Annotated in this window: 39 protein-coding genes (1 of these 39 running past the window's edge); 14 read left to right on the top strand and 25 right to left on the bottom strand. The window is 34.7% G+C overall.

What is annotated here, in order from left to right:
* Positions 1–147: 147 nt before the first annotated feature.
* Together AVL50_RS08590 and AVL50_RS08595 are read left to right on the top strand one after the other, a co-directional pair.
* Complete coding sequence (locus AVL50_RS08590) at positions 148–981, top strand: tyrosine-type recombinase/integrase (protein WP_082795725.1); 834 nt, start codon at positions 148–150, stop codon at positions 979–981.
* Entirely contained in the window at positions 965–2,113 is a 1,149-nt protein-coding gene (locus tag AVL50_RS08595) for an IS91 family transposase (protein WP_062616086.1), read from the top strand. The genes AVL50_RS08590 and AVL50_RS08595 overlap by 17 nt, the downstream gene beginning before the upstream one ends.
* A 281-nt stretch (positions 2,114–2,394) precedes the next feature.
* Here the strand turns inward: AVL50_RS08595 and AVL50_RS08600 are convergent, their stop codons facing one another.
* From AVL50_RS08600 to AVL50_RS08615, 4 genes are all read right to left on the bottom strand, one after another.
* Complete coding sequence (locus AVL50_RS08600) at positions 2,395–2,886, bottom strand: hypothetical protein (RefSeq protein ID WP_062616087.1); 492 nt, start codon at positions 2,884–2,886, stop codon at positions 2,395–2,397.
* Positions 2,887–3,739: 853 nt separating this feature from the next.
* Entirely contained in the window at positions 3,740–4,447 is a 708-nt protein-coding gene (locus tag AVL50_RS08605) for a hypothetical protein (RefSeq protein ID WP_062616088.1), read from the bottom strand.
* 94 nt (positions 4,448–4,541) lie between these two features.
* Entirely contained in the window at positions 4,542–6,284 is a 1,743-nt protein-coding gene (locus AVL50_RS08610) for a DUF4209 domain-containing protein (protein WP_062616089.1), read from the bottom strand.
* Between the two features lie 176 nt (positions 6,285–6,460).
* On the bottom strand, positions 6,461–7,564 hold the full coding sequence (locus tag AVL50_RS08615; RefSeq protein ID WP_062616090.1) for a tyrosine-type recombinase/integrase: 1,104 nt from the start codon (positions 7,562–7,564) through the stop codon (positions 6,461–6,463).
* A gap of 205 nt (positions 7,565–7,769) precedes the next feature.
* On the opposite strand from AVL50_RS08615, the gene AVL50_RS08620 reads away from it, so the two are divergent.
* Complete coding sequence (locus AVL50_RS08620; protein WP_062616091.1) at positions 7,770–8,183, top strand: DUF2116 family Zn-ribbon domain-containing protein; 414 nt, start codon at positions 7,770–7,772, stop codon at positions 8,181–8,183.
* Between the two features lie 254 nt (positions 8,184–8,437).
* Here AVL50_RS08620 and AVL50_RS08625 read toward each other — a convergent pair whose 3' ends face one another.
* From AVL50_RS08625 to AVL50_RS08635, 3 genes are all read right to left on the bottom strand, one after another.
* Positions 8,438–9,004, bottom strand: coding sequence for a helix-turn-helix domain-containing protein (locus AVL50_RS08625; RefSeq protein WP_062616092.1), 567 nt, complete (start codon positions 9,002–9,004; stop codon positions 8,438–8,440).
* A gap of 535 nt (positions 9,005–9,539) precedes the next feature.
* Positions 9,540–11,849, bottom strand: coding sequence for a GH92 family glycosyl hydrolase (locus tag AVL50_RS08630; RefSeq protein ID WP_062616093.1), 2,310 nt, complete (start codon positions 11,847–11,849; stop codon positions 9,540–9,542).
* Positions 11,850–12,204: 355 nt separating this feature from the next.
* Positions 12,205–14,490: a GH92 family glycosyl hydrolase gene (locus tag AVL50_RS08635; protein ID WP_063850623.1), complete on the bottom strand. Its 2,286-nt coding sequence runs from the start codon at positions 14,488–14,490 to the stop codon at positions 12,205–12,207.
* 798 nt (positions 14,491–15,288) lie between these two features.
* Between AVL50_RS08635 and AVL50_RS08640 the strand changes: the two genes are divergently transcribed.
* Together AVL50_RS08640 and proB are read left to right on the top strand one after the other, a co-directional pair.
* Positions 15,289–16,482, top strand: a complete 1,194-nt coding sequence (locus tag AVL50_RS08640) for a glutamate-5-semialdehyde dehydrogenase (protein WP_062616094.1) — start codon at positions 15,289–15,291, stop codon at positions 16,480–16,482.
* A 1-nt stretch (position 16,483) separates the two neighbouring features.
* Positions 16,484–17,254: a glutamate 5-kinase gene (gene proB / locus AVL50_RS08645; RefSeq protein ID WP_062616095.1), complete on the top strand. Its 771-nt coding sequence runs from the start codon at positions 16,484–16,486 to the stop codon at positions 17,252–17,254.
* 49 nt (positions 17,255–17,303) lie between these two features.
* On the opposite strand, the gene AVL50_RS33815 is transcribed toward proB, so the two are convergent.
* Positions 17,304–19,361, bottom strand: a complete 2,058-nt coding sequence (locus AVL50_RS33815; RefSeq protein WP_063850626.1) for a DEAD/DEAH box helicase — start codon at positions 19,359–19,361, stop codon at positions 17,304–17,306.
* Between the two features lie 915 nt (positions 19,362–20,276).
* Between AVL50_RS33815 and AVL50_RS08655 the strand changes: the two genes are divergently transcribed.
* The 3 genes from AVL50_RS08655 to AVL50_RS08665 all read left to right on the top strand — a co-directional run bounded on the left by AVL50_RS08655 (position 20,277) and on the right by AVL50_RS08665 (position 24,986).
* Positions 20,277–22,280 carry an OmpA family protein gene (locus tag AVL50_RS08655; RefSeq protein WP_062616096.1) on the top strand — a complete coding sequence of 668 codons (2,004 nt, stop codon included), beginning with the start codon at positions 20,277–20,279 and terminating at the stop codon, positions 22,278–22,280.
* Positions 22,281–22,469: 189 nt separating this feature from the next.
* Positions 22,470–22,928: a hypothetical protein gene (locus tag AVL50_RS08660; RefSeq protein ID WP_062616097.1), complete on the top strand. Its 459-nt coding sequence runs from the start codon at positions 22,470–22,472 to the stop codon at positions 22,926–22,928.
* A 108-nt stretch (positions 22,929–23,036) separates the two neighbouring features.
* Positions 23,037–24,986, top strand: coding sequence for an acetoacetate--CoA ligase (locus AVL50_RS08665; RefSeq protein ID WP_062616098.1), 1,950 nt, complete (start codon positions 23,037–23,039; stop codon positions 24,984–24,986).
* A gap of 60 nt (positions 24,987–25,046) precedes the next feature.
* Here the strand turns inward: AVL50_RS08665 and AVL50_RS08670 are convergent, their stop codons facing one another.
* Together AVL50_RS08670 and AVL50_RS08675 are read right to left on the bottom strand one after the other, a co-directional pair.
* Positions 25,047–26,084 (bottom strand): hypothetical protein, encoded by a 1,038-nt coding sequence (locus AVL50_RS08670; RefSeq protein ID WP_062616099.1) that lies wholly within the window; start codon positions 26,082–26,084, stop codon positions 25,047–25,049.
* Positions 26,085–26,526: 442 nt separating this feature from the next.
* Positions 26,527–27,678: a glycoside hydrolase family 26 protein gene (locus AVL50_RS08675; protein ID WP_216639023.1), complete on the bottom strand. Its 1,152-nt coding sequence runs from the start codon at positions 27,676–27,678 to the stop codon at positions 26,527–26,529.
* Between the two features lie 293 nt (positions 27,679–27,971).
* Here AVL50_RS08675 and AVL50_RS08680 point away from each other — a divergent pair, with 293 nt between their 5' ends.
* Positions 27,972–29,375, top strand: a complete 1,404-nt coding sequence (locus AVL50_RS08680) for a glycoside hydrolase family 2 TIM barrel-domain containing protein (RefSeq protein WP_062616100.1) — start codon at positions 27,972–27,974, stop codon at positions 29,373–29,375.
* 411 nt (positions 29,376–29,786) lie between these two features.
* On the opposite strand, the gene AVL50_RS08685 is transcribed toward AVL50_RS08680, so the two are convergent.
* The 6 genes from AVL50_RS08685 to AVL50_RS08710 form a co-directional block, all read right to left on the bottom strand.
* Positions 29,787–31,076 carry a glycoside hydrolase family 26 protein gene (locus tag AVL50_RS08685; RefSeq protein WP_062616101.1) on the bottom strand — a complete coding sequence of 430 codons (1,290 nt, stop codon included), beginning with the start codon at positions 31,074–31,076 and terminating at the stop codon, positions 29,787–29,789.
* Between the two features lie 79 nt (positions 31,077–31,155).
* Complete coding sequence (locus AVL50_RS08690; protein WP_062616102.1) at positions 31,156–33,282, bottom strand: T9SS type A sorting domain-containing protein; 2,127 nt, start codon at positions 33,280–33,282, stop codon at positions 31,156–31,158.
* A gap of 84 nt (positions 33,283–33,366) precedes the next feature.
* A complete protein-coding gene (locus AVL50_RS08695; RefSeq protein ID WP_062616103.1) occupies positions 33,367–34,332 on the bottom strand; it encodes a PKD domain-containing protein in 966 nt (321 codons plus the stop codon).
* Between the two features lie 164 nt (positions 34,333–34,496).
* Entirely contained in the window at positions 34,497–36,029 is a 1,533-nt protein-coding gene (locus AVL50_RS08700) for a RagB/SusD family nutrient uptake outer membrane protein (RefSeq protein ID WP_062616104.1), read from the bottom strand.
* Positions 36,030–36,056: 27 nt separating this feature from the next.
* Positions 36,057–39,173 carry a TonB-dependent receptor gene (locus tag AVL50_RS08705; protein WP_172826802.1) on the bottom strand — a complete coding sequence of 1,039 codons (3,117 nt, stop codon included), beginning with the start codon at positions 39,171–39,173 and terminating at the stop codon, positions 36,057–36,059.
* An 831-nt stretch (positions 39,174–40,004) separates the two neighbouring features.
* On the bottom strand, positions 40,005–41,906 hold the full coding sequence (locus AVL50_RS08710) for a sugar porter family MFS transporter (protein ID WP_062616106.1): 1,902 nt from the start codon (positions 41,904–41,906) through the stop codon (positions 40,005–40,007).
* A gap of 347 nt (positions 41,907–42,253) precedes the next feature.
* On the opposite strand from AVL50_RS08710, the gene AVL50_RS08715 reads away from it, so the two are divergent.
* From AVL50_RS08715 to AVL50_RS08725, 3 genes are all read left to right on the top strand, one after another.
* Positions 42,254–45,118: a LuxR C-terminal-related transcriptional regulator gene (locus AVL50_RS08715; protein ID WP_062616107.1), complete on the top strand. Its 2,865-nt coding sequence runs from the start codon at positions 42,254–42,256 to the stop codon at positions 45,116–45,118.
* Between the two features lie 322 nt (positions 45,119–45,440).
* Positions 45,441–46,364, top strand: coding sequence for an alpha/beta fold hydrolase (locus tag AVL50_RS08720; protein WP_062616108.1), 924 nt, complete (start codon positions 45,441–45,443; stop codon positions 46,362–46,364).
* Positions 46,365–47,082: 718 nt separating this feature from the next.
* Positions 47,083–47,748 (top strand): hypothetical protein, encoded by a 666-nt coding sequence (locus AVL50_RS08725; protein ID WP_062616109.1) that lies wholly within the window; start codon positions 47,083–47,085, stop codon positions 47,746–47,748.
* Between the two features lie 249 nt (positions 47,749–47,997).
* On the opposite strand, the gene AVL50_RS08730 is transcribed toward AVL50_RS08725, so the two are convergent.
* The 6 genes from AVL50_RS08730 to AVL50_RS08755 all read right to left on the bottom strand — a co-directional run bounded on the left by AVL50_RS08730 (position 47,998) and on the right by AVL50_RS08755 (position 54,107).
* Complete coding sequence (locus AVL50_RS08730) at positions 47,998–49,353, bottom strand: ADP-ribosylglycohydrolase family protein (RefSeq protein ID WP_062616216.1); 1,356 nt, start codon at positions 49,351–49,353, stop codon at positions 47,998–48,000.
* A gap of 101 nt (positions 49,354–49,454) precedes the next feature.
* Positions 49,455–50,438, bottom strand: coding sequence for a nucleoside hydrolase (locus AVL50_RS08735; protein ID WP_062616110.1), 984 nt, complete (start codon positions 50,436–50,438; stop codon positions 49,455–49,457).
* Entirely contained in the window at positions 50,439–51,437 is a 999-nt protein-coding gene (locus AVL50_RS08740; protein WP_062616111.1) for a multidrug DMT transporter permease, read from the bottom strand.
* A gap of 59 nt (positions 51,438–51,496) precedes the next feature.
* A complete protein-coding gene (rbsK, locus tag AVL50_RS08745) occupies positions 51,497–52,393 on the bottom strand; it encodes a ribokinase (protein WP_062616112.1) in 897 nt (298 codons plus the stop codon).
* Between the two features lie 172 nt (positions 52,394–52,565).
* Complete coding sequence (locus AVL50_RS08750; RefSeq protein WP_062616113.1) at positions 52,566–53,057, bottom strand: hypothetical protein; 492 nt, start codon at positions 53,055–53,057, stop codon at positions 52,566–52,568.
* A 33-nt stretch (positions 53,058–53,090) separates the two neighbouring features.
* Positions 53,091–54,107 carry a LacI family DNA-binding transcriptional regulator gene (locus AVL50_RS08755; RefSeq protein ID WP_062616114.1) on the bottom strand — a complete coding sequence of 339 codons (1,017 nt, stop codon included), beginning with the start codon at positions 54,105–54,107 and terminating at the stop codon, positions 53,091–53,093.
* Between the two features lie 189 nt (positions 54,108–54,296).
* Between AVL50_RS08755 and AVL50_RS08760 the strand changes: the two genes are divergently transcribed.
* On the top strand, positions 54,297–54,665 hold the full coding sequence (locus tag AVL50_RS08760; RefSeq protein WP_062616115.1) for a nuclear transport factor 2 family protein: 369 nt from the start codon (positions 54,297–54,299) through the stop codon (positions 54,663–54,665).
* 388 nt (positions 54,666–55,053) lie between these two features.
* Positions 55,054–56,955, top strand: coding sequence for a biotin/lipoyl-containing protein (locus AVL50_RS08765; protein ID WP_062616116.1), 1,902 nt, complete (start codon positions 55,054–55,056; stop codon positions 56,953–56,955).
* Between the two features lie 82 nt (positions 56,956–57,037).
* Here AVL50_RS08765 and AVL50_RS08770 read toward each other — a convergent pair whose 3' ends face one another.
* The 3 genes in view from AVL50_RS08770 to mutT are tightly spaced (each overlapping or abutting the next) and all read right to left on the bottom strand, a layout consistent with a single transcriptional unit that may run on beyond the window.
* Entirely contained in the window at positions 57,038–57,247 is a 210-nt protein-coding gene (locus tag AVL50_RS08770; RefSeq protein WP_062616117.1) for a UPF0158 family protein, read from the bottom strand.
* Positions 57,223–57,471: a hypothetical protein gene (locus AVL50_RS08775; RefSeq protein ID WP_062616118.1), complete on the bottom strand. Its 249-nt coding sequence runs from the start codon at positions 57,469–57,471 to the stop codon at positions 57,223–57,225. Before AVL50_RS08775 ends, AVL50_RS08770 begins: the two co-directional genes overlap by 25 nt.
* Positions 57,468–57,671, bottom strand: the 3' end of a protein-coding gene (mutT, locus tag AVL50_RS08780; protein WP_062616119.1) for an 8-oxo-dGTP diphosphatase MutT. The gene runs 213 nt beyond the window's last position; the window shows 204 of its 417 coding nt (coding positions 214–417); its start codon lies off the right edge, out of view; it ends in the stop codon at positions 57,468–57,470. Before mutT ends, AVL50_RS08775 begins: the two co-directional genes overlap by 4 nt.

Genomic DNA, 57,671 nt, shown 5'->3' on the forward strand with positions numbered 1-57,671 from the left:
ATTGTTGAACAAAAGCTCCGCTAGCTAAAGCCTTCAAATTCTTAATTTTACATCTTAATAAATTTTATAACACCTTAAATTTCATAAGATGAAAAAAAAATAGGTACTATACTAGACAGAGCCTTTAATGTTCCTGGTTTTAAAGAGATGTATAACGAAGTATATCGTAACATGTCTCTAAGTGGAAAGTCGAAGTCTACTTTTGATAACTACATCAAGTCTATTGCTAAAATTGCTTTGCATTTTAACAAGACTCCTCTTGAACTTTCCGATGATGAAATTAATGATTATCTACTTCAGCTCAAAGAAAAAAAGCAAACTTCTTATACTGCTTTCAAGCACTATGTCTATGCACTGAGATACATTTTTAAATACTCTGGAAGAGAAGAGAAAAACATCAAGCTTCCTGTATTAAGAAAGAAAAAAGCGATTCCTGATATCTTGTCAGTCGAGGAATGTAAAATCCTCTTTAAAATACCTGACTTATTGAAGTACAGGGTGATGTTTGCTTTGATTTACTCGGCGGGATTAAGAATAAGAGAGGTCGCTCAGCTTAAAATCTCTGACATCGATTTACAAAGAATGACGATCTATGTCAGAGATACCAAATATGCCAAAAACAGAGTGGTGCCTCTTGCTGAAAATATGAAAGTAGGCATTAAGAAATATCTTGAAACTGAAAATCCAAATATATGGCTTTTCCAAGGATACGGATCTCAAAAACATATTGCGACAACCTCAATTGGAAGAATGCTCAAGCAGACAGTGAAGGCGGCGAAGATTAACAAAAAAGTCACAACACATACCTTAAGGCACACTTACGCTACACACTGCGTCGAAATGGGGATGGACCCTTTTACATTAAAGGAACTGCTCGGGCATGAATCGCTTCAAACCACCTTGGAGTATATCAATCTTACAACCGTCAAAAAATCCAATTCCTTCTCGCCTTTCGACAAGATCTATGAAGCCAAAAGTTGAGATCAGTCACATTATCAGTCGGCAACAGTTTTGGAGGACTTCTACTCATTTTCTCAGCAGACAAAAATTCGACCTGCATGCGATGACACTTTGTAGGACGGCTAAACTCGGAAGGCATATCGACTACTGTGAAAAGTGCAGTGAAGTAAGAATTTCATACAACAGTTGCAGAAATAGAAACTGCCCGAAATGTCAGGCAACTTATAGAGAAAAATGGATCGCAAAACGGGAGGAGGAAGTGCTAGACGTCCCCTATTTTCATACTGTATTTACAGTGCCTCATAAATTAAATGACCTCTTTCTGCATGAGCCTGAATTGATGTATAACCTGCTTTTCAAAACCGTTTGGGAAACAGTCAAAACATTCGGAATCAAAAGTTTAATGGGGGAAATGGGAATGATAGCAGTACTTCATACTTGGGGACAAAATTTGAGTCTGCATCCCCATCTACATTGCATTATTCCGGGAGGTGCACTTTGCAATGGTAAACATTGGAAGGGCAGTGACAAAACGGGAAAGTACCTTTTCTCAGCAAAGGCATTAGCAAAAATGTTCAGAGCAAAACTTGTAGATCAGATAAGAAAGAATGAGACATCAAAAGCGTATTTTGACCAAAGCACTGCGAAAAGTTGTTTTGAAAAAGAATGGGTAGTTTATGCCAAAAGGCCTTTTGGAGGAGCAAAACAGATCATCGAATATCTTGGTAGGTACACGCACAAAACTGCCATCTCAAACCACCGGTTATTGGACTACTCACAAGGAAAAGTTACCTTCTCTTATAAGGATTATAGAACTGGTGCAAAGAAAAAAGAGATGACGCTCTCGGATGTAGATTTTATCAAAAGATACAGCATGCATCTACTTCCAAAGGGTTTTAGGAGGATCAGACATTTTGGATTTTACAACGGAGCCATCAAAAAGGTCAAAATAGAGAAAATTAGAAAGTCTATCGGCCAGAAAACACCCAAAAAGGTAGAATGGGACTGGATCAAACTTTCAAGGGAAAAACTGGGGTATGATCCATTGATCTGCCCTTGCTGTGGAGAAAGGTCGATGGTCATTATGCCACGGTTCGCCTCACAAAGAGCCCCTCCAAATAAGGAAACGGAAGTAGAACGCAATCTCAATTAGAAACTGACCCTCTCATTTTTTTGCTTATAAAAATAAGCCTGATATAGTACACCCTACACTTTCCGAAATCAAGCTTTTCAAGCTTAATTTTGTAGTTGACACTTGTGCTTTAAGTTAAAAAATGAGGGAGGAAGTGATCTATAAAAAAGTTCTCAACAAAAAAAAGACTTTCCGAGTAATCGAAAAGTCCTTCCTAACTTCCATACAGCTAAATGCAAGAGAACCACACCGCCTTTATTCAACTAGGGCTTAATTTTTGGGTCTGAAGACCAAACTAAGCCCTAATTATTGGCAACCGTTTTTTTATTTTTCACATAGTCAACTACTATTCCAAGAATCAAAAAGAGTCCACTACTTAATGGGAATGTTTCAAACGCTCCAAATATGAATTGTCCGTCTCCTGAACTTCCTGAATTTTCGAAAGCCCATATGTAGAAAATCAATGGGTGGATTATTATCAGTTGAAGTCCAAAATAGCTCCAAAATCGAATCATATTCAGGGTTCTGCTCTCTTGTCTGTCTTTGATTAGGTGCTTAAAGAAATAGTAAGAGGAAAGTCCGAATGCGATTGTCAGTCCAAATAGAATTAAAAGAGCGGTCATTGCATAATCGTCAAAAAGTCCACTTCCAAGCAATTCTAATGGAAGAGCAATTGGTAAGAAGCAGAGCATAGGAATGAACATGAAAACCATCATGTCAACACTTACTAATGTCAAAAGTCCTGGAATTGAAAATCCAAGTCCTACAATTGTTCCAATATATCTAGATTTCATTTTTTAATGGTTGCGTAGAGTAGAGCCTGATAGCTCTCTCTGTTTAAATAATTATAAATGTAATCATTTTGAGAAAACTATCAGAACCCCCTTCATCAAACCGTACGTGAAGTTTTCCCTCATACGGCTTACCGATGGATTTCTTTGTTTGATATTCATAAGAATCTACCCAATAAGATTAATACTTAAGTAGCTAATTTAAACACCTTATTTTCTTTTCTTACTTATACAAACATATAGTAGCATAACCATCAATACATTTTATTCGGCCGATAGGACTAAGCCAGTACCGAGTATTACAGTGCTATATCTACATATCCAAAGTAGAGCCCCTTCCCTAATCCAAGGTTATGTTGTCCTTAGAATCAGACAGTACTATGAGCTCCTCCGACTTCTGTTATTACCAGGCTGAATTTCGCTATACTTATATCAGCTTGTTTAAGGTGGCCAACCTTTGAAATAACAGATCTCCCACGTTCCATCACTTTCCATCTATAACCACGCCATCCCTATGACTCCGGTAGATCATTGCACTTCATGTTACTGTTTATTCATACAATGTAACAGGGTTCGAGACCGTCAAAACTCTCCCATCTACGCCTGCCTTTTCGAAGCTACTATGGGTTCACACTTGCGTATTACGGCTTGGTTATTTGAGATAACTGAGCTTCAGCTATCCACCTCACGGCGATCACTGTCAGTAACTCTTCTAAGTGAACAGTAAATTACTTAGGTAGGATTTGCACCTACTGGAAAGCCACAGCATCGTGGCACACCAACGTAATGGCTAAACTACGACCAGCGGGTGCGTCACCCGATGGATGGAGATTAGCTACTGTTGTGGTTAGTAAAATTACTCTAAAATTTCAATTGGCATTTCAATTTCATCATTTTTTTCATCCTCATCAAAAACTATAATTGTTGGAGGTTTCAATTTTCTTCTGCTAGCTTCTTTAATTTCATCGGGATGAAATGCCAAATTACTTTTGAGCAAATTTTGAAAATTAGAGAGTGTCTGTTTTTTAATTAGAAAACTTTCAATTATTACATCTTTAAAATTACTACTACCAGAATATTTTTTCAAAACTCCCAACCTAGGACTAAAGTAAACTGTTTCTATTGTGTCAATACAGTAGTCTAAACAGATTGTTTTCGTTTTTAATAAGTGATATTTCTTAATTAAGATTGATTCATTATCAAATTCTAGATTTACCTCATTTTCATAGGTTAATTGTTTTACATTTTCTATTGTGTCATTTATATAAAAAGTTGAAACTAAATTGTTTGAACTAGAATTAAATTCATATTTACTATAACCTGAATCAGTCCATTCATATTTGAAAGTAATATTATTCTTTTCTTGAGCTCTTGATAAGTATATACTCCTGATCTTGTCAAATAGTCCTGAGCTGTCAATAATCTCTTTTGATTCAATAGAAATTAAACCACGATCAATTGTTTTTTGAGATTCATTAAAGCTATCAATTTTAGTACAACCAAAATTATTTAGAAATATAAATCCAATGAATAAGAGTACTATTTTAGGTTTTTGTTCAGTCATTTTTTGGAAGTTGGTAGTACAATTATTAACCACAACGTAATGGCTAAACTACGACCAGCGGGTGTGTCACCCGATGGATGGAGGTTAGCTGATGTTAGCGGTTTGTTGTTTCCTCTTTTCTTACTATTGTACCTAAGATAATTAATACATGAAGAATTCTTTCAACTGATTGATATGAAAATGTCCCAATTTCACTCATGCCATGACAAACATTATTTCTTAAATTCCAACCACGCTGATCTGTAAAAAGAACTCTTAGATATAATTGAGTATCTTCTCCTAAAATTTCTTTAATAATTTCATTTCTTAAGATATCATCAAAAGTTTTCAACTGAAATCCTCCACCTCTACTCTTCTTTAATACTACACCACCTAATAATTCGACTAGATTACGTATTGCTTCTTCTATTTGAGGAATTAATATATGGACAGCGACAATTAAATCATCTTCGAAATATGCCTGAATTCCTCGTTTAATTATGGTTAATCTACTTTCTTCAAAAACAACTGAATTCTCAAGAAAACTAATAAAATCATTTGTATTTAATATTTTATCACTGATTATCCTAGAAAAAACATTTCTTAAAAAGATTGATTGAAAAGACAAATTTTGTGATAACTGATGTATTATATTACCATCAATATCATCTTCTATAGAGCCTATGGTAGCTACAACCCTTCCTTTATAATCTTGTATATTAGTTGGTATTAAGAATGTTAATGGAGATACTTTTGCTAATTCAAACACTCTTTCTTTAACTTCATCTTTCTTTGGTAAAAAATTTTGAAGAATTTTATGAAATATTAGATTCTTATCATCTTCAATAAAAAAATTCACAAAGTCTTCAAGTTCATCTTTAGGGATTTCAAAAGATGAGCTTACAGGTTTCAATTCTTCATTTACCTTAGGACCTAACTCTCTTAATCTTACTAAAACTTCATTAGCTTCCTCATTTAAGCCATAATTAAGGTAAATCTTATGAATGTGTTGTAGCCATGAAGATATTTGCATGGCATTACCATTCTTTTCATATGCCTCATATGACTTTCCTAATCGCAGGATAAGTTCTTTAACTTTATCATTCTCACCTTTTTTTCTGTAATACGTAGCCAATCTTTTAGCTGAAGCTTCTGCATTCCAAGGATTTAATTCATTTTCTGAGGTTAATTCATTAAACCTTTTTTCTAAAGTATTAATAATTCTGTTTTCCTCATCTCCTGTCAGTGATATTTTTTTTTCTTCAATTAACATATCAAAAGAGAAACCCCACAAACCTGCTTTATCATTAACTCCAATTTCATCTTCCAAATTAAGAGTAACATGTTTTGCTCTTTCAATTAATTCTTCAGAATTGAGACTTATTGATAATTGTAATGCTCTTTTTATTTTGGTTTTTAATTCAATATTATGATTACAAATTCTTCTTTCAACCGTATCAAGTAAATTTGTAATATATTGTAATCCAATATTATAATCAGGTTTCTTACCTAATATGAGTTTTGAAAAGTCCCATATTAAACCATTATATCGTGCTTGAATTAAAGGATTTTTAGTTTCTTTAATCCTTTTACTCCAATAATCTAGTATTTCAGGTGTTAGATGCTTAATTGAAGGGTATTCATCTCCATTTGGATATACAACCATAGGTCCAAAATATGTATCCCAGCCTGTATCTTTATTAGGATAATTTTCAACAAAATTAAATGCCATTATTTCTGCTTTTAATTCCAATGGGATATCTTCTCCTTCTTTTGGTAAGAATTCTCGAAATTCAGTTGCTATATCATGCTCAGATTTTTTTTCATAAAGCTCAATTCTTTCTATTATTTCTTTCATAAATTGGTAGTTTGTTTGTTATAGCTATAACCGCTAACATTTGATAAACACCATTATGTCACATTATATTTTTTAATACACCATGGCGTTTATCCATTAGTAAAATAGTTTACTTCCATTAAGGTAGCAAACAACTTTAAATATTCAAATCCTTAGCATTACAATTCTAATATATATTACAAATTATCAAGAGGACTTTTTATTTCACTTACCACTTTAGTGCTCACATGAGTATATATCTGTGTGGTCATTGCAGAATTATGACCTAAAAGGGATTGTATATATCTTAGATCTACACCATTCTCTAATAAATGAGTTGCAAAAGTATGACGAAGTGTGTGTATTGTAACTCTTTTTTGAATTTTTGATTTTGAAACTGCTCTTTTTAAGATTTTTGCAACTGAAGTTCTACTATATTTCCTCCCTTCTTTTTCACCTTCAAAAAGATATTTTTTGGGTCGGTAAACTTTAAAATACGCTCTTAAAATTTGTAGATTTTTCTCTGACAGGATTGTATTTCTATCTTTATTGCCTTTCCCCTCAACTATTCTGATCAACATTCTCTTTGAATCGACATCTTTTATTTCTAAATCAATTAATTCTCCTATTCTTAAACCCGCTGAATAAATAGTCATCAATATGGCTTTATGCTTTAGGTTTTTGATGTTTGAAAAAATTGATTTTATTTCTTCAGTACTTAAAACCACTGGAAGTTTGTCCTTTTTCCTTGGACGTTGCACATTATAGTAGCAATAATCTCTTTCCAATACCTTTTCTAAATAGAACTTTACGGCATTCAAGGCTTGGTTTTGATAAGAATCTGACCTTTTCTCTACTGATACTAAATGAAATAAAAACTGTTCTAAAAGTGTTTTAGACTGCTGTCCTTCCTCAATACTTCTTATATCTTTATAACCTTTTTGATCTAGGTATTCTAGATATCTATGCAACATACTTGCATAGGTAGTTGCTGTATTTAAGGCATATCTATAAAGCTCTAGTTTTTTAACTAACGCATTTAGGTGCATCGCTTTATGTTTAGGGTATTGTTGTTGAATTTTCTTATATAATAATTCATAGCTTCCTTCTTCTTCTTGGGTCAGTGCTTCTTTATTATTGCTTTGAAACACGGCTTTCGTATCTACCCAAGCAATTCCTTTAAAAGTGGTGAATACAGCTTGAATACTTTTATAGCCCTCTGGTATATAAACACATTCTAATTCTTGGCTCCATTTTACATTAGGAAGTGTTTTTATTAATTTCTTAATCCCATCAGTCATTGGAAAAGTTATTCTTATAAACTTCTTATTGCTAATCTTTATTGGATATAATCGTATATATGTTTCACTTTTTGTCATTTTGAAAAATTAAAAAGGTTGTTCTTTGGCAATTTTTCAAAATGACTTACATTTATCCGTATTTTAAACGTCTATAAACGTTTTTATACACTTAATCTAATAAAAAAACTGACTTAACGATTTTAATATGCTATCTACAAATGAGAAGTTATGCCTTGAATGTAATAAGCCTATCCAATTTGGAAGAAGAGACAAAAAGTTTTGTTCTCAAGAATGTAAATCTTCCTTTCATAATAAAAACAATCAAATAAAGTATAAGCAAAAGATCTACCATGAGAAAATGGTCTATCAAAATTACCAGATTATAAAATCATTTTATAAAGAAGGTAAGACAGTTATCAGAAAATCTTCTTTTGATGAGATGGGTTTCAACTACAATTACTTTACTACTATTTTTAAATCATCAAAAAATATTTATCTCTTTATTTTCGACATTGGCTATACTCCAATAAAAGAGAATGGAATCAAAAAACTTCTTATTGTCACTTATCAAGATTACATGAAAAAATATTCTTTCGACGCCTGGAAAAATATAAAATAGGTTACTCATAGCTTAGACTTGTCCATTTAAAAAGTTTTTCTTGAATTGATTGCATTCAAAAAATATTTTTTCCAAATCAATTCGTGAGCAAATGCAAATTATCTTTTCAAGTTCAAATAATTGTTGATTTTTGGTGTGACCTCGGGAAATTTGGGCATAAAAAAATCCCTGAAGAGGGAGTCTTGTGAAAAATTGTGGAGTGAAGTAAGTGGAAATAGGTGAGTTGAGATGAATTTGTATGAAAAATGAATGGATTAGACGTAGGTCTTCCATTTCAGAACGGTTGGGTTCTTCCAGAGTTTGAATTGTGGGTGATCTTTGATCAGTTCACGCATCCAATAATACTTAGTAGTGGCTTGTGATTGCTGTGTTCTAAGGAGTTGGAGATGTTCCATCCAAAGGTCGTAGTATTCCCAATCGTTGTTGTGATTGAAATACTTTTTACCAAGGCGGTAAGCATACCTTTTGGGAACATGGAAGTCGTCTTTCCACTTATTGGGTAATTTTAGTTTATAATACTGATCAGAATACCAGTAGATCCATCGTCTTTGGGCGTAGAGTTGGTAATCGTTTTTTCTTCTTGGGTGATGCCTGAATGGATTTTTCTTTTTGGAACCGGCATATTTCTTTCTTGCTAAAAATAATTTATGAGCGTACTCGGCTTCATACTTCTTGGTTTTTGGATTGGTATTTCTTTTTAACTCACGGTAAATCGTAGACGGGGATACTTCTAAACCTTCCGCAATTTCTGCTACGGTAAATCTTTTATCTTCAATAAGACGTTGGATGACTTTTCTATGATAAAGTTGAAGGTTTTTCATGAGATTTGTTAAACAGTCAGTTTTATAATTTCGTTAAGCTCTTTCAATGTAATACGAATAGATCAAGAATCAAACCATTTATGATGTTTTTTGTTCTCATTCGTAGACCCATAATTGAAATTATGAGTTTTGGGATGCTCCTACCTATCTCTTGGTTTATTTTCAACGATTGTTTGGTGAATCTCTGGAATTAAAAGGAAAACCTATTTCTCCTAGAAATCACCACAAAGCCCGTGATTTTAATCGTGGGGAGATAGTAGTTCAAGCAGACGGCGTAGTAGTGCAACAACCCTACTTGAATTTTGTGTTTGGAAATGAACAATGGATCTAACTTTCTTTCTGAAATTTAAATTAGAAGAATTATCCCCCAAAAGGCCATAGCTTTCATCATAGCAATTAATTACTTTAAACTAAAAACCCCTTGAAAAGATACCAAAGGCACTTCCCAAGGGGTTACAAAAGCTATATATAAATGTTAAGTACTGTGACAGAAGAAAAGGGATATTTTAGATTACCTTTTCGCCTATCCTACTACTTATCTTTTTTCTCTCGACATAGAGTATGGTGCACTGTCAGCAGCAGTACCCCATGATTTGTTTGGTGTTGCTCCCATTTCAAATACAATCTCTCCACCGGCCATGATTTGCTCATGTGTTAAGAATGTTTTGTTGAAAGGTTGACCGTTTAATGTTGCCGATTGGATGTACACGTTTTCTTCTGAATTGTTGTTCGCAATTACTTTGAAAGACTTGCCGTTTTCCAATTGCATTTCAGCTTCACCAAACTCAGGTGAACCGATTACGTACTCGCTTGTACCTGGTGCTACTGGATACATTCCCAATGCTGAGAATACATACCAAGCTGAAGTTTGACCGTTGTCTTCATCACCGCACAGTCCGTCAGGTGTTGGGCTGTAAAGGTCTTTTAATACTTTACGTACCCATTTTTGCGCTTTCCAAGGTTGACCAGCGTAGTTGTAAAGGTAAATACCATGTTGGATAGGCTGGTTACCGTGAGCGTATTGACCTGTTCCGTATTTCTGATCAGCTACTTTCATTTCTGTGATTTCGTGAATCTCAAAACCGTAGTAGTCGTGATTGGCAATTGATGGAGTTGAGAAGATCGAGTCAATTTTAGCCGCGAATGCTTCTTGACCTCCCATTAAGTCTCCTAAACCTGCAGGATCATGGAATACTGACCACGTGTAGTGCCATGATGAACCTTCTGTAAATGCTCCACCCCATGCTTCAGGAATGAAAGGTGTTTGCCATGAACCGTCCTTCATTTTTGCTCTCATAAAGTTGGTCGATGGATCAAATACGTTTTTGTAGTTCTGTGCTCTTTTCGCGAATAAGTCGATCTCTTCTTGAGGTCTTCCTAACTCTTCCGCTAATTTCATGATTGTGAAGTCAGCGTAAGCGTACTCTAATGTACGAGCTGTGTTTTCGTGAATGCCAACATCGTAAGGGATATAACCTAAGTTGTTGTAATAATCTACACCCATACGACCTACTGAACCTAGTGGTCCGTGGTTTTTAGAGTTTTTGATAATGGCAGCGTATAATGTATTGATGTCGTATCCTCTGATACCTTTTAAGTAAGAATCAGCAATCAATGAAGCTGAGTTTGAACCGATCATACAATCTCTGTGACCTGGCGATGCCCACTCTGGCAACCATCCACTTTCGTTGTAAGTGTTCACCAAACCTTGCATGATGTGGCTGTTCAACTCTGGGTACATTACTGTGAAGAATGGGAAAACGGCTCTAAATGTATCCCAGAATCCATTATCTGTAAACATATAACCTGGCAATACTTCTCCGTTGTAAGGTGAGTAGTGTACCAATTTATTGTCTTTGTCGTATTCGTAAAACTTACGAGGGAAAAGTAAAGTACGGTACATTGATGTATAGAAGTTTTGCATGCTTCTCTCTGATCCACCTTTTACTTTCAAACGATTAAATTCTGTATTCCACTCGTATTGTGCTTCGTCTTTTACTTGAGCAAAAGTCTTCGCTCCTACCTCTCTGTCCAAGTTGATTTGAGCTTGCTCAGAAGAGATAAATGATGAAGCTACTTTCGCTGTGATTACCTCACCTGCTTTAGTGGCAAATTTCACATAACCCGCTGTTCTTTCCGCTTTGACTTCCAATGCTTCTGAAGCACTCTTACCGTCCCAAGTTCCTTGAGTTGTGAAAGGCTTGTCAAATTCAATCACAAAGTAATTTGCAAAGTTATCAGGCACTCCACCACTGTTGTTTTTTACGTAACCAACAATTTTGTTTTCACCTGGAATAATTTTCACTGAAGAACCTTTATGATACGCATCTATTAATACAATGGCATCTTTTGTTTCAGGGAAAGTGAATTGGAAAATGGCACCACGCGTTGTTGGAGCAACTTCCGCTTTCGTTTTGTACGTATCCAAATTCACACTGTAATAATGTGGTTTGGCAATTTCAGTATCATGAGAATATTTCGATTGACGCTCTTTCTCTTTAAACTTCACCTCACCTGTCATTGGGAATATTGAAAATGCAGCATAATCATTGATCCAAGGACTTGGCTGATGGGTTTGTTTGATACCGTTAATGCTATCTTTTTGGTACATATACGCCCAACCATCACCATTTTCATTGGTTTGAGGCGTCCAGAAGTTCATACCAAATGGTGTAGCTACTGCCGGATAGGTGTTACCTGTAGATAATCTAAAATCGGATAGTGAACCTACTTGTGTGCTCACATATTTTGTGAAATCTTCTAATTGTGGTTTTTCCTCTTTCGGTGTACATGAGTACAAGAGGGGAAAGATTAGTAAGAATGATAAGTAATTGAATAATTTCATATGATATATATTGTGCAGTTGATCTAATGTCTTATTTAATGTAATTCTTTAATATCGCAAGTGTTAAGCCGATAGGCGTCACTTGTGATAATATATTGGCGAAGTCTCCCGACTTCGAAATGAATAAAAAATGTGTTATCAATATTCGAAGTCAGGAGACTTCGCCAATAAACAGTTCCAAGTGACGCTTTTGCTTAACACTTGAAACAGAGGTGTATTTTTAATGTTTCAAGCGCTTTCGAAGTCAGGAGACTTCGCCAATAAACAGTTCCAAGTGACGCTTTTGCTTAACACTTGAAACAGAGGTGTATTTTTAATGTTTCAAGCGCTAAACCGATAAACAGCTCTCAGCATTTTATTTTAAAGTAGATAAAGGCTGATCTTCTAAGGCTGTTCCAAATGATTTATTAGGTTGAGGTCCCATCTCGAAAGTAAGGATACCACCTTGTTCAATTTGTGCTTGTGTGATAAATGATTTTGATAAAGGCTCACCATTTAAATGTAATGATTGAACGTACATATTTTCTGCCGATTGGTTTTTAGCCACTACTGTAAATGACTTTCCGTTGGCCAAACGCATGGTTACTTTATCAAAAATTGGCGAACCAATAATGTACTCTTGTGATCCTGGACATGCAGGGTAGAAGCCCATTGAAGAGAAAATATACCAAGCCGACATCTGACCACAATCCTCATTGTTGATCATACCATCTGGCTTATCAGAATACATTTCTCCCATCAATCTTCTCACCATTGCTTGTGTTTTCCAAGCTTCACCAATGTAATTGTATAAATAAGGATTGGCGTGTCCTGGTTCATCACCATGAGCATATCCACCCACAAAACCAGAGATGTCCACGTGCTCCTCTCCTTTCATATTTAACTCTGTGCTGAATAAATGATCCAACTCTTTTCCAAAGGCTTCTCTTCCACCTTTCATTTCAATAAAATCATTTAAGGCATGAGGCACGAAGTAATCATACGCCCACTTATTACCTGAAATCCAATGCTCTTGCAATGGTTCCCATTCGTCCATAACGATATCACCGAACCATTCGCCATTGGCTTTTCTTGGCCAGAACATGTTTCTTTCTTTATTGAAAACATTTTTATAGTTCTGAGCACGTTTCATGTAATACTCGTATTCTTTATCTTTACCAAGTTCTTTCGCCACTTGAGCGATCACCCAATCTTCATAGGCATACTCTAATGTTTTCGAGATGTTTTTAGGGATTTCTGCCGGCACATACCCTAATTTGATATACTCATTCAATCCTCCATCTCCATCAGAACTAGATACTTTATTGAAATGAGCAATATCATCCATCGCAGCAAAAGCCTCTTCTTTATCAATTTTGGCACCCTTTTGCATGGCATCATAAATCACAGGTACAGAAGGATAGCCAATCATACAAGTGTTATCGATGCCACAAAGTTCCCAAAGTGGTAAATGTTCTTTTGCATCTGTATATCTTGAAATCAATGATTTAGAAAACTCCTCAGACATTCTTGTTTCTAAGAAACTAATCAAAGGTTTTGTAGCTCTGAAAGTATCCCAAGTAGAGAAAGAAGAGTAGTTGATAAAGTTTTCTGCCTTCAGTTCTTTTCCTAAGGCAATGTACTTTCCATCTACGTCCATTGATAAGTTAGGGGCAATAAAATTATGATAAACACCTGTATAGAAAATTTTCTTTTGCTCTTCAGTACCACCTTCAATGTCAAATTTATTCAACACATTTGACCACTCCTTCTGAGCATTGTCTAATGCAACTGAGAAGTTCATTCCTCTTTCAGAATTCAAATTCTTTCTAGCACCTTCTAAGCTTACTGCTGAAATACCTACTTTTACCTCAACTGCTTCTCCTTTTCTTGTTTTAAAAGTGGCAAAACCCTTTACATCTTTACCTGAAGCTGTCGGTTTATCTGTGAACTTACCGTTTTTTGTGACCTTAAAAGTCTCATAAGGTTTGGAGAACTCCGCAACGAAATATACATTTCTTTTACCACCCCAACCATTACTTAAACAAACACCAGAAACTTCTTCGTTGCTTTCTGATTGAATTTCTGTTTTTAAAACTTGACCAAAGATGATGCTTGTAGGATCGAAAATAATATTGGCTTGATCTGTCTCAGGGAAAGTGTATTTATGAAAACCTACTCGCTTTCCTGCAGTCAACTGAACATCAATATCATAATCTTGTAAATACACTTGATAATATCCTGGTTCAGCATTCTCTTTATCATGAGAAAAACGGCTTCTCCAACCTTCATCAGGATTCTCAATAGAACCTGACTCTAATTGTAATTCGCCCACCGTTGGCATTAATAATATATCTCCTAAATCTGACCAGCCCGTACCACTTAAGTGAGTATGACTGAATCCTTTAATATTGTTATCGTCATAATGATAGCCCGCACAGTGATTCCAGCCCTTGGTATCTGTATCTGGACTCAATTGAATCATAGAGAAAGGTGTGGTAGCACCCGGAAATGTATGCACAATTCCGCCTGTACCAATAAATGGGTCAACGTAATTAATTGGTTTTATTTTTTTCTCTTCTACTATTTTCTTTTCCTCTTTGCAACCCATTGCAAGAAGGAAGAGCATTAGAATTGAGATTGTGGTAGTAATTTTTTTCATTTCTTAAGTAAACTGTATAGTGGTTCTTAAAATTGCAAAAACATGCACAAACAAGCAATTTCTTGCAAGATATTCCTGTATATAATGAAAAACAATGTGTTGATACTACAATTATTGATTCTTAAGTATTATTAGGAATTACAGATAACAAAGATTTCTTCATTGTTTGAGCTACATCTATGTCCAATATTTACTAGACTAACTAAGTTTTCATCCACTTTCAATCGACATTTCCAAAAACTTTCAATGGTCTACTTTCAAACTTCCTTCTTCTTCATTTTTCCATTGATGAAAAACGAAGCAAAAAATCTAGGCTTTGAAGTCAAAAGCTAAATTCCATTCCTCTCGCCTAAATGATTTTAAACTCGATCAAAACTACGTCGTTTTGAGATGCTCAAACAGGAAAATCATTTTTAACGGCTCAATACATGAAATTCTTAACGCTTTTCCCTTCAATGCCGGGAGAGCACTACCAAATAAGAAGAGTAAAAATACCACTGTCGTGAATGTTAAGCGTAAGCATCATCCTTGTTCTATAAATCATCAGAAATCTCCTGATTACAAAAGAGAATAGATATCGAAACTTAGTTTACAGCAATTTCTTTTAAGAATACTTCATTTTGATTATGAAATTATCAATGAATAATCCTATCCATTGTAAAAAACTCACACATTCTACTATTCAATTAAAATTATCGTCGTATATTGCTTTTTATCTATAATTTCATGCATTATGGCAGAAAATAAAGATACCACAGCGATTGTGGAGGTTTAACACTAACACTCTATTAGATTTTTATGATACTTTCAACACAAACTAAAAATGCGGTACTTAATGATTTAGCAACGTTGATTGCTGATCATTCATCGGAGATCATTAAAGCCAATAAAAGTGATCTTGAAAAGGCGGGCGATTTAGATCCCACGCTTGTTGACCGCTTAAAAGTGGATGAGAAAAAAGTGCAAGGGATGGTAGCTTCAGTACATGAAGTAATTGGTCTAGAAGACCCCGAAGGTAAGGTTTTATCTTCTTATGATCACCCCAATGGCATGAAAGTGGAAAATAGAGTGGTCCCCTTTGGGAAAATCTTGATCATTTATGAATCTCGTCCTGATGTTACAATTGAGGCTGCTGTAAGTGCTTTCAAATCAGGAAACAAGATTTTATTGAAAGGTGGAAAAGAGGCACGTCAGTCTAACTTAGAATTAGTGGCACTTTGGAAAAAAGCATTAGCACAAAATGATGTAAGTGAAGACTACGTGGAATACCTTGATATTGACCGCGAGACAACTCAAAAGTTGTTGGCTGAAAATACACACAAATTAGACCTTATCATTCCAAGAGGTGGTGAAGGCCTGATTAATTATATCAAACAAACTACATCCGTTCCTTTAATGATCAGTGGGCGTGGCAACAACTTTGTTTACGTGCATGATAATGCTGATTTTGAAATGGCTTCAGACGTGATTCTTAATGGTAAAAGCCGTTTGAGTGTTTGTAATGCTATTGATAAAGTGCTTTTCAATGAGAATATTCCCCAGTTGGAAGAAAAGGTAAAAGGACTGGTAAGCAAGGCGAAGGCATTGGGATTGGATGTTCATGGTGATCAAAAAATTGCTTCTTTTGATGCTTCTGTAACAGAGGCAGAAGTTGAAGGTTTGATGCCAGAGGAATTCCTCTCTGAGAAAATTTTATTCGTGAGCACAAACGGAATTGAAGAAGCAATTGCGACTATCAACGAATATTCTGGAGGTCACTCTGCAGTGATTATTTCTTCTGATGACGAAAGTGCTACACTTTTCCAATATGAAGTAGACTGTGCGGCTGTTTATCATAATGCATCTTCTCGTTTTACAGATGGAGGTCAGTTTGGTTTCGGTGCTGAGATAGCGATCAGTACACAAAAATTGCATTTCAGAGGTCCTGTTGGGTTGGCACAATTGGTGTCTAACAAATGGTTTATTAAAGGAAACGGGCAAACAAGAGGTTAATATGAAACCAAGAATAGTGGTAAAAATAGGGACGTCTACCCTTACTGCTGGAACGAGTATGATTTCCAGAGGTAAAATTGAAAACATTGGGCGTCAGATACTTGCTTTGAGAGATCAGTATGATATCATTCTGGTTTCTTCGGGTGCAGTTGCCACGGCCAAACAATTTATAAATATCAGTGGATTGAAAAATAATATGGTACACTCCAAGCAGGCCTTGTCTGCGATAGGGCAACCCAAGTTATTGCAGATCTACGCAGAAGTGTTTGGTGATTTTGATTTAAAAGTTGCTCAATGTCTTATGACCTATAAAGACTTTGATAATAACGAATCAAAAACCAACACACTCAACACTGTAAATGAATTACTTACTCATGGTTTTATTCCCATTTTTAATGAGAATGACACTGTAGCAGTAGAGGAATTGATTTTAGGAGATAATGATAAATTATCAGCATTGGTAGCTTCTCTAGTAAAGGCTGACAAATTGATTATTGCTTCTGATATTGACGGTTTATTTACAAAAAATCCTAACCTTCATGAGGATGCTGAATTGATTCCTGTTGTCACTGACTTGGAAGAAATAAAGCAATTTATTGAGGAAAGGGAAAACGGATTGGGTACTGGAGGTATGACTTCAAAAGTTAGTGCTGCTAAAATCTGTTTTGATGAGAATATAGAGGTTTACCTTGTGAATGGTAGCCGTACAAACTTTATACAGAAATCGCTTGATGGGCAGTTGAAATTTACAAAGTTTCAGCCTACTGCATAAAGATTAAAGCACTAAAAAAGCCAACTCAGTGATTGAGTTGGCTTTTTTATTATTTCTTCTTTTTTCCAGAACCAATGTAAGCACTTACCTTACCGCTAGCTCTTTGTTTGTCGATGGAAGCTTTATTTTTCAACCTACGCTTCTTATCCACTTTATCTTTATTCTTTTTCTTCTCATGGAAGGCTCCTTTGAAAGTTGGATCTTCTTTTCTCTTTTGGATGTCAATCTCCATTGCCATTTCTTTCGCTTCATCTTTTGGCGTTTCGGCAATTTCAATATCCAATGGAAGATCTAACTCAGGAATCTCCTTCTTGATAAGCTGCTCAATTTTCTTCAAATGGTATTTCTCCGCTTGGTTACAGAATGTTAAAGCTACCCCCTCATTATTGGCTCTACCCGTTCTACCTACTCTGTGAACATAATCTTCATACATTACTGGTACATCAAAATTGATCACGTGAGATACCATACTTACATCTAGTCCACGAGCGGCAACATCTGTAGCTACCAATACACGTACATTTCCTTCTTTAAAGGCTTCGATACTATTGATTCTAGCGTTCTGCCCTTTGTTAGCATGGATCACTCTCACCTCTCCTTCAATCTTACGTTCCAAGTATTTGAAAATACCATTGGCGTGATCTTTTTTCTTTACGAAAACGATAATTCTTGATAATTCATCATCTTCATTGAGAAGGTATTCCAATAGGTTGAGCTTAGTTCTGAAGTTTGGCACTTCGTAAACGTACTGATCTACCATTTCAGCAGTTGTAGCTTGAGGAGTAATCTCTACCCTCGTTGGGAATTCCAAGAATTCTTCACTCAAACGAACCACAATATCTGGCATTGTTGCAGAGAACAATAAGTTTTGACGCTTACGCGGAATGATCTCCAACATTTGACGGATTTGAGGCATAAAGCCCATATCCATAATACGGTCCGCTTCATCCAAGACCATATATTTGATCTGCTTTGTTTTTAATTTTCCTCTTGAGTAAATGTCCATGACCCTACCCGGAGTACCAATTAAAATATCAATTCCCTTTTCTACTTCTTCAATTTGTGTTTTCGGTCCAATACCACCGTAAACCACAGCATGACGAAGTCCTGTATATTTTCCTAACTTCTCTACCTCTTTTCCTACTTGAATCGAAAGTTCACGTGTAGGCACTAAAATCAAAACCCTAGGATCATTGCCTTGAGCGTATTTGGCTTTGAATAAAAGCGGTAAAAGATAAGCGGCTGTTTTACCAGTACCTGTTTGTGCAATACCAAAAAGATCATGCCCTGCCAATACCAAAGGAATTGCTTTTTCCTGAATAGGTGTAGGCGTAGAATATCCTTGGTCATCACAAGCATTATAAAGCTGTTTATTCAACTTAAAACGACGGAAACCTAATTCGTCATCTTCAGCGTTTTTTTTTTCAGCTTCTAATTCTGCACCTGGTTTTTGAGGCAAATGAGTCAATTCAGGATCTCCACCTAAGTGATCTACATTATTAAACTCAATCAACTTAAATTCACCGGTGTACTCGTTGTATTCTATAGTGGTCACACCTGTATTTTTAGGTGCGTAATTTTTCATTTGATCAAAATCCATGTCCAATAGCAGACATAAGAAAACACGAATCGAACGGCTATGCATACAAATCATCACATTGCGTTCGCTTTCGTTTTGCATGATTTTCTCTAACCCTTCAGCCTCTCTTCTCAAGACGTCCATTAATTGTTCTCCATTCTTTGGAAAACACTCAAAGTTGCCTTTTTCCCATTCATCTGAAATTCCTTGCACTGTCATACCATCAATAGTATGATCATCGATAGAATTCCCCTCATAATCTCCATAATTCATTTCATCAAACTCCGGCATGATCTCATACTCCAAGCCCGCATCAATAAATCCTTTTGCAGTTTGATGAGTTCTTTTTAATGAGGTCACATACAGCTTGTCGAAAGGAAATTTTTTGTAAGCATCGAATAAAAGGGATGCTTGCTTTTGACCGTTCTCATTGAGATCTGCATCAATTTTTCTTCCTTGTACTATTCTTTTTGTATTGTAAGCCGTCTGACCGTGTCTGACTATATAAAGTCTTTTTGAATTACTCATTATGATGTATTAATGTTTTCAGGTGCAAAGTTAAAGGGATAATCAAAAAACAAATAGATTTATTATTAAAAATAAATGAATAAAATGTAATTATTAACGAAATACATAGTTGATGAGAAGGCGTGGTGCAGAGGAAAAAGTAAAAAATCATCAAATAACTGAGCTATTCAGTCACTTTCGATTGTGACATTTTATAATGATTATCTATAAACACTTAACTAAGATGGTCATTCAAGTACTTCAAAATAAACATAGTGCATATTTTATGTAATTATTAGAATTTACCACGATTTATTTTGTAAAGAATCTTCGAAATACAATAATCTTTTTAAGATTAAAAATACACTCCCCACTGGTGCGAATGTTAAACGTAAGCGTCATTCACGTCATTGAGCTTTCTACCATTATAGTTTGGCAGTACTCCCCCTGACATTGAAGGGAAAAGCGTTAAGAATTTCATGAATTGAGCCGTGAAAAATGATTTTCTTGTTTGAGTAAAGCGAGTTTAAAATCATTGAGGCGAGTGGAATGAAATTTAGCTTTTGACTTCTAAGCCTAGATTTTTTGCTTCGTTTTTCATCAATGGAAAAATGAAGAAGAAGGGCCTAGATTTTTTGCTTCGTTTTTCATCAATGGAAAAATGAAGAAGAAGGAAGCTTGAAAGTAGAACCTTCAAAGCTTGTAGAAATGCCGAGTGAAAGTTGACGATAATTTAGCTTACCGAGTATTTATTAAGTCGTGTAGGTCTTTTTTTTAAATATTCTCTACAGGAATTACAAATCAAAAAGCTTTTCGAACAAAACTTCTTATCAATTAAGATAAAACACAATACCACATTGTAATACACACCTTCTTTTCTATTGTCCTAGTACTTCAATAGCGATTTTTTCCTAAATGTTGTATTATTGTATTACTATGACATTAAACCAACGATATTGTATATCTTTTCATATAACATTCCTCCTTGTTAGTGTATTTTCAATTTGTGCCAATGCTCAAACCATTTTTTGGGCCGACACAGTTTTTAGCTATTCCTCACAGTATAGTGATGTCGCTTTTGGTGCAACACAAGCATTAGGAAGACCCAATGTGCCTGACAACAGTTTGAAAAATCCTTTAGCTTGGCTTTCTGATGAAGATGAAAGTGCTGAAATAATTGTTGGGTTTGGACTTCCCATTCCAGAGGTCAATCAGATTATTATTGCAGAGGCATTTTATCACAATGCCATCCAAGAGGTAACTGTTATTGATGCGAACAACAGAGAAACCATTGTTTATGATCAAGTACCTTCATATATCAAAGATGGCGGTACAGTATCTAGTTTCTTTATTCGAAAAAATCCCGTTGGCATCAAAGCAATTCGTATTCGATTACAAGCAAAATCATCCATTAGGCAGTGTGGAATTGATGCTGTAGGAGTAAGTTCTTCTGCAAAATCCATCTCCATTTTACCGGAAGTCAGTAAAATGATTGCCCCAACCGTTTTGACCCATCAACTGAGCAATACACTTAACACAGATTATGATGAATTTACTCCAACGTTGGATATTAGAGGTCAGAAATTACTATTCACTCGAAGTGTAAATGGCAGACCTTTACTTTTTGAAGCATCATTAGACAGCCAAAATGTTTGGAAAGCCCAACCTGTTCAAATTGATTCGTCGACCAACGTATTACAACAATATATCACAGCCATCAGCCCTGATGGCATCACGGCACTTTCTGTCATTGATGGTGATGGCACAGAGTTTCATCTTTCAACGTTAGAACTTTCCGACTCTACTTGGATTGAGCAAGAACAAATTATTATTCCCAATTTTCAGCTTTTAAAACAAAAGTCTGATTTCTTCTTATCCAACAGTAGAAAAATAATGTTGATGTCATTGACGGATCACAGGGCTGAAAATGAAAGTAATATTTATGTTAGTTTCAAAGACCGTGAAGGAAGGTGGTCAGCCCCCCAGAACCTAGGACAAAACATCAATACGTTAGGTAAAGAGACTTCACCTTTCCTCTCTAGTGATGAAAAAACGTTGTATTTTGCTTCTACCGGCCACGGTGGTTTTGGTGGAAGTGACCTGTTTGCAGTACGACGATTGGATGATACATGGACGAACTGGTCAAAACCTGAAAATTTGGGTCCTATGATCAATACAAAGAGTGATGAAACTGACCTATGTGTTCCAATTACGGGTGACATCGGCTTTTTCTCCCGCAGAAATACGAAAGGTAATTTTGATATTTATAGTGTAAAATTACCCATCTTATTACCTCCTGAACCTGTTGCTGTTATTTCTGGAAAAGTTGTCAATAAAGAAAATCAATCACCTCTTAATGCTAAAATTGTTTACACTGATTTAGCAACTCAAAAAGAAGTAGGAACGGTTTATTCTAATGCCACCACTGGTACTTATTATATCACATTGCCATTGGGTAAATCTTATTCCTTTTTGGCACAATCAAAAGGATTCCTTTCGCAAAGTGAACATATTGATTTGAATACTCAAGAACAACAGGTCCACGCCATTCAAAACCTGCTGTTAGTACCTCTTGAAGAGACTGCCACATTAGTATTGAAAAATATCTTCTATAAAACCAATAGTAGCTACTTAGAAAAGGCTTCTTATGATGAACTTGATCGTATTGTTGAACTTCTAAAATCAGAAACTACCATTGAGAAAGTGACCATCACTGGTTATACTGATGATCAGGGAAAAGAGACTTACAATCAGTGGCTCAGTGAAAAGAGAGCTCAAACTGTGAAAAATTACCTTATCAAAAAAGGTATTGCAACTTCACGTTTAATTGTGGAAGGAAAAGGTGAAAATGACCCTGTGGATACCAACGAAACCGAAGAGGGTAGAAAACAAAACAGAAGAGTTGAGTTTAAAATCACTTCTCTAGGAGAAATCTACTAATAGTGCTAAAAATGTTAACGCATTTGTTATACAAATCATAATAAAATAAGTTAAACGTTAAGGATTTTTGAATTTCTTCCAACCTTTTTGATATTTAAGGACTCCATATATATGGAAACAAAATGATGAAAAAATTGAAGATTCGTTTTGTATTGGAAAAAATTCAACTATTTAATTAGTTCGATTTATATGAAGAGAAAATTACAAGAAAGATTTATATATATATTAGCCTTTATTTTTGCCTCAAGCGTTATCATCTCTTGTGCCAATTCAGATGAAAACCTGCATAATGAGCTAATGAGTATTTATGAATTGAATACAAGCGTAAAACATTACGATGAGGCCACACAGTTTTTGGAAGTAACGGCACAATTGGATTATGTAGATTTAGGTTATTTGAAAGTAGATGTGCACCCTCTGGATGTCACTACTGAAAATGCTTGGAGGTCATCTTTCATTTTTGATGATTTTGAAGGAGATACTTTTCATGGTCAATTCAATATTCCAACAAAGACTGTTGGAGAATACGAAGTAGTCTTTTACATAGTAGATCACAACAATATACAATCCAAGATCTCAACAGAAATATATATAGATAAATATCCTATTGAAAAAATTGTTCCTGAGGAAAACATTGACGAGAAGTAAATACTTCTCGTTTTTTTTTGTGCGAAAAAGAGATTAAATTCAATCTAGAAAGTATTAAAACAGCTACTGGATTTAATACTTGAACACACACAACCGCACATACAACACATGAACAATGACACTCAGGCTTTATGGATACCTACCAAGGAACATATTGCAAAAACGAACCTGTATTCCTTTCAGCAACACTATTATCCCAATGAGGAATACGATTATTTCAAACTATTTGACCAAAGTATCAGTGATTTAGATCGGTTTTGGTCAGCGATATGGGACTTTTCAAAAATCATTGGCTCTAAAGGAAATCCGCCTTTTTTTATTCAGAATAATCATATCTCTAAAGGTCAATTCTTTCCTAATGCAACACTTAACTATGCTCAAAACCTTTTAAGGAGAAAAGATGACAAAGTAGCATTAGTAGGTAGATTGGAAGATGGAAGACGCTATAGTATTACCTATAAAGAGCTTTATCAAAAAGTTGCTCAACTTTCCTATCAACTCAAAAAAGATGGGCTCCAAATTGGTGACCGCGTAGCTGGTTATACACCCAATGCGATAGAAGCAATCATTGGAATGCTGGCTACTACAGCACTAGGTGGAGTCTGGACGTCATGCAGTCCTGACTTTGGGTATCAAGGTGTTTTAGATCGATTTGGTCAGGTAGAACCAAAATTTCTAATCTCAGCAAATGCGTACAGTTATAACGGTAAAATCCATTCTTGCATTGACCGTTTAAGATCACTTTCTGAAAGCATTCCTTCCATTGAAAAAATTATTGTCTATCAATACTTTAAAGATGATAAAAGTGTAAACGAAATACCGATAGGAGTTGCTTGGGATGATTATCTTCTAAATGACAATGAGGTCATTGAATTTGAACAACTCCCCTTTGACCACCCTCTTTTTATCATGTACTCTTCTGGAACAACCGGAAAACCAAAGTGTATTGTTCATAAAGCAGGAGGTGTTTTATTAGAGCATCAAAAAGAGCACCTCTTACATACTGATCTAAAAGAAGAAGATGTATTCTTTTATTATTCAACTTGTGGTTGGATGATGTGGAATTGGCTTGTTAGTGGACTAGCTTGTGGCTGCACACTTATTATTCTTGACGGAAGTCCATTTCATCCTAGCCCAAGTTATTTACTAGATCTTATTGATGAAGAAAAAATCTCCATTTTTGGAGTAAGTGCTAAATATATTTCGGCCTTACAAAAAGCTGATATTACCCCCAATAAAACACATCAGTTAGAGCAACTCCGAATTGTACTTTCTACTGGTTCTCCCCTCTCCATTGAGAATTTTCATTATGTATATACTTCCTTCAAGAAAGAACTCACGCTTTCGTCCATCTCTGGCGGAACCGACTTGATTGGAGCTTTTGCATCAGGAAATCCAACTCTGCCTGTTTATGCAGGAGAACTACAATGCAAAGGATTAGGTTTTGATTTGGATGTGGTAGATGATGACGGCAAACATTTAACAAAAGGTAAAGGTGAATTTGTGTGCCGTAATTCTTTCCCTTCTATGCCTATTGGTTTTTGGAATGACCCCGAAAATGAAAGGTACCACAATGCCTATTATTCAAGGTTCGATGCTATTTGGGCACAGGGAGATTTTGCTGAAATCACTCATCATCAAGGGCTCATCATTTACGGAAGATCAGACGCTGTTTTAAATCCTGGAGGTGTCAGAATCGGTACTGCTGAAATCTATCGTCAGGCTCTAAAAGTCAATGCAATAAGGGAATGTATTGCAGTCGGTCAGGATTGGAAAAATGACTGTAGAGTGATTTTGTTTGTTGTTTTAAAAGAGAATGAGAAGCTATCCGAAGATTTAATCAATGACATTAGGACAATGATCAGGACAAATGCCACTCCTCGACATGTTCCTTCAAAAATTATTGAAGTCACCGATATCCCCAAAACTAGAAGTGGTAAAATGGTGGAGATTGCTGTAAGAAATGTCATTCATGGTAAAGCTGTTAAGAATACAGATGCTTTACAGAACCCTGAGGCTTTGGAACAATATAAAAACTTAGAAGCTTTATTGAGCTAAGTCAATTCAAGGCCTACGTTTTTGTAGAATGTAGGCTTTGAATTTCTTTTTCAGAATCAATTAGTTCTGTAATTCTATACATCGCTGATAATAAACTTCCGCATCACTACTTTCTTCTAATTGTTTCTCTGCATAATAAAAGGAGTAACACAACATAAATAATAAAATAAGTGATGGTATAGCAACATTAATCATTGGCTTATCAATTAATGAATATATCAAAAAAACAATGCCTGAAATCAAAAATGAAAGGATGACCCATATATTACTACTACTCTTCATTACTTTACTCAAATAGAAAAGCGAAATGTAATTCTTACCATCGATTCTAGCCTGATATACATTATTAAAATTATTGAAGGATCGATCTTTATTAATGTATTTAAAATCATCTTTTAAAACGAATAACTCCATCATGGTATTTTTCTTTGCTTTGTCTATCAATTCATCAATACAAGTGGCCTCAATACGTTGATCTTTAATCAAAAACTTTTTATCATAACCTTTAGCTTGAAGTACAATTTCATATCGATCACTAGTTGTCTCTAGGTAGGAGTCTTCTGTTAAGAGAACTTCTACTCCTGTTAAATCATCCAGATAAATGTGATCAGATGGAATCATAAAGAAAAATGAAAATACAAACATACACAAAGCATACATCATGTGTTCAGTATCCTTTATAATTCCTTTTCGAACGTTTTTTTGTGATGGTTTTCTTTTTGATTTCCCAGACTTATTTTTTTTGATGTAGGGGTTAAAAACTAGACCTTCAAACAATTCATTAATTTCATTTCTTTGAGCAGAAGTTTTAATCTCAAAGTAATTTTTTCTACTATGCTTTTCTGCCAATATTCCCTCCAGAATTGCTTTGTTGTATAAATGTTTTCTATAATCGACATTACTAAAAGCCCAAATTTTCCATAAAGGAGTTACTATACCCCACCATAACCATGTTATTAAAATAGCCAAACCTAGGGATGCTATAAAATGGAAAGACAAAATGAACCAAAATAAGAATATGGAAAAGAAAAATAAGATTATTGGAATTTTACGTATCAATAAAATACCACGGGCAATCGCTTGCTCTGTTTTTAGCATTTGAAAGAAATTAAAGAAAAAAAAATAACGAAGTACTCTGTTTTAGCATCACTCAAAAATACAATAAACTATCAAATAGTGAAAAGGATATAAGATGTACTGCTCTGTTATTTGGTCATTAAACGGTCTAAACGGATGTTCTACTTTAGAAAGAATTACATACTACAATTTTTAGTCAAAGTGTTGATTTTTGTATCTTAATTGACTTTAAATAAAAAGACACACAAAGGGTGCTCAACCCCTTATGTGTCTGATAGAAAGATTGTTTGTTAGTCTTGCAAGAAGACTAAATGAATCGAAAAGCTATACACTACTAATTAATTGTCTTAGAACATTACGCTCTATTACTGTGAAATGAATTACCTATTTACATTAAGTACAAATACAAAATTAACTATGATTTATTTTTGACTTTGTACTGAATCTATAAAACTTATTATTTTTATTTGATTGTATATTTTTTGTATAAATCTTCAGAAGACATGATGTATCGTTTGTCTTGAAGTTTTGCTTCCCATTTTTTCTTGATTCCTTTATTGACGTGTAATCGAGCATCAATCAATTTAAATGTGGGGTTATCAAACCACATCGGGTGAGATTTCCAATCGCAATTGATGTAAGAAAATGCTTTCACTACATCGCCGTTATCTTCAATCGTTTCAAAGAAGGGTACAAACCATTCGTTCCATGCCAACTGTGCTTGGTCTTCATCATGAAGATCCATTGGAAGTGTTTGGTTATCAAACTTCATATATGGTCCTGAAACTGTAGGTGAAGCCTCAGCAATAAATACTGGCTTGCCTTTCTTTCTAGCAAATTCTATCATTTCTTGCTCACGCCATCTTGCAAAGAATGAGAAACCACACCAATCCACGTAATCATCACCAGGATACCAGTCTTCTAATTGTCCTGGAGTGGAAACGAAGCCGGCAGACTGCCACACATACGCAACATTATCTACTTTTTCTTTGTCTAAAATATCTTTTACTCTTCTGAATGCTTTGATAAAATCATCCTTGTCATAATGATTCCATAAATGACCATCAAACTCATATCCCACTCTTAGGAAGACCGGACGCGGTGCAATAGACTTTATAAATTCACCTAATTTAATGATCATTTCATCATGCTCTCCATTGGCCACCTTAGTTTCATGATTTACCATCCCTAAACCAATCGCCAACATCATATTATCATAATCTGGATCTGCTAATTGAAGACTTGCATTATAAACACTATCTCCCCAATTGTCCGTACTGAAAATTCCATCTAACCCTTTATGCACAAAACCAAATGTTGTATCACCTGGCGTTAAAAAGGAGTAAGAAGTGAAACCTGCAGGACGTTCTTCAAAGTGATCCAAGTACCCATCATTGTATTCATCTAACCCTCCAAGTGCCGTAATTTCTTGTCCAATAAAAACTAAAACTTTACCATCTTCGGGTTCATATTTTGCTAAAGGTCTATCCACTTTTGCCGATAAAGTAGGAGAAGCAACTGCACTTTCAATAAATGTCTTGTCAGTTGTTTGTTGAACACACCCTATTAAACCTAAAGCAAAAGAGACAGCTATTAAATAAACTGTTCTCATCATTCATATTTGATAAAAAATTGTTGGATGACTAATCCAAAAAATTTACTTGTAGTGAAGTAAATGGTCAGTAATATTCTTTCTTTTCGTTAGGGAATAAAGCATTGTTATATGATTATACCTCTGCTCAAATACCTAATTCAAAGGTCTTCATTTTTCTTATAAAAAGGACTACTACAACTACTCTCAAGTATACTTCAAGACTACGTCAAACCACCTTAACGGTATCAAAATCACTAATTTATTCTAGAACTAGGACTACTTTTGTTTATCAACAAACATAATTATAAATAGAAATGGAATTTAAGACTAAATTATTATTCTCTTTGGCCCTCTTCATGTGTTTGTACAGTCAAGCACAAGACAATCCAAGATTAAAACTCTTCAATCAGGAACACTTTTTCATAAAAGGAGCGGGTATTGATAACAATGTTGGACTGACTAAACTTGAACTACTCTCTAAATCGGGTGCTAATGCTTTTAGAACTTGGAGTACACAAAATGCAGAAGCAAAATTCGACTCCGCCCAAAAGTACAATCTAAAGGTAGCATTGGGGATTGCTGTACATCAAGAATTACACGGATTTGATTATAATGATGAGGAAGCTGTAGCTCAACAATTGGAAGAAATCAAAGCGCAAGTACTAAAGTACAAAGACCGTCCTGAATTGATGTGTTGGGTGGTTGGAAATGAACTGAATCTTCTTTTTGATGAAAAAGGACAGTTGGCATTGGTCAATCCAAAAGTGTATGATGCCTTAGAAGAAATCATACAATTTATCCATAGTGTAGATCCCATACATCCTGTTACAACTACCTTTGCTGGTATCAATAAAAAACATGTCAAAAGAGCATTAGAAAGAACTCCGAGTTTGGACATTATTTCTTTTCAAGTATATGGCGATTTATTGGTTTTACCTCAACGTGTCAATGCTCTCAATTTGAAAATCCCTTATATGGTCACTGAATATGGAGCGGTAGGTCACTGGGAAAGGCCCATTACACCTTGGGGTAGAGAAATTGAGGAAACTTCCTTTGAAAAAGGGCAAGGCCTAGCTTATAGAATTCAAAAAGGTATTGTTGAAAATAAAGACCCGCTTTTCTTAGGAACGTTTGTCTTTTACTGGGGACAAAAACAAGAAAGAACTCCCACTTGGTACGGATTGTTTACCACAAAAGGAGAAAGCGATGATAGAATAGATGAGCTGACAAAATATTGGACAGGCAAATATCCAAAACATAAAGCACCTGTAGTCAAATCTATTACATTAAACGGAAAAAAAGCTGTAGATTTTATCGTTATAAAAGAGGAAGAAACGCTAACTGCCCGTATTGATGCTATCATTACAGAAGAGCATAATTACCGTTTCCATTGGGAATTAATGGAGGAAGTAAAAGTTAAAAGTCAAGGAGGAGCGTTTGAACAAGAACCTCCCCTTATTGAGATGAAAGTGATTGAAAATAAAGACACTCAAATCACTTTCAAAAAGGAAGTAAAAGTTAAAAGTCAAGGAGGAGCGTTTGAACAAGAACCTCCCCTTATTGAGATGAAAGTGATTGAAAATAAAGACACTCAAATCACTTTCAAAACTCCCAAGAAAGAAGGTGATTACCGCCTTTTTGTCTATGTGTATGATGAAAAAGGGAAAGTAGGCACCGCTAATATTCCTTTTTACGTTGGTGAACTAAAGGATTTATAATCAGAATTGACCCCTTGTAGAAACGTAGCCTGCTACGTTTCTACAAGGTAGTATTAAATAATTTATTTTGAAATGCCTCTGATTACATACTACCCCCCTGTAGAAGCGTAGCCTGCTACGCAAAACGTCTGAAACTTAGAAAAAGTTGAAGGTTTAGATTCTTTTTCAAATAGAGTTTTCTTAATAATTACTATTTCGGACTGTATTCCTCTCTTTATTAAACGTAGCAGGCTACGTTTCTACGAGGCGGTAAACTTGATGGATAGTTTTGTGCTATAATCAATCTAACCCCTTTTAGTTTTTAGGGTAGCGGGCTACGCTTCTACAAGAGACAAAAAAATCCACTGCTTTAGTTAAAGCAGTGGATTTTTCTATAGTTCTATTTTTACATCAAACCAATATCAGAACCTTTTATTTTGTAGTATGATATACTTTTTTGATGATTTGCTCTCCTAAGTCATTGTACATTACTAAAGAATACAATCCAGATCTTAATGGCAATTCTAAAGTTGTTGATTTTTTATCCAATTTCACTTCTTCAATAACTTTTCCTGAGCCTAATTCAATAATAGTTAGCTGGTGTATAGAAATATTATCTTTCAACTCAATTTTCAAATTTGAAAGGTTTGAATAAACAGTTATTTGACTAGCTAAATCCTGCTCCAAAGAAGTAACAGTAGCAAAACAGTTTTCTTCAGCAAGAAAAGGATAACCTAGAGAAGTGAACAATTCACTACTACTCTTGAGCCATGTCCCATCATTTGTTTCTGATTTCCAATTATTCAAAACTTTTTGATTGACTTGTATTCTTGAATCTCCCCAATTGATTCCACTATTTTTCCACATGGGTTGTGCATTCCAATCAACATTAATATAAGCAAGTGCTTTTATTTCATTATTTTTTTCAATGAGATTAAATAACGGTGAGAACCATTTTGACCAAACATCTTCTGTTGTATCTTCTAAATCAAATCCCATTGGAGTGGCCTCAGCAATCATTACCGGTTTTCCTTTTCTTTTGGCTAATTCAATAATAGCATTTCCAGCACCTTCTCCAAAATAAGAGAAAGCCATCCAATCTACATATTTATCACCAGGGTAATATGAATTAAGAATATTTGAAGCATGAACACCATCAGATTGCCAAACAAAATCACAATTTAAAACTCTTTCTTCATCAAACACATCTACAATATGTTGGTACATTTTAATATAATTAGATGGATTGTAATTGTTGTGGGGTCCATCAAACTCATACCCTATTCTTAAAAAAACTGGACGCTTACTTTCTTTTATCCATGAAGCTAACCTTCTAATATTATAATCTCTATTTCCATCAATTATTGATTGTTCTTGCCCAACTAGATGAAGGCCAATTGCAATTGTACTATTTGTAAAATTATCATTATCAACATATTCCTGAGCATTAACATCACCAGCACCATAGTTCGTTTTACTAGCCAATCCTTGAAGATTAACAATATTGGTATAAGAAGTGATTCCTGCAGGGTAATAACCTAAGGCATCAATGTATCCTTGATTATAATTACTTAATCCACCAACAGCTCCGAGATCTTGTCCAATGATCAATAACTTTTTTCCATCAGCAGGTACAAATTTAGCATCACCCCCAAAGCAAGCTGACCTTTCTTGTGCATATAACTGATGAGTTAATAAAAAAATAAATAAAAAATATCTCATAATATGTTGATTTGTATGTTACAAAAAGGGAGATATTTCTTTTGAAAATATCTCCCAATATACTTTTTCAAAAAAATGGCTATTCCTTAAGTAATTTGACCACTTTACCTTGGACATGGAAAAGGTAAATTCCTTTCGATAAAGTAGAAAAATCGAGTTGAGGATTCACCCCATTAACCTGTCCGTTTAAGACCTGACTACCATTTAGATCATAAACACTATAACTTTCACTATTAAACTCTCCTTGTAATGTAGATGTATCTACTACTGGATTAGGGAAAAATAAAAGATCATTATCTAATGGACCAGAAACTTGCCTTATTCTTCCATTAGAAGTAGACAACTCAAAAAGACCCGTTGAAAACTTTTTACCCGAAGTGGAAGTATATTGTATCTCATAATAATAATTTCCTGCATTATAATATTTGATAGAAGAAACAACCACATATTGTTTTCCCTTAGAAATTGCTTTATCATTTAAAACTGTCTCCCCATAATACATTGACTTTGTCACCCACTTAAAATCAAAAGTTCCAGTCCAATCGTTATTTTCATCGTAAGAAATATATAAAGCATCATCATAAAACCCACTTACAGAAAAATTTGTTGGGGGAATATATTCTGCAAACTTCTTATATGAAGTTGAATAACGGTTACCAAAAATATCTAGATATGATAACTGATATTCCCTCCATATACCATCATAATAGTTAACATTATTTTTTAATCTTTCCTTATTTCCTCCTTGAATGATATTAGTTTTGCCTACTACACCACCATATACATTGGGTATTAACCAATTAACACTGACACTCCCAGGGAAACTATTCGGTTCACTCCAAGTAAACCAAGCTGCACTATGTACGTTTCTCATATCAAAATCTGATGGTGGAGTAAAGTAATTTACCCAATCACTATCATATACATTACCAAATGAATCTGTGAATCTGATTTTCACATCATTTCCTGCAATTGAAGTCTCATACTTGTCAAAGTAAATAAGGTTATTCTTAATAGGATAAGTTGTAGAAATGTCCGGTAATGCACTTTTAGAAACTGTATTTCTTCTAATTAATTTTAATGTACCTTGTGCCACCGTATTACTGCCATTCCAAGTAATCTTAGCTTTTTTAGTACTCGCTTCATAAGCAACTTTAATGTTAGATAAAGGAGTAAAATAAGAATATTCAGGTGATGTTACTTTTCTGTTTATTTCATCAGTTATTCTTATATAAAATTTTGATGTTAAAATCTCATCAATTTCGGCATTATGGACTTTAACTTGAGTATCGGAAATGGAACTGGCATATTTGGTTTTAATTACCTTCTGAGTACCATCCTTTTTCTTTTCAATTAATTCAATTTTTGGTTTAAAGTTCCAACTTTGGTTATATTTAAAATTAAACAAAAGCTCTTGACCTTGAACAACTAAGCTAATTATTGATGGTGATTTAAGTTCAGACGCAGCTAAGTTTACTTTTAGGTTTGAAGTAAATAGTGTATTTTTCCCATAAGTTGTTTTCTTCAAAAATATGTCTAAATCATATTTTTTAGCATACTGACCTACTGTTCCTACTAATTCGATTTTCCAATCACCAGAATAATTTTTAAGCTTTACATAATTATCATTTTCAAGTGTAAATTCATATTCACATATCTCAAAGCCTTCCTTAAAAGATACCTTGGGATCAAAATTTACAAGTTTAGCTGATTCACTTAGCGTTACACTTTCATCTGAAACAGAGTTTACCTGTACCAATTGTTCAGAATAAAGATATAAGTTTAATTTATCTTTAAATGTATTTCCAAAACCTGATTTATCCTTAAAGTCAACCTCAATTTCTAGATGGCATTTTTTGCCTTTATTATTAACTACGGCATTTACTAAAGCTTGCTTGTCTGCATCTGAAAGAAAAAAGGAGGTTGTATTTCCTTTCAAATAGTAATTTTTAAAGGTTAAGTTATTTAACTTCAGCTTTAAATTTATTTCGTCTTTTGTATAATTAATAAAATCAAAATAAATATTAAAGTATCCCTGTGTAGCATTTATTACACCATTACATATGTGAGCATTTGTATATCTAATGTAAAACTTTTCACTATTAGAAGTAACATCATAAAACGTTTTTTTATCTATATCTGATTGTCCAAAAATATTGACATTGACCAGCATTAATACAATAATTGCTAACGATTTAAGTTTCATTTTTTAGTTAGTTTATAAGTAGTTTTGGGCAATAATATTGTTATCACCCAAAACTGTAAAAATTTTATTTGAAGAAATTATGAATTACTCAGCTGCTGGAGCTGGTTCTTCTTCTACAACGTCTTCTTGAACGAACTTCAAGTAACGGTAGTTATTACCATCTTCAGGAGCATTTTTATTCAATAAGTTTAAGTATCTGATATAAAGTTCTGTCTCAGTTAATGATACAATCTCATACTTAGAAGCAACTGCTCCATTCACAGTTTGTTTGTAACCTAAGAAACCACCATCATTAATTTGAAGGAAATATACACCATCTTCTTCAATGATTGACATTGGATATGAATCTTCTCCTTGATACACTGATTCGAAATCATGGAAAGGTGCAGCCTCTGTATCTTCTTGCCAGTTATTGATTTGATGTGTTCCCTGTACTTCCATAACGTTAGGGAAGATACCAAAAGTGAAACGAGACTTCAGTGCTTCAGGCATAGAGAAACCTTCACCATTGTTACCAGCCCAGTGATTATATTGTGAACTCCACCAAATTACGTTCTCATCTGGGTTCCATTGTTCATTTTCAGGACCGGGACCTACTTGGTGAGCACCTGGAGCAATTGAGAATTTCCATGTCTTTCCTAAACCAGGACCACCATCTTGACAACCACCAGTCAATAATTGGTAATAATTACTATTACAAACTAGATCCGATTTAGCATCTGTTACTGATACCACTGCTGTTACTTCAGAGACGCCCGTTGATGTGGTTAATACTACACTAGCGTTGAAATCATCGTTCCATAAATATGTATGAGAAGCTTCAGGTCCTTCTGAATTTACTGTATTACCATCTCCAAATGAGAAAGAATAAGATAAAACACCTGCAGCACCTTCTACTGTAAAAGTTACTTGAGAGTTGTCTGTTGCACTCGGAGTCACTTTTAATGTAGCACTTGGCTCAGCAGTAGGAGCATCATCACTCGAGCATGATCCAAAGGCGAATACTACTAAACCTAGAATAAATAATTTTAATAAATCGAATTTTCTCATTTCATTAAATTTTAAGAATGTAAAAAGAATAGTGTGTCTCTATCGAGATCGTAAAAAAATAAGCAGTAAGGTGCCAGCTTGGTAAAAAACTACCAACGAAAGAAAGAAATATCTTATGTACTGTTAGCTGATAACTTAATATCAGCTAACAGTTACTTGTACCACTAATTACTTGGGTTCGGAGTAATTACTCCATCCGTCAAGTCAATCTCAGATTGAGGAATTGGGAACTTTTCATGAATTCCTTTCACAAATCCTTCATCTAATAATCTCTGAGTGATTTGACCTGTTCTAACTTGATCAAAGAAACGGTGACCTTCCATCGCTAACTCTAAACGTCTTTCTGCATAGACTTGCTCTAATGTAGGAGCTCCAATAGTACCTAAACCGGCTCTTGTTCTCACTGCATTGAAAGGAACAGCAGCTTCACCTGCTTTACCTACCTTAATCGCTAACTCCGCTTGGAATAAAAGTAAGTCTGCGTACCTAAACATTCTATAATTAGAATGACCGTTGCATCTGTGATCACCAATACTTGATGGTGTTTGCTCACTCAATGGCAAGAAATATTTTTGCTGAGCAAGGCCTTCCGTATTATTCCAACTGTCTGTTGGAGAACTTGGAATTTCCATCGCAAATCCATCTTCAGGATAAACTACCTCACCATCATAGATCAATGTTTGCTCTCTTCTGATATCATCACCTGCGGCTCTAAATAGTTGGTCTAATTCTTTGTTAGGGATATTGAAACCCCAACCTTCTCCAAATTCGCTATCAGAACCCGCTCTTACTGAAGTCATCATATTTGTATATGAACCTGTAGATTGAATATTCCAGTTATGGAACGCAGAAGGTTCAAATTGCACTTCGAAAATAGAGTATTCTCCATTTTCATTTTCCAACCTCCAGATTTTTTCATACTCAATCAAACTATATTGATTTGAATTGACTACTTCTTTTGTGAAATTGTAAGCTTCATCATAGTAACCTGACTCATTCGAATATAAAGCTGCTTTCGCAAAGTAAGACTGAGCCATACCTTTTGTTGCTCTACCTAAATAGTAGGCATCATATTCTTTCTTTAACTTAAGATTTACTTGAGCTTCTCTAAAATCAGCAAGGATAAAATCATAAGTCTCCTTTTCGGTAGCTCTAGGGATTTCTCTCACATTGATATAATCGTCTTCAGTAGAGATCAAAGGAACACCACCAAACATTTTCACCAACTGGAAATAATGCCAACCTCTTAGGAAACGTGCCTCTGAATAAGCTTGGTTGTAATCTTCTTCACTTACTTTTTCTTTTGCAGCTTCTAGTGCAAAAAGTGCATTATTTGCTCTAAAAACACCTGCGAAGTGCTTTTGCCACACTAATTCATACATTGGATCACTGGCGTTCCATTGGAACTTCTGAATTGAATTCATGTAGGCCAAATCTCCTTCAGCTGCTCCACCTTTTGATGCATCATCTGAAGCCATATCACCAAAGATGAAGTAGTTATAGAACTGAGATTGCTGAAAACTCCATAACATTGGGTTATAAGCTGCAATCAACATTCTATCGATATTCTCAGGATCTGATAAAAATACTTTTGTAGTCTCTCTTGCTAAAGGCTCTCTTTCTAAGAAGTTAGAACAACTTGTTGTTCCAAGTCCAATTAAGGCTCCCGCAATTAATGATTTATATATATTTTTCATTTGAAATTTCTTTATCGTTTAACAAAATTAGAATCCAATGTTTACACCTGCAGTGAAGATTCTTGGCACAGGGTAGTTACCTCTATCAATACTGAAGTCGATTGTTTGACCTTGTAAATTTTGACCAATTTCCGGATCAAAACCTGAGTATTTAGTGAAAGTATAAAGGTTTTGACCTGCGATGTAAACTCTGAATTTATTGATTCCCATTTTGTTAGTTATACTTTGAGGAATTGTATAACCTAACTGTACATTTCTGATTCTTAAGAAATCTCCGTCTTCTAAATAGTAATCAGAATATTGTCTGTTGTTCTCAGTACCAGTTACACGAGGATGTTCATTTGTTGTACCTGGTCCAGTCCAACGTTCACCTTCAAACACTGATGCAAAGTAATTTGAATTAGCTTTATTAGAATTGAATTTGATACCATTGAAAATTTTATGACCACCCATTCCTTGCAAGAAAACGATCAAATCAAATCCTTTATAAGCAAAGTTGGCTGTTAAACCGTAATTGTATACAGGTAATGAAGTTCCTAAGATTTTACGATCATCACCATTTATTTTATTATCACCATTTTGGTCTACATAAATCAAATCACCCGCTTTTACTGATCCATTTAATGGAACATCTCCTGCTGACTCATCAGGATCTTGCTGATAGATTCCATTTGTTTCATATACATAGAATGATCCAATACTTTCCCCTTCTGTAGTCAATAAGATGTCTTGTCCCCAAAGAGTTGCTGTATTATATGGAGTTTTAGCACCTGTGTCTAACACTTCATTTTTATTGTAAGAGAAGTTACCTGTAATACCGTATGAAAAACCGCTTTCTCTTTCATCATTCCATCCTAACACTAATTCGATACCTGAGTTTCTCACTGATGCACCGTTAGTCCAAGGATTTTGAGTAAATCCAGAAGAACCTACAACATCTGCCTGGAATAACATATCTAATGTTGTCTTTTGATAAAAATCAATTGTAGTAGTTAATCTGCTGTTTAAGAAGGCAGCGTCTATACCAATATTAAGTTGCTCTGAAGTTTCCCACACAAGGTTTGTCGTAGGGCCAGTAACCATAGATGCTCCATCTTGAATAACTCCAGAGTTTCCAACTGGATAACGAAGACCTGTTGTGATAGTGGATACCGTTGGGTAAAAACCAAGGTTATTCGGCATTTTATCGTTGGCTACTTGTCCCCAACCACCTCTTACTTTCACGTCTTTCACAAAATTCACATCTTTCATAAATGCTTCATTTGATACTTTCCAAGCTAAAGCGAACGATGGGAAAGTACCCCAACGGTAATCTTTAGATAATCTTGAAGACCCATCCATACGGAAAGAGGCTGTCAATAAGTAACGATCATCATATCCATAAATAAATCGACCTAAGTAAGAAAAGATACCAGCATCTTGAGCAAAGTTAGCAGGAGCAATATCTGTATCTGTAGCCACACCAGAATCTAAATATCTTAGGTATTCATCATTTGGCATACCAGACTTACCACCGTTGAAAAATTCATGAAACTCATTGTATAAAGAGACACCACCCAAGACTGTTACATCATGCTTATTGGCAAAATTTCTTTTGAAAGTTACCGTATTATCCCATGTGTAAGAGAAATGTTTTTCTTGGAAGATCCCCAAACGTGCTGTTTCTCTTGTTAATTTCACGTTACCTTTATCAATAAATTTAGGATTGAAAATCTTTCTCTCTTGGTATTGTCTATCCATACCAAACATTGTCTTGAATGTTAAACCTTGAACTGGCTCATATTCAGCAAATATATTGGCTAAGTATCTATCAATTACAATCTCATCATTAATCAAAGCTAAACGCCCTACTGGATTGGTAAACTCATCTGAAATGGATGATGTAGAGTAAGTATAATTAGGGTCTTGACCGTGTAACTCATGATATACAGGATCTGTTGGAGAAGAACCTACAGCATGCATAATTGGATCTTCGTACTCATTATTTTGAGGGATTACACTTTGGTTTGATCTTGTCATCACTAAGTTAGCACCCATTGCAAATTTCTCACTCACTTGTGATTTCACGTTTAATCTACCCGATAATCTATCATAAGCAGATGGAGCGATAATACCTTGTTGATCGAAGTAGTTCAAACTCATCAAGAATTGTGATTTTTCATTACCACCGCTTGCTGTCAATTGATAATTCTGAATAGCGGCCTCACTTGGTTTTGAGAAAATCTCTTTTTGCCAATCCGTACCTCCTTGCTGTTGGAACTGTTGTAATTGTTCTACAGAGTATTTATTAGAGTTACCGTCATTTCTTGCCGCTTCATTTCTTAAGAATGCATATTGGTAAGCATCTGTAAGCGGAATATAGTTAGCTACTTGCTGAACACCTGCATAACCATCAAATGTTACGTTTACTTTACCACCTTCTTTACCTTTCTTAGTAGTAATGATGATTACACCGTTTGCACCTCTTGAACCGTAAATTGCTGTTGCTGATGCATCTTTTAGTACATCCATTTTTTCAATATCAGCAGGGTTCAAGAATGAAATATTTTGAGTCAAAATACCATCTACTACATAAAGTGGAGTAGCGTCACCGATTGTACCTTGTCCACGAATTGTAATTGTAGAAGCTGAACCTGGTGAACCTGAACTTTGCGATACTGAAACACCTGCTACTTTACCTTGCATTGCCATTTCAGCACTTGGTTCTACAGCCACTGTCAAGGCCTCGCTGTCTACTGATGCTACTGAACCCGTTACATCTTTTTTACTTTGTGTACCGTATCCAATAACGACTAGTTCTTCCATTTGTGTTGTTTCTTCCTGCAACACAAAATCAAAAGAGGATTGCTCACTCACAACAAATTTCTCTGTCTTGTAACCAATATAAGTAACCACTAATGTAACATCATCAGTTACCGATAACTGGTATCGTCCATCAAAATCCGTCACAGTTCCTTTCGTAGTCCCTTGAATCGTGATGTTTACCCCTGGAATGGGTCCCGTTGAGTCTTTAATTGTACCCTTAATAATTCTCTCTTGAGCAAAACTCTCTGTTAGTATTAAGCAGAAAAAAGTACTGATCAAGGCTACTTTCCTTAACATACTAAGCAAAGCGAGATCTGAATAGTTTAAAGTATATTTCATTGTCATACAGTTTTCTTCAATAGTTTAAAAATTTAGTGTAGATCAAAGAATAATAGATAGTGCTAAGCAGTTAAAGCCTTTACTTTAAAAAGGAGTTGATCCTTATCAATGAAGCTGGCACTTTCATAAAAGCTTTAACTTTTTGCATACCGCAATTAAGGAATATTTACACCCAAACATCAAAAAATTATACACTTCAACACTACTTCAACAAGCACGCAAACTTACTTCAGGTGTATTATGGACACTTTTATTCACTACATCAGCTACTTCAACTCTTCAATTAGTGTAGTAATGAATGATTACCCCCCTTAAAACTATTGTTTATTTGACTTAGAGTTAGATAAAATCAAGATAACAAATAGATTACAAGATTTTATTTGGTATATCCTAGCGTAAATAATGCACTTTAAAACCATTCTTTCTCCCTGTAAACACCTCTTAATTCACTACTTCTAGGGAATTATTGCTGTATTGAGACGCTAGTTTTTAAAAGCTTTATATTTTTAACTAAAATTTAGAATCAACAACACAACCCTTACTTTATCTGTAATAAAATTAATATTTCACTTCTCATAGATCTGTTAATTCAATCACTCTTCATTCTTATTCATCATAGTATAATTAAGGCTTTAGGAAGAAAGATTATACTCCTCTATTCTTAAGGGATAAATCAATGACTTACTATTAGAATCGTCTCATCAATGATCTTTCGGAGACTAGAAAAAAGAGAATGTGTTATTTTAACTACAGCCATCAAATTTTAGGCATAAAAAAACGAGAGAAAAATTTCCCTCGCTTTATTAACCATAAAATAACTATTGTTTAGTCTTAATGGGCTAAAGGTGCAATGACGTCATCCTCATCATTGGCACTACTTATCTTTTCCCCAATCAGTTCTTCTTCAATTTCTTCTAAAGATTTGCCTTTAGTCTCTCTCACAATAAATACTGAGAAGGCTAAACATAGCAACATACTCATACCAAAAATGACAAATGTTGTTCCTGCTCCTAGCACTTCTAATTCAAGAGGAAATACAGTGGCCACACAAAAACTTGTAGCAGAATTTACGCCTCCAATAATTGAAATACCCACTCCTCTTAAATGATTTGGTAAAATTTCAGGAAGCATGGCCCACATCACTGGCCCTACAGAAATGGAGAATCCAGCTATAAACCCTAAGATTCCAAACAATACAAAAAAGGGATTGATATGGATACTATTGTTCAGCAAAATAGATTGGAACTGTGCTGAAAACGTTGCATTAATTGACTTTCTAAAAGCCGTTTTATAATCCGTACCTTTTAAAAGGTCATTTTTAGCAACTAAGAAAAAGGGATCTCTTTCGGTCTGTGGACTGATTGCATGCTCATTAGGAAATAACTGCAGGAAAAGGTCGTTTTTCACTTCGCTGTACAAGTCCAATTCTGAATTAAAAGTAAAATCTGCCGATTTATTTAAACTATTCGCAAACATACTGACTTGAGTGAGCTCAGCGAAAACCTTATCATTCACACCGCTCACCGACTGAGAGATTGTTCCATTTTTCAATAACTGCAACTTATCTCCCATAATTTTATACTCATCAAATGGCATCAATTCAACATCCATTCTTTTAAACTCTTCCAACAGAATATTTTTTTCTAAGGAATTACTAATTTTTGCTACATCATTTTTATCGATCTTATACGTTGCATCATAGAAATGATAAGCTGTAAAAAATAGAGAAATGGCCATGATAGTTGAACCCATAATCAATAACGGCTTTCTTCCCAATCGGTCAATCAGCATCATTGAAATGATTGTCATGACTACGAAAACAATCCCTATAATAATAGACTGAATAAATGCACTGTCTTGTCCTTCTCCTGTCATTTCAAAAATCATCGGAGCATAATATAAAATAGCGTTGATCCCTGAAGTTTGCTGGAAAATCGCTAGCCCTAAACCAATGAAAAGTACCAGTCTCATTTTTTTCTCGAATAATTCCCCTCTAAGGGCTTTGGAATTATTGGATTTTGTTTGTCTTGACAAAGACGTATTGATGGTCTGTAATTCCTTTTGAGCATATTCTTCTCCACCTACTTTTTCCAATACTTTCAAGGCTTGTGTTTCTTTCTTTTTTTGAAGCAACCACCTTGGACTTTCAGGAATAATTAAAAGTAATAAGGTATATGCCAAAGCTGGAATAGCACCAACACCCAACATCCACCTCCAGTTGATATTAGGATCTTCAACCATCTGAAGAATGTAATAATTTGAAAAGTAGGCAATCGAAAGTCCTAATACAATATTCAGTTGATTGAAAGTGACCAACCATCCTCTTTGCTTTGGTGGTGCAATTTCTGAGATGTACATTGGTGCCACCAAAATAGCAATACCAACACCTAGACCTGCCACAAGTTTACATAAAATAAAAATAAAAATATTGGTCGCCATAGCTGTTCCTAAAGCTCCAATAGTAAACAAGAATGAAGTAAGCATTAAGCTGGGTTTTCTGCCAAATTTATCACTGATTGCACCCGCAGAAAGGTTACCCATAAAACCTCCTAAAATAATCATACTACTTGAGATCCCTATCAACAAAGGCTGATCAGAAATTCCAAAAGTATATTTATAAAAAGGGATTGCCCCAGAGTTTACCACTCCATCAAACCCCAATAAAAATCCTCCAATAGCAACAATTGAAGCAACCATTACGGGGTAGTATACATTTCTAATTTTTTCCAACATAATTTAATTCATTTATTCCATCACAATCATTTAAAATAAGTAGAAGACCTACCACTGCCAGCTCATTTTTGTGATATACCGATATTAGTACATTTATATGGCTTGAAGAGGTCAAAAACCGCATCAGGAAAGCTTTAAGTAGGCATTGACGTATATTTGAAGTAGTCTAAAAAGTAATTGACGTAATTACTGATACGTTATTTTGACGATATTGCACCCATACGTTAGATGAACGCTCTACTACTTCAAGCGTGCACAAATCTTAAGTACATCACACTTTTTAAAACACTGGGTGTTGAGGTAAAAATCAATAAAAAATTCACCCCAATACACATAAAAACTATCATATGAAATATCAATTATTACTTATTTTTCTAATTAGCAGTTTTTTCAATACCGTATTAGCAGAAAACTTAACTATTGGAATTCCTATTGTGAATACTTTCTCTGCTACTACATATAAGGCAGGCTCACAAAATTGGAGTATTACTCAAAACCAGAACGGTTTCATTTATATCGCCAACAACTTTGGACTTTTAGAATTTGATGGCGTAGCATGGAGAACTTATACTTTGAGCAAAGGGAACAATAATCTCAAGAGTGTTTATGCTCTTGGAGAAAAAATTTATGTGGGTGGACAAAATGAATTTGGCTACTTTGCTAGGAATGATCAGGGTGAACTAACCTATCATTCTTTACGGTCTTTAATAGAAGAGAACGTCAGTTTTGATGAAATCTGGAACATCTACCAAGGAAAAAGAACGAATGAGGTCATTTTCTGTTCCCATAAAAGAATATTTATTTATCACGATGGAAAAGTGGAGACGTTAATTCCTCCCAAAAACATCCGCTACAGTTTTTACATCAAAGGAGATTTTATTTCAAGTTCTCCCAATGTAGGCCTCTTGAACTGGAATGAAAAAAGAATATTGCCACAGTATGAAGGTACTGAAGTCTTGCAAGGACATATTTTAAGATCCATCATCAACTTCCCCAACGGATCTTTGCTGGCTTTGTCACATGATGGAAAATTACTCATCAACAATGGTGAGGGTTTTAAGCCTTGGATGCGTTCTATTTGGCCCAATTTTGAAAAAGCAAAAATCAACCACGCTACTTTACTGAAAGACAACAGTATTGCAATCGCTACTCAACATAATGGTCTCTTTATTTTGAATGAAAATGGAGAAATTGTATTGCATTTGAATAAAAAGAATGGACTTGCAGATATGACCGTTTACAATATTTTTCAAGATCAATCTGAAAACCTTTGGCTAGCACATCGTAATGGGCTTTCATATATTGAACTTCACTCTCCATTCCGTTTGATTAATGAGAAAGTAGGCATTGAAGGCGGAGGATATTCGGCTACTGCTTATCAAAATGAACTCTACTTGGGAACCACTAACGGTGTTTATAAATACAGTCCAAAACTTCCAAACAATGAACCTCATTACAAGCGATTGAATATTGGTCATACTTACAAACTGAAAGCAATAGGCAACCGTTTGTTTCAAGGGCAACACGAAGGATTATATGTTATTAATGAAACTCAAAATGAACTCGTATCTTCTATCAAAGGTGCTTGGAATGTGCTTCAATTCAATAAAGAGAAAGATACTTTTTTAAGAGGAGCTTATGATGGTCTTTATATTCATAAAAAGATAAATAAGGAATGGATTACTCATAAAATTGATGGTTTTGAAGAATCAGCCCGATTACTTGCCTTGGAGGATGAAAATACGCTTTGGATCAGTCATGGTTTTAAAGGAGTCTACAAATTGACCATTGATTTTGATAACCATAAAGTAAACTCTGTTGATTTTTATGGGAAAGAAAAAGGCTTCTATTCCAATGTATTGATCAATTTATTCCAGGTGAATAATGAGTTACTTTTCTGCGGTGAAAATGGTATTTTTAAATACAATCAGAAGAAAGATCAATTTGAAAGAGATCAAAAATTCACAAAGATTCTTGGTAGAGAACGTGTTTCATGTTTGGTGAATGATACGCATGGCAATGTCTATTTTATTCAGAATAACAAAGTAGGTTTAATTTATGATTTGAACTCTGATAATCCTTATGTGGAACGTCAGCTTTTTGAGAGAATCAATAAGTATATCAGTGATGATTTAGAGACCATTATTTGTATTGATCCTTCCAACGTATTGATCACAGCCAAAGAAGGTTTCATATTATTTAATCCTCGATTTAAAAGAGGTGTGCAAAAGAGTATTCCGCTATCTATCAGAAGTTTCACAAATTCTAATGGGATTGAAAGCAACTGTATTCTTGTTAAGGAAGACGAGAAAATTGAAATATCTTATGATTTCAATGATGTCACTTTTGACTATGCAACTCCTTACTTTGATGGATTAGAATATAATACTTATCAAACGTTTCTTGAAGGGTTTGATAAAATTCCAAAACCTTGGAATACACAAAATGCAAGTATCTACACCAATCTAAAAGAGGGAAATTACACATTTAAAGTCACTGCAAAAAACATATATGGAGAAGTAAGTGCTCAAAAGGAAATTCAATTTGAAGTGTTGCCCCCTTGGTACAGAAGTCCTTTAGCCTACCTTTTCTATGCTTTAATGGCTTGTGGTTTTACGTTTGGGATTGTGAAACTTTCTAAGCTGAGGTATTCTAAAAAATGGCTGAATATTGTAGGACAAAAGGAACAGCAAATTGTGGATCAAGATGATACCATCAAACAGCTTGTGCAAGAAAAACACGATCAGGAAATTAGTTTTAAGAACAAAGAACTAGCACTTTCTACATTCCACCTTACGCAACGCAACGAACTCTTAACCACTATCAAAAATGATTTGATAAAGGTTTCTACCAAAGCAGAAAATGTTGCTGTTGCCAAGGAAATCCAGCACTTAGCCAACCGTATCAGTAAGGATATTGATGATGAAAAAGATTGGGCTAGATTCAAAGATCACTTTAATTTGATTCATTCCGATTTCTTTGAATACTTCAAGGAAAACTATCCTCAACTGAGTACTCAAGAATTAAAAATTTGTGCTTACATCAAGATGAACATGTCTACCAAAGATATTGCAAATGCATTGAACCTCTCCGTTAGAGGTGTAGAAACATCAAGATATAGATTGAGGAAGAAACTGAATCTCGATAAAAATATTCAGCTCACTGATTTTATTCAAAAAGTTGAAAATGAAGTAGCTGGAAGTGCAGTCTAGTGATTTCTAACCTGATTAAAGTCTTTTGAATCTAAAAAATCCAAAAGACTTTTTTAACATACCCTCCTTGATATTGACAAATAATCACAAATATTCACAACACCCTAATACACTGTAAAACAAATCTTTAAGTTAAATTTTAAATTCTTATAGATCATCACCTAACGAGGTTTATTGCACATCATTTTTCACTATTTTATATTTACTCAACTTAAACCTTACTAACATCAGCTTCAGTTTTATGAATTTAACTAGACTTCTAATACTATTCTTTACTTTGATATTGGCATCTTGTGATTATAGCAACAAGGAAGCTAGACATATGAATAGTAAATTTTACAAAGAACCAGAAATTAAACTTCAACATCGAAGAGTAAACGGTGTGCCGTTTTATTACAGAACCGCCGGGAACGCTTTAAATCCAACCTTATTGTTATTGCATGGTTTTCCTACTAATAGAAATACCTTTGATGAGCTTATGCCTATGCTGGCTTCGCATTATCATGTGATTGCACCAGACAATACGGACTCGGATTGGACCAACAGTATTGATCCTAGAAAAACGCCATTCACTTTTTCTTTGATTGCCGATTATATGGAGGCTTTTTTAAAGGAAATGGAGATTGACACCTACACTTTATACATTCAAAACTCAGCTTTTAATGTTGGGTTTCAACTGATAGAAAGAAGTCCTGCTAAAATAGATGCCCTCATCGTCCAAAACGCGGAACTCTATATTGATGCTTTGCCAGAAAAAAGACAAGCACTTTATAAAAATGCAGACAGTGATAGTTCCAATGCTCATTTGGACTACTTGTGGACCATCAGTGGTGAAAATGATGAAGTGCATTCCAATACCATCGACACCTCAAACTATACAATCGGAGACTGGCAAGATCATCTTCATTTTGTGCAAACGGAGAAACAAAAATTAGCCATGATGCAACTTCTTGAAGATTATAAAACTATCATTCAGCGTTTTCCTGAGTGGCAAGAAATGTTGAATGAAAAACAACCCAAAACCCTTGTTATTTGGGGAGAGGAAGATGCTAACACAAATTTTGAAGGAGCAAAATCCTATTTAAAAGATCTTCCTGAAGCTGAACTTTTATTAATCAACTCAGGAAAATTTTCCAATAAGATGTTTAATGTTGAAGTGGCATCAAAGATCTTAAATTTCTTGCAGCGCCATAGCAGTCATTTGCACAATAAAGAGAATATGAAACCTTATTTGGATGCTTTATAAGTACAAATTCAAAATTATCTAATACTAGTTATTGTTTTCCGATTACTTCCTTCAAAAAACTTTTAATAGAACCACTATTAATACATTTTTTAGCGTTGTACTCACAAAAAATAAATTAGAAGTAACTATGATGTATTTTTAGCTTAGTACTACTCTGTAAACTAAGTTTTCGTTATTTATAGTGTTTAGAAATCAGGAGATTTCTGATGATCTGAAGGACACGAATGACGTTAACACTTAACATTCGCGCCATTGAGCTTTCCACTTATTATAGTTTGGTAGTACTCCCCCTGGCATTGAAGGGAAAAACGTTAAGAATTTCATGAATTGAGCCGTTAAAAATGATTTTCTCGTTTGACAAAGCGAGTTTAAAATCATTTAGGCGAGTGGAATGAAATTTAGCTTTTGACTTCTAAGCCTATATTTTTTGTTTCGTTTTTCATCAATGGAAAAATGAAGAAGAAGGAAGCTTGAAAGTAGGACATAAAAGCCTGTAGAATAATTGACTGAAAGTTTACGGTAAACTAATTTACAATGCAGTACTTAAAAAATTAAATATGATCTATTTTGAGATTAGTACTTAATTTAAAATTTTATTGAGAAAAAATTGTCCTCATGGTGTAATGAGTTGTCTTAAGAGAGAATAAATTAAATAACATTAATCAACAATGTATTGATGCAATACATTTTTTAATTCTCTTTTCATTCAAAAGTTATCATGAAAAAAACAACCAATGCTGTACTTTTACTCATTCTCTTTTTCCTGTCAACCTCTAATTTATTAGCTCAGAAAGTAAATGTTAATGACTATTGGGATTATTTCTTCTTAGATGCTTCACTTGTTCATACAAATGTGCATTACGATAATGATCCCAATTTAAGTTCTTCTACCAAAGACGGCTGGCGCTTTGGTACTGGTATGCTTTTCAATCAGGGAAAGTATTTTTCGTGGGAAATTGGTATAGGTATTTCTAAGAAACGATTTGAAAATCAATTATCAGATGGTTACAATATTGTTAGAGATACCGAGATTTTTTCATGGGATATTCCGTTGATTTTCCATCCACAAATTACACTTGGAAAACATTGGGCTATATCCGCTGATATTGGTATGGCTTATGAAAACAGATACAAAGGAAGTTCAATTACAACAGATGGAAGTCTCAAAATCCATGAAGAACATCGGTTTGTAAAAAAAGAAAATTCTGATCCCTCTCCAGGCTTCAAAAAACATGACGCTTATGCAATCATTGGTGCTGGCATTCGATTTAGAAATGTAAAATTTAGTGTGCAGCACAACTTTGGGATTGTGGATATGGATGCGAATAAGTTCTACAGAGCTTATATGCGGACCACAATGTTCAAATTAACAGGCCTTTTTTAATATATCCTGATTTTTTTATCTAAATGGCAGAGTATGACTATACATGCTCTATAAATATACACTGTAGAATAAAGGCTATGTCCGCATATTGTGAGACATAGCCTATCTTTTTATAAAGGCTTGTGTGGAATATATTTTTCAGAAGTAAAAATTTCCCATTTTAGGTTGTGAGGAAATTAATAAAGCCACGTTCTGAAAGGGTGAACTTTTACTAATAGAGATGTTTCATACATGCTTTAATAGAGTTTCTTAATTTCTTGTTGGAATGTACCATAAATCATTTTCAAGATCGATGCCACCTTTCATCTCTTCCTGTACTACTCTATCTACAATGAAAACACCTATTTCCGACATGTTATTGAAGTTGTCAGTACTATCTAATGGAAAGTTCTGCCTTGTTCTATGGATATCAAATTGATCTGACAAATCGGTACCGAAGGCTTCTTCAACGCCCGATTTTCCAATCATAAAACCGATCATTCCTCCCCATGTAGCTGTTGGGTTGTCTGAGTCCCAGCCAGCCAATGTACCAATCTTGATGGTTTCTTTCAGGTCTCCTTCTCCGTAAAATAAGCTAACTAGACTTGCTGCATAATTGATTCCTGCAGCAAAACAACCATTACAGTATAATTCTTTAGAAGTGATGTGATACCCGTCTTCTTGATTGACTTGGTATTTTTCATAAAGTGCATCTCTTACGTCTTCCCATTTTGTGCCTTTTAAATATTCAGCTTTCACAAAATCATACATTTTAGTCACATAGCTTTCTTGTTTCATTTGCTGTCTAGCCTCATTTGCCATCCACAAAACTTTTTCCTTTTGAGATATTTTCTGATCTACTAATGAAGCCAAGGAATACATATTCACATAAAACTCAGAAATTTGAGCTGCTTCTTTTCTTGCTGTAGTTCTGATGGGCAGATATGCCAATTTTTGAGCAACATCCATTCTTGCTGGTGCAAAAAATCCAAAAATCTCCGTAGTCAACTGAGCATCAATCATGTCATAATGTTCATTGATTTCTGGATTACTGGTTTCTGGAGGAAGAATACCTTCATGCATTAGATCAAATGCTTTTTGATTGGACACCCAGAGGTAATTTTCTTCTTCTTTTTGAATATGCTTCAACCAACCTTCTTTGATGTCTTCTGGAAATAAAATGCTTTTCTGCTTAGTATACATCAAATGTTGATAGATGTATTCAATATCAGTATCATCATCTGCTCCCCAAACTTCACCCTTTTTCCTCAATACAAAATCAATTGTTTCAGAAAGATCACTAGGTACCCCCTGCCCCCAAATACTTGGAAGATCTTTTTTCCCCCAATCTTCTCTGGTGTAAAAAGCTCCGGTTTTGATTTCTCCAATATTACCAATTTTATCCATTTCTGTGATCAACCCAGTCCAATTGGCAATGCATTGTCCCAGCCAAAAACCATACAGTTTATCTTTGTATTCTGCTCTTGAAATTATTAAATCAGTAGGTTTAGGTTCATATTTCTGATAGGTTAAATAAGGATTCTTGATCGTTTCTTTTTGTTCTTCTGCAGTGTTACAAGAACAAATAATAATGGGTAATAAAATGCTGATAATAATTCGTTTCATTTCTTTAATTAAGTTTTTAGTACAATCTATACTAAGTTTTGTCAACTATCAATTGATATTTCTGCAAGCTTTTTATGCTCTACTTTTTTAACTTCCCTCTTCTATTTATGGCTGTCTCTGCTTAAGTTCTGCAGTAGTAATCGCTCCATCATTCTATTCAAAAACTCTTCCTTATTGATATGTAATGCAATTTTTGCATTTGGTTTTTTATTTGGATTAATGGAAGTATATCCTTTGTCATTTACCTCCACATGACCTTCTTCAATATGGAAAAGTTCTGGCCATAAAATCACCCCTAATGCCACAGCATCATAAACAATAGGAATATAATTCAGGTCTTTAGCATAATGCATATAACGCCATAGTACATAGTTGGCACAAATTGCATCTGTCAGTATAGAATTTCTCATTTGTAGAAGATTCATATTCTCCTGATTCACTTTTACAAATGCGGTAACATCCAATGGTACATAAGTAATTTTGCCGTCTTTATCCGCCTCAACAAAAGCTTTTGAAGCTTCTACATCAGCTACAACATTCCATTCAGGACTTGATGTAGTTGCACTCTCATACCCCATATTGAATGATCCGAACATGGAATAAATGTGCTTTGCCTTTTTCAAAATAGAAGCATCCTTTGCTAAGAGATCTTTCATGTTTGGAACAGGTCCTACTGTCACCAAATTTATCTCATTGGGATATTTCTCTAAAGTAGTAGATATAAATTCAACAGCATCCATGGAAGAAGGTCGAAGTTTATCAAACCCTTCAGCCCAAATGTATTGTGGTGAGTAAACTTCACTTGTTTTTCTCCCAACAACTACTGGAATATCATCCAAGCCTAGCTCATATAATAGTTTTAATGCCATCTTCGCTCTTTCAGGTGTATTGGCAAAATCCATCACAATTCCTATCACTTCAAACTCTGGGCTTGCCAGCATCATTGCTAAGGCATACATATCGTCAATATCATCTCCTAAATCGCAATCAAAAATGATTTTTTCTTTAGTTTTTTCCTGAGCGAAAACGGATGTTGTGCAGTATGCGGTACTCAAGAAGAGTAGTAATTTGATTAGTTGTTTCATTTATATTTTAGAGTAAACGATTAAACCTAAACCGATAATAAAAAGTAAAAACATGAAATTCAATAACTTACTTGTACTTGAAGGAGCTGTCTTAAATTCCTTCCAAATGACTACTCCCCAAAAAGCAGCGACCATTGTGGCTCCTTGTCCTAATCCATAAGATACGGCTGGACTTGCAACTTCTGAGGCCAAAATATTAAGTCCCATTCCAATGCCCCAAATTACGCCACCTAATATTCCAATAAAATGAAGCTGAGGTGTTCCCAATTTGAAATATTGATGGTAGGAAGTCTGCTCACCAGCAATTGGCTTATACATATTAACAGTATTGAACCCAAAATTCGAGATAAATATACCGAATGAAAAGGCGACTAATGCGGTATAAGGTGTCAATTTTCCTATTTTTGGTGTAACAAAGTTCATAGACATGGATTCTGCTACAAAACCGTAAAAGAAACCCATAGCAACCCCTGCAATTAAGGCGATAATTAATCCTTTGAAACTTCCGGATGACTGATTTGGAAGGCGCTTGTAAGCAATAGCATTTAAAATTATGGCAAAGACAATAAGTATAACACCTGTAAATATCAAAGTACTATCAGCTGAAGGTTCCTTCAGATAATTGTCCATCACTCCAATCACTAATGCTAAACCAATTCCTACCGGAAACGCCACGGCCATTCCTGTGATCTCAATGGCAATCACTAACAATAAGTTGGCACCATTAAAAACCACTCCACCTATAAATGCACTTAACAGTGCTGAAGAATCAGCTTGACTTAAGTCTTCGATGAAAGGTCTTCCTTGTTCTCCGAATGACCCCAAGGTAAAGGCCATGATTAATGCTATAAGTAATACTCCAATGGAGTAATCCCAATAATACAATTGGAAGTTCCATTTCTGGCTTGCTAGTTTTTGAGTGTTGGCCCATGAGCCCCAACATAGCATGGTAATAATGCAAAGCACTACTGCCAATAAATAATTTTCTACAATAAACATTTCATTTCAAGTTGGTTAGTACTTTGTCAACTAAATCATTGTAAACTTTCAATTGACTTTTATAATTCAGAAAGCAGAGGAATTGACTCCTGAGCTCCTGCTTTTGTGACAGATTTTGAAGCGGCTTTTAAAGCAAACTGAATTGTATCTTCAAATGATTGACCTTTAGATAAATGAGCTGTTAGTGCTCCATTAAAAACATCTCCGGCTCCTGTAGTATCTACTGCTTCTACTTTTGGTGCTGAAAAATATTCTTTAATTGTTGAAGTAGAAACGAAACAGCCTTTAGATCCTAAAGTCACAATCACCGTATCAATACCTTTGGCATGTAAAATATTGACAGCTTTCAACATTGTACTTTCGTCTATCACTTTTATCTTGGTCAATAATTCTAATTCTGTTTCATTGGGAGTAATGATATCCACTTTCGTCAAAACCTCTTCTTTGATGGACTGGGCTGGTGCTGGATTGAGAATCACTGTTGAACCATTGTTTTTTGCTTCCAAAATTGCATATTCTACTGTTTGAATAGGTACTTCCAGCTGTAACAATACAATTGAGTTTTCGTCCAACTGCTTCTCTATCGCATCAATATTTTTCTTAGATAACGTATTATTTGCACCAGGAACAACCACAATGCAATTTTCTGCATTGGCATCTACATTAATCATAGCCATTCCTGTAGGTACACCCACCAGTTGGATATAATTTACATCAATACCTGCTTCTTGATATGATGTAATGGCATTCCTCCCAAAAGCATCATTTCCAACATTGGCCACAAAAGTAACATCACCTCCCAAACGAGAAGCAGCCACAGCCTGATTTGCTCCTTTTCCTCCTTGATTCTGGAAGAAGCTTGTTCCAATAATTGTTTCTCCTGCTTTAGGTAAACGTTCACTTTGCACTACGAGATCTGTATTTGAACTGCCTATTACAATAATTTTTTTATTCATGATAATGTGTTGTTTTTATAGTACAAACGTTTGTGCTATCCAATTAAAAAAATAGAGCATCCATATGCTACAATCGTTTGTGCAGTAATATTAAATAAAATTTAAATCTGAAAAAAGAATTAAATGTTTTAATTACGTTAAATAATAATCAGGAAGACTTTCATGAATTGTTTTATTCTCTTACAATAGTAAGGATCTGTTGTACCTTATTTGTAGTATCGCTTTCCCTCAGATAAATGAAGGACGTCCACATACCATTATCAAGTTTGAGAATTCCATAATCTGTATTGAAAAGAAGGGGACCATGACCGTCAATAACAGGCTGGGATAAAGTATATAAATCAAACTTCATAGAAGATAGGCTTGGGTCAAAATATTTATCTTTCTCTTTCAATTCAAAATCAGATAAAACAAAAGATAAAACCTTTGTACTCTTATTATACTTAAAAGTCATATTCCATTTCTTATCTTCCAAATTGACATATTGATACACTTCCACTCCATCATGATTATCTTTTACAAGATCATATTCTCTTGTTATGAATAAAGAATCACCTTCAACAACATGCAAGATTCTATAATTTAAAGTTGAAGTTTGCTTCTCCTTTGTCGAACAACTTATCATAAAAAGAAAAAGGATAAATAAGTTTGCTATTGATTTCATATGAATTCTTGTTAGTGATATTTTGCAAAAGCCTTAAAGAAGGGCAAAAATACTTCGGCGTTCTATTATTTCAGTATCAATTAAAAAAGATGGATCTTCTGATTTTTGACCTTGTATTAGGTCATATATTAAGTTAAATGCTTTGGCCCCCATCTTGTCATTGTGCTGTTTGATGGTCGTGAGAGAAGGTGTGATATATTCTGCATAAGGGTTTTCATCAAATGAAATGATGGACAAATCTTGAGGGAGGTTTAATTGAAGTTCCTTGGCGGCTTTTAAAACACCCAAGCATATTTGATTACTCATACATAGTATTGCCGTTGGTTTATTTTTTTCTTTTAATAGTTGCATTATGGAAACATAACCGTTTTCTTCATTAAAACCGTTACCCAGAAGCAATTTTGTATTAAATGAAATGTTATAATCCTGCAATGCCTTTTTGAAGCCTTTTTCTCTTTCGTTGACAGTGAGCAGTTTTTGGTCTCCTTGAATTAAACCTATTATTTTATGTCCTTTTTGAATTAAAAACTCAACCGCATCATAGGCCCCTTTATAATTATTGGAAGATACAAATGGCACATCAATACCTTTTAAATAACGATCAACAAATACTACAGGAATTCCCATGTCTTTGAATTGTTCTTTATAATGAGAACCTTCAAACCCTACTGGACATAGAATAATACCGTCTACTTTTCTACTATATAATTGTTGCAATGCCTTTGTTTCTTTCTCCAATTGCTCATCAGAATCCATTAATAATATAGAATAATGCATTGCGGAGGCTTGCTGTTCTATATGTTTGGCCATGGTGCTGAAGAAAGGATTGCTGATATCAGGCAAAATCAAACCAATAGTAAACGATTTTGAAGCCTGAAGGCTTTTAGCCACCAAATTGGGAGTATAGCCTACTTTCTGAGCATAGGCTTTGACGCGTTTTACGGTTGCTTCACTGATCCTATATTCTTTGGCCTTACCATTGAGTACTCTTGAAATTGTTCCTGGAGAAATATTCAATTCTTTTGAAATGGATTTTAAACTGGCTTTCATAAATGATAAGGTTAAAAAATAATACAGATCTTCTATCAAAATAAATAGGTTGATCTAAAAAATCAAAGTATATTCAATAGTCAATAAATGTATTGAATCTATTCTATTAAAGAGTACTCCATTGCTATATATATAATATATAACTACTTGCTCTTGGATACTTACGTTAAATCAACAAAAACTTAACTTATGACTATTCACGAAATTGCTAAACGTTTAGTAGAACTTTGCCGCATCGGGGAATTTGAAAAAGCCCAAGCAGAACTGTATGCTGATGATTGTGTCAGTATTGAACCTGATGGCGCTCCTGTAAAAGAAGTAAAAGGGAGAGAAGGTCTTGCTCAGAAAGGAAAACAATTTATGGAAATGATGGAACCTCATGGTTATTCTGTCTCAGATCCGATTGTTGCAGATGATTTCTTTTCTTGCACAATCATGATGGATGCGACTTTCAAACCGACAGGTCAGCGCTCAAAAAGTAGTGAAATTGCCGTTTATGAAGTGAAAGATGGCAAAATTGTGAAAGAAGAGTTTTTCTTCCGACCGGAAAATGGTTAAAATCCTCATTCTTAAAAATACTTTACGGCCCATAATTATTTTATGGGCTATTTTTTTTATTAAAACCTGATTATCAAACAAATACAAGTTCAATTTAATCTTCTTATTATCCATTTTACCCGTTAATAAATATTGATTTAATGACAACCCTCACTAAAAAAAATGGGGCCAACAAAAAAAGGTGTACAAAATCAGCATTTTCTAACAAGGGATATCACTTCATTCGTCGCAAAACTATCCCAACTTTGGAGTATAATATTAATTAACCTTTGTAATTAATGTTTTACCGGAACACATGTATACATTGTTCCATCGAAAATGAATTATATCCGCTTAATATTCGACAAAATATTATTGGACAAACAGTGTAATAAAACCATAAGATAAGATGTCAAAGAAACTATTAATTAGAGATTTAACGCTACGTGACGGGCAACAATCATTATTTGCTACTAGAATGACTCAAGATCAGGTTGATCGTCTATTACCAGATTACCAAGATGCCAATTTCTATGCAATGGAAGTTTGGGGTGGTGCTGTTCCAGATTCAGTAATGCGTTATTTAGGAGAAAACCCATGGACACGTTTAAAAACTATTCATGATTCTGTAGGTAATGTAAGTAAACTGACTGCCTTATCTCGTGGTCGTAACTTATTCGGTTACACTCCTTATACTGAAGAAATTATTGAAGGTTTCTGTAAAACATCTATCAATAATGGTTTGGGTATCATGAGAATCTTCGATGCTCTTAATGATACTAACAACATCAAGTCTACTATTAAGTATGTAAAAAAATACGGTGGTATTGCTGACTGTGCGGTATGTTACACAATTGACCCGCATTTCTCTACAATGGAGAGAATCAAGTCATTCTTCAAAGGTAAGCCACTTCCTAAGCCGGTATTTACAGATCAATATTTCCTTGACTTAGCTTTAGAAATGGAGAAGTTAGGTGCAGATATGATCTCTATTAAAGATATGTCTGGATTGATTCCACCAATGAGAGTTGCCAAATTGGTAAAACTTTTCAAATCGAATCTTTCTATCCCAGTTGATTTCCATACACACTGTACTCCAGGTTATGGTTTAGCTGCTGTATTATGTGCTGTGATGAGCGGTGCTGATATTGTGGATACAAACATCTGGAACTTCGCAGGTGGTTCAGCAGGTGTTGCATTAGAATTAATCTACCTTTTCGCTAAGAAATTAGGTATCGAAATGGACGTAAACATGGAGGCTGTTGCTAAGATCAACGCTAAATTGGTAGACGTTCGTAAGGAATTGAAAGCATTTGATGCTTATGATAGTTTCCCTAACCCTTTCAATCCTCTTACAGATACACTTCCTGCACACGTAGATAAGATGTTTGATGACGCAATTGCAGCTGTAAACGCTGGCAATGAGGAGTCATTATTGAATATCTGTCACCAAATCGAGGATTACTTCAACTTCCCTAAACCAAATACGAAAGTAAAAGAAGCTGAGGTTCCAGGTGGTATGTACTCTAACATGGTAGCTCAATTGAAAGCTTTAGGTTCAGACGAAATCTTGGACGAAGCGATGAAATTGATTCCTCAAGTACGTATGGACGCTGGTCTTCCTCCACTAGTAACTCCTACTTCACAAATTGTAGGTGCGCAAGCGGTGAACGCAGCAATGAGCTTAAAGCAAGGAAAAGAGATGTATTCAAATACATCTAACCAATTCCAAAGCTTAGTGAAAGGTGACTATGGTAAAACGCCAATTCCTGTCAAGCCTGAGTTTAGAAAGCAAATCTGTGGTTTTGAGGACGAAAGACCATTTGATACTAGCTCTTACAAATCACAAGATAACCCAACTCTTCCTGAGTTTGGTGGTGTGAAATTGGCTGAAAACTACGAAGAAGAATTACTATTAGAGTTATTCCCATTAGTAGCAAAAGGTTTCCTTAAGAAATTAAAGAAAGAGCAATTCGAAGCGAAGCAAAAAGAAGCTGCTGCAGCTGCTCAAGAAGTTGAGGAAAAAGTGGTTGAGGAAAAAGTAGCTAAGCCTATGAAAATGGGTAAAAAAGTACTTGCACCAATGCCAGGTAGAGTAATCAGTGTACTTGTGAAAACAGGCGATAAGGTTGAAAAAGGACAACCAATCATGATTTTAGAATCCATGAAAATGGAAAACAATATTGTTTCTGATTTCAGTGGTTTCGTAAACCATATTATTGCTGAGGAAGGCGAAACTATCGCTGCCGATTCTGTAATGATGGATATCGTAAGCTCTGAGGACGAAATCTCTGCATTAAGCCCAGCTTAAGCAGAAAAGATTTTCTTTACAATCAATTGAGTCACCTTTCTCTGAATAGAGTTAGGTGACTCTTTTTTTATTAGAAGGTGAATTAAACTTCAAATTCTTCTTCATTCATTTCTACTTCCTCCCTTACATATTCAATTCTTTGTTGCTCTTGAAATTTATACCATTTAGCTCTATACTCTTCAGATTCATCAAGAACCCATCTGAAGTTTCTAAAAGGACCTTTCTTGTTTAAAGCTTTTATCAATTTATCTTGAAGTTTAGCGTCATCTACTGTATCAACAAAGGCTTCCATTTCTCTATAAGAGTCCCTAGAATCCTTTTTTTGAATAAATAGTAGTCATCTTCATTTTCTTCTACTTTCTTAATGTCAGCTTCCCAAGCTTCAAAATCGCCATCATAAAAATCATCCATATCTGGAATTGAAATAAGCTCACCTGTTTTGAAGTGAAAATAGCACTGCATTCCTATTTCATGTTCACCTGCAATTTCCTTTATTTGTTCATCTGTTGGCTTCATTTTATTTCTAATTTAGTTTCTAAATTTTCTTTTATCTTATCAACAATAGGCACATCAGCAGGTGCCCATTCATATTGCTCTAATTCCTCTACGCTGATCCACTCCATATCAATATGTTCATTTAAATGGATACTTCCCTCATTTATCTTTGAAAAATAAACAATCAATTCAATGACAGTATTTCCATAATCATGCTGACA

The sequence above is a fragment of the Flammeovirga sp. SJP92 genome, assembly GCF_001583495.1.
Lineage (GTDB): Bacteria > Bacteroidota > Bacteroidia > Cytophagales > Flammeovirgaceae > Flammeovirga.

Bases quoted from the DNA above. Each gene is read 5' to 3' on its own strand.
- AVL50_RS08590 (WP_082795725.1), top strand. From the start codon at position 148: ATGTATAACGAAGTATATCGTAACATGTCTCTAAGTGGAAAGTCGAAG.
- AVL50_RS08595 (WP_062616086.1), top strand. From the start codon at position 965: ATGAAGCCAAAAGTTGAGATCAGTCACATTATCAGTCGGCAACAGTTT.
- AVL50_RS08600 (WP_062616087.1), bottom strand. From the start codon at position 2,886: ATGAAATCTAGATATATTGGAACAATTGTAGGACTTGGATTTTCAATT.
- AVL50_RS08605 (WP_062616088.1), bottom strand. From the start codon at position 4,447: ATGACTGAACAAAAACCTAAAATAGTACTCTTATTCATTGGATTTATA.
- AVL50_RS08610 (WP_062616089.1), bottom strand. From the start codon at position 6,284: ATGAAAGAAATAATAGAAAGAATTGAGCTTTATGAAAAAAAATCTGAG.
- AVL50_RS08615 (WP_062616090.1), bottom strand. From the start codon at position 7,564: ATGACTGATGGGATTAAGAAATTAATAAAAACACTTCCTAATGTAAAA.
- AVL50_RS08620 (WP_062616091.1), top strand. From the start codon at position 7,770: ATGCTATCTACAAATGAGAAGTTATGCCTTGAATGTAATAAGCCTATC.
- AVL50_RS08625 (WP_062616092.1), bottom strand. From the start codon at position 9,004: ATGAAAAACCTTCAACTTTATCATAGAAAAGTCATCCAACGTCTTATT.
- AVL50_RS08630 (WP_062616093.1), bottom strand. From the start codon at position 11,849: ATGAAATTATTCAATTACTTATCATTCTTACTAATCTTTCCCCTCTTG.
- AVL50_RS08635 (WP_063850623.1), bottom strand. From the start codon at position 14,490: ATGAAAAAAATTACTACCACAATCTCAATTCTAATGCTCTTCCTTCTT.
- AVL50_RS08640 (WP_062616094.1), top strand. From the start codon at position 15,289: ATGATACTTTCAACACAAACTAAAAATGCGGTACTTAATGATTTAGCA.
- proB (WP_062616095.1), top strand. From the start codon at position 16,484: ATGAAACCAAGAATAGTGGTAAAAATAGGGACGTCTACCCTTACTGCT.
- AVL50_RS33815 (WP_063850626.1), bottom strand. From the start codon at position 19,361: ATGAGTAATTCAAAAAGACTTTATATAGTCAGACACGGTCAGACGGCT.
- AVL50_RS08655 (WP_062616096.1), top strand. From the start codon at position 20,277: ATGACATTAAACCAACGATATTGTATATCTTTTCATATAACATTCCTC.
- AVL50_RS08660 (WP_062616097.1), top strand. From the start codon at position 22,470: ATGAAGAGAAAATTACAAGAAAGATTTATATATATATTAGCCTTTATT.
- AVL50_RS08665 (WP_062616098.1), top strand. From the start codon at position 23,037: ATGAACAATGACACTCAGGCTTTATGGATACCTACCAAGGAACATATT.
- AVL50_RS08670 (WP_062616099.1), bottom strand. From the start codon at position 26,084: ATGCTAAAAACAGAGCAAGCGATTGCCCGTGGTATTTTATTGATACGT.
- AVL50_RS08675 (WP_216639023.1), bottom strand. From the start codon at position 27,678: ATGATGAGAACAGTTTATTTAATAGCTGTCTCTTTTGCTTTAGGTTTA.
- AVL50_RS08680 (WP_062616100.1), top strand. From the start codon at position 27,972: ATGGAATTTAAGACTAAATTATTATTCTCTTTGGCCCTCTTCATGTGT.
- AVL50_RS08685 (WP_062616101.1), bottom strand. From the start codon at position 31,076: ATGAGATATTTTTTATTTATTTTTTTATTAACTCATCAGTTATATGCA.
- AVL50_RS08690 (WP_062616102.1), bottom strand. From the start codon at position 33,282: ATGAAACTTAAATCGTTAGCAATTATTGTATTAATGCTGGTCAATGTC.
- AVL50_RS08695 (WP_062616103.1), bottom strand. From the start codon at position 34,332: ATGAGAAAATTCGATTTATTAAAATTATTTATTCTAGGTTTAGTAGTA.
- AVL50_RS08700 (WP_062616104.1), bottom strand. From the start codon at position 36,029: ATGAAAAATATATATAAATCATTAATTGCGGGAGCCTTAATTGGACTT.
- AVL50_RS08705 (WP_172826802.1), bottom strand. From the start codon at position 39,173: ATGAAATATACTTTAAACTATTCAGATCTCGCTTTGCTTAGTATGTTA.
- AVL50_RS08710 (WP_062616106.1), bottom strand. From the start codon at position 41,906: ATGTTGGAAAAAATTAGAAATGTATACTACCCCGTAATGGTTGCTTCA.
- AVL50_RS08715 (WP_062616107.1), top strand. From the start codon at position 42,254: ATGAAATATCAATTATTACTTATTTTTCTAATTAGCAGTTTTTTCAAT.
- AVL50_RS08720 (WP_062616108.1), top strand. From the start codon at position 45,441: ATGAATAGTAAATTTTACAAAGAACCAGAAATTAAACTTCAACATCGA.
- AVL50_RS08725 (WP_062616109.1), top strand. From the start codon at position 47,083: ATGAAAAAAACAACCAATGCTGTACTTTTACTCATTCTCTTTTTCCTG.
- AVL50_RS08730 (WP_062616216.1), bottom strand. From the start codon at position 49,353: ATGAAACGAATTATTATCAGCATTTTATTACCCATTATTATTTGTTCT.
- AVL50_RS08735 (WP_062616110.1), bottom strand. From the start codon at position 50,438: ATGAAACAACTAATCAAATTACTACTCTTCTTGAGTACCGCATACTGC.
- AVL50_RS08740 (WP_062616111.1), bottom strand. From the start codon at position 51,437: ATGTTTATTGTAGAAAATTATTTATTGGCAGTAGTGCTTTGCATTATT.
- rbsK (WP_062616112.1), bottom strand. From the start codon at position 52,393: ATGAATAAAAAAATTATTGTAATAGGCAGTTCAAATACAGATCTCGTA.
- AVL50_RS08750 (WP_062616113.1), bottom strand. From the start codon at position 53,057: ATGAAATCAATAGCAAACTTATTTATCCTTTTTCTTTTTATGATAAGT.
- AVL50_RS08755 (WP_062616114.1), bottom strand. From the start codon at position 54,107: ATGAAAGCCAGTTTAAAATCCATTTCAAAAGAATTGAATATTTCTCCA.
- AVL50_RS08760 (WP_062616115.1), top strand. From the start codon at position 54,297: ATGACTATTCACGAAATTGCTAAACGTTTAGTAGAACTTTGCCGCATC.
- AVL50_RS08765 (WP_062616116.1), top strand. From the start codon at position 55,054: ATGTCAAAGAAACTATTAATTAGAGATTTAACGCTACGTGACGGGCAA.
- AVL50_RS08770 (WP_062616117.1), bottom strand. From the start codon at position 57,247: ATGGAAGCCTTTGTTGATACAGTAGATGACGCTAAACTTCAAGATAAA.
- AVL50_RS08775 (WP_062616118.1), bottom strand. From the start codon at position 57,471: ATGAAGCCAACAGATGAACAAATAAAGGAAATTGCAGGTGAACATGAA.